The sequence below is a fragment of the uncultured Psychrosphaera sp. genome, from assembly GCF_947500655.1.
Classification (GTDB): Bacteria; Pseudomonadota; Gammaproteobacteria; order Enterobacterales; family Alteromonadaceae; genus Psychrosphaera.
On sequence record NZ_CANMSK010000025.1, the window covers coordinates 1 to 42,752 of the forward strand.

General features: G+C 37.6%; 41 protein-coding genes. All 41 read right to left on the minus strand.

The window, feature by feature from the left end:
* Positions 1-137: 137 nt before the first annotated feature.
* Positions 138-1,676 carry a flagellin gene (locus tag Q0940_RS16060; RefSeq protein WP_299270803.1) on the minus strand — a complete coding sequence of 513 codons (1,539 nt, stop codon included), beginning with the start codon at positions 1,674-1,676 and terminating at the stop codon, positions 138-140.
* Positions 1,677-1,995: 319 nt separating this feature from the next.
* Positions 1,996-3,507 (minus strand): flagellar hook-associated protein FlgL, encoded by a 1,512-nt coding sequence (gene flgL / locus Q0940_RS16065; protein ID WP_299270805.1) that lies wholly within the window; start codon positions 3,505-3,507, stop codon positions 1,996-1,998.
* Positions 3,508-3,517: 10 nt separating this feature from the next.
* Positions 3,518-5,530 (minus strand): flagellar hook-associated protein FlgK, encoded by a 2,013-nt coding sequence (gene flgK, locus Q0940_RS16070; RefSeq protein ID WP_299270807.1) that lies wholly within the window; start codon positions 5,528-5,530, stop codon positions 3,518-3,520.
* A gap of 1 nt (position 5,531) precedes the next feature.
* Positions 5,532-6,611: a flagellar assembly peptidoglycan hydrolase FlgJ gene (flgJ, locus tag Q0940_RS16075; RefSeq protein ID WP_299270809.1), complete on the minus strand. Its 1,080-nt coding sequence runs from the start codon at positions 6,609-6,611 to the stop codon at positions 5,532-5,534.
* Positions 6,612-6,819: 208 nt separating this feature from the next.
* The gene (locus Q0940_RS16080; RefSeq protein WP_299270812.1) at positions 6,820-7,230 is read right to left on the minus strand and encodes a hypothetical protein; all 411 of its coding nucleotides are present in this window, start codon (positions 7,228-7,230) and stop codon (positions 6,820-6,822) included.
* 48 nt (positions 7,231-7,278) lie between these two features.
* Positions 7,279-8,373 carry a flagellar basal body P-ring protein FlgI gene (locus tag Q0940_RS16085; protein ID WP_299270813.1) on the minus strand — a complete coding sequence of 365 codons (1,095 nt, stop codon included), beginning with the start codon at positions 8,371-8,373 and terminating at the stop codon, positions 7,279-7,281.
* Between the two features lie 9 nt (positions 8,374-8,382).
* Complete coding sequence (gene flgH, locus Q0940_RS16090) at positions 8,383-9,105, minus strand: flagellar basal body L-ring protein FlgH (RefSeq protein ID WP_299270815.1); 723 nt, start codon at positions 9,103-9,105, stop codon at positions 8,383-8,385.
* Positions 9,106-9,123: 18 nt separating this feature from the next.
* Complete coding sequence (gene flgG, locus Q0940_RS16095; protein ID WP_299270816.1) at positions 9,124-9,912, minus strand: flagellar basal-body rod protein FlgG; 789 nt, start codon at positions 9,910-9,912, stop codon at positions 9,124-9,126.
* A gap of 26 nt (positions 9,913-9,938) precedes the next feature.
* On the minus strand, positions 9,939-10,706 hold the full coding sequence (gene flgF, locus Q0940_RS16100) for a flagellar basal-body rod protein FlgF (protein ID WP_299270818.1): 768 nt from the start codon (positions 10,704-10,706) through the stop codon (positions 9,939-9,941).
* A gap of 186 nt (positions 10,707-10,892) precedes the next feature.
* Positions 10,893-11,330, minus strand: coding sequence for a DUF2802 domain-containing protein (locus tag Q0940_RS16105; protein WP_299270821.1), 438 nt, complete (start codon positions 11,328-11,330; stop codon positions 10,893-10,895).
* Between the two features lie 95 nt (positions 11,331-11,425).
* Positions 11,426-11,920, minus strand: a complete 495-nt coding sequence (locus Q0940_RS16110) for a chemotaxis protein CheW (protein WP_299270823.1) — start codon at positions 11,918-11,920, stop codon at positions 11,426-11,428.
* A 26-nt stretch (positions 11,921-11,946) separates the two neighbouring features.
* Positions 11,947-12,801: a chemotaxis protein CheW gene (locus tag Q0940_RS16115; protein ID WP_299270824.1), complete on the minus strand. Its 855-nt coding sequence runs from the start codon at positions 12,799-12,801 to the stop codon at positions 11,947-11,949.
* Positions 12,802-12,828: 27 nt separating this feature from the next.
* On the minus strand, positions 12,829-13,596 hold the full coding sequence (locus Q0940_RS16120) for a ParA family protein (protein ID WP_299270826.1): 768 nt from the start codon (positions 13,594-13,596) through the stop codon (positions 12,829-12,831).
* 9 nt (positions 13,597-13,605) lie between these two features.
* Positions 13,606-14,571, minus strand: a complete 966-nt coding sequence (locus tag Q0940_RS16125) for an OmpA family protein (protein WP_299270828.1) — start codon at positions 14,569-14,571, stop codon at positions 13,606-13,608.
* A gap of 13 nt (positions 14,572-14,584) precedes the next feature.
* A complete protein-coding gene (locus Q0940_RS16130) occupies positions 14,585-15,334 on the minus strand; it encodes a flagellar motor protein (protein ID WP_299270830.1) in 750 nt (249 codons plus the stop codon).
* Positions 15,327-16,475, minus strand: coding sequence for a chemotaxis response regulator protein-glutamate methylesterase (locus Q0940_RS16135; protein ID WP_299270832.1), 1,149 nt, complete (start codon positions 16,473-16,475; stop codon positions 15,327-15,329). Before Q0940_RS16135 ends, Q0940_RS16130 begins: the two co-directional genes overlap by 8 nt.
* 9 nt (positions 16,476-16,484) lie before the next feature.
* Positions 16,485-18,599 (minus strand): chemotaxis protein CheA, encoded by a 2,115-nt coding sequence (locus Q0940_RS16140; protein ID WP_299270835.1) that lies wholly within the window; start codon positions 18,597-18,599, stop codon positions 16,485-16,487.
* Between the two features lie 17 nt (positions 18,600-18,616).
* Positions 18,617-19,378, minus strand: a complete 762-nt coding sequence (locus Q0940_RS16145; RefSeq protein ID WP_299270837.1) for a protein phosphatase CheZ — start codon at positions 19,376-19,378, stop codon at positions 18,617-18,619.
* A gap of 19 nt (positions 19,379-19,397) precedes the next feature.
* On the minus strand, positions 19,398-19,781 hold the full coding sequence (gene cheY, locus Q0940_RS16150) for a chemotaxis response regulator CheY (RefSeq protein ID WP_105052285.1): 384 nt from the start codon (positions 19,779-19,781) through the stop codon (positions 19,398-19,400).
* Positions 19,782-19,845: 64 nt separating this feature from the next.
* Positions 19,846-20,571 carry an RNA polymerase sigma factor FliA gene (locus Q0940_RS16155; protein ID WP_299270840.1) on the minus strand — a complete coding sequence of 242 codons (726 nt, stop codon included), beginning with the start codon at positions 20,569-20,571 and terminating at the stop codon, positions 19,846-19,848.
* 10 nt (positions 20,572-20,581) lie between these two features.
* On the minus strand, positions 20,582-21,436 hold the full coding sequence (locus Q0940_RS16160) for a MinD/ParA family protein (RefSeq protein WP_299270841.1): 855 nt from the start codon (positions 21,434-21,436) through the stop codon (positions 20,582-20,584).
* Complete coding sequence (gene flhF / locus Q0940_RS16165; protein WP_299270842.1) at positions 21,429-22,919, minus strand: flagellar biosynthesis protein FlhF; 1,491 nt, start codon at positions 22,917-22,919, stop codon at positions 21,429-21,431. The genes Q0940_RS16160 and flhF overlap by 8 nt, the downstream gene beginning before the upstream one ends.
* 26 nt (positions 22,920-22,945) lie before the next feature.
* Positions 22,946-25,048 (minus strand): flagellar biosynthesis protein FlhA, encoded by a 2,103-nt coding sequence (flhA, locus tag Q0940_RS16170; RefSeq protein WP_299270871.1) that lies wholly within the window; start codon positions 25,046-25,048, stop codon positions 22,946-22,948.
* A gap of 83 nt (positions 25,049-25,131) precedes the next feature.
* Positions 25,132-26,262, minus strand: a complete 1,131-nt coding sequence (gene flhB, locus Q0940_RS16175) for a flagellar biosynthesis protein FlhB (RefSeq protein ID WP_299270844.1) — start codon at positions 26,260-26,262, stop codon at positions 25,132-25,134.
* An 11-nt stretch (positions 26,263-26,273) separates the two neighbouring features.
* A complete protein-coding gene (fliR, locus tag Q0940_RS16180; protein ID WP_299270846.1) occupies positions 26,274-27,047 on the minus strand; it encodes a flagellar biosynthetic protein FliR in 774 nt (257 codons plus the stop codon).
* 15 nt (positions 27,048-27,062) lie between these two features.
* On the minus strand, positions 27,063-27,332 hold the full coding sequence (gene fliQ, locus Q0940_RS16185) for a flagellar biosynthesis protein FliQ (protein WP_299270848.1): 270 nt from the start codon (positions 27,330-27,332) through the stop codon (positions 27,063-27,065).
* Positions 27,333-27,334: 2 nt separating this feature from the next.
* On the minus strand, positions 27,335-28,063 hold the full coding sequence (gene fliP / locus Q0940_RS16190; RefSeq protein WP_299270873.1) for a flagellar type III secretion system pore protein FliP: 729 nt from the start codon (positions 28,061-28,063) through the stop codon (positions 27,335-27,337).
* A 23-nt stretch (positions 28,064-28,086) separates the two neighbouring features.
* Positions 28,087-28,596, minus strand: a complete 510-nt coding sequence (gene fliO, locus Q0940_RS16195; RefSeq protein ID WP_299270850.1) for a flagellar biosynthetic protein FliO — start codon at positions 28,594-28,596, stop codon at positions 28,087-28,089.
* The gene (fliN, locus tag Q0940_RS16200; protein ID WP_299270852.1) at positions 28,571-28,975 is read right to left on the minus strand and encodes a flagellar motor switch protein FliN; all 405 of its coding nucleotides are present in this window, start codon (positions 28,973-28,975) and stop codon (positions 28,571-28,573) included. The genes fliO and fliN overlap by 26 nt, the downstream gene beginning before the upstream one ends.
* 12 nt (positions 28,976-28,987) lie before the next feature.
* On the minus strand, positions 28,988-30,055 hold the full coding sequence (gene fliM / locus Q0940_RS16205; RefSeq protein ID WP_299270853.1) for a flagellar motor switch protein FliM: 1,068 nt from the start codon (positions 30,053-30,055) through the stop codon (positions 28,988-28,990).
* Between the two features lie 21 nt (positions 30,056-30,076).
* Positions 30,077-30,607, minus strand: coding sequence for a flagellar basal body-associated protein FliL (gene fliL / locus Q0940_RS16210; RefSeq protein ID WP_299270855.1), 531 nt, complete (start codon positions 30,605-30,607; stop codon positions 30,077-30,079).
* 153 nt (positions 30,608-30,760) lie between these two features.
* Positions 30,761-32,710, minus strand: a complete 1,950-nt coding sequence (locus tag Q0940_RS16215; protein ID WP_299270856.1) for a flagellar hook-length control protein FliK — start codon at positions 32,708-32,710, stop codon at positions 30,761-30,763.
* A gap of 112 nt (positions 32,711-32,822) precedes the next feature.
* Positions 32,823-33,287: a flagellar export protein FliJ gene (gene fliJ / locus Q0940_RS16220; protein WP_299270858.1), complete on the minus strand. Its 465-nt coding sequence runs from the start codon at positions 33,285-33,287 to the stop codon at positions 32,823-32,825.
* Positions 33,288-33,302: 15 nt separating this feature from the next.
* Positions 33,303-34,646, minus strand: coding sequence for a flagellar protein export ATPase FliI (gene fliI, locus Q0940_RS16225; protein ID WP_299270860.1), 1,344 nt, complete (start codon positions 34,644-34,646; stop codon positions 33,303-33,305).
* 1 nt (position 34,647) lies between these two features.
* The gene (locus Q0940_RS16230; protein ID WP_299270861.1) at positions 34,648-35,715 is read right to left on the minus strand and encodes a flagellar assembly protein FliH; all 1,068 of its coding nucleotides are present in this window, start codon (positions 35,713-35,715) and stop codon (positions 34,648-34,650) included.
* 51 nt (positions 35,716-35,766) lie between these two features.
* Complete coding sequence (fliG, locus tag Q0940_RS16235; RefSeq protein ID WP_299270863.1) at positions 35,767-36,810, minus strand: flagellar motor switch protein FliG; 1,044 nt, start codon at positions 36,808-36,810, stop codon at positions 35,767-35,769.
* A complete protein-coding gene (gene fliF / locus Q0940_RS16240) occupies positions 36,803-38,443 on the minus strand; it encodes a flagellar basal-body MS-ring/collar protein FliF (protein ID WP_299270874.1) in 1,641 nt (546 codons plus the stop codon). Before fliF ends, fliG begins: the two co-directional genes overlap by 8 nt.
* A gap of 127 nt (positions 38,444-38,570) precedes the next feature.
* The gene (gene fliE, locus Q0940_RS16245; protein ID WP_299270865.1) at positions 38,571-38,918 is read right to left on the minus strand and encodes a flagellar hook-basal body complex protein FliE; all 348 of its coding nucleotides are present in this window, start codon (positions 38,916-38,918) and stop codon (positions 38,571-38,573) included.
* A gap of 231 nt (positions 38,919-39,149) precedes the next feature.
* On the minus strand, positions 39,150-40,535 hold the full coding sequence (locus tag Q0940_RS16250; protein WP_299270867.1) for a sigma-54 dependent transcriptional regulator: 1,386 nt from the start codon (positions 40,533-40,535) through the stop codon (positions 39,150-39,152).
* Positions 40,532-41,767 (minus strand): ATP-binding protein, encoded by a 1,236-nt coding sequence (locus Q0940_RS16255; RefSeq protein WP_299270869.1) that lies wholly within the window; start codon positions 41,765-41,767, stop codon positions 40,532-40,534. The genes Q0940_RS16250 and Q0940_RS16255 overlap by 4 nt, the downstream gene beginning before the upstream one ends.
* Before the next feature lie 419 nt (positions 41,768-42,186).
* Positions 42,187-42,567: a hypothetical protein gene (locus Q0940_RS16260; protein ID WP_299270870.1), complete on the minus strand. Its 381-nt coding sequence runs from the start codon at positions 42,565-42,567 to the stop codon at positions 42,187-42,189.
* Positions 42,568-42,752: the final 185 nt, after the last annotated feature.

Here is a 42,752-nt window from a genome sequence, read left to right on the forward strand (position 1 = left end):
TGGGTAAAGCCAAAACCGTCTAAGTATCCCAAAAACGGAAATAAAAATGCCAGTCGGCTTAACTGACTGGCATTACTGTATTAACAGGGCTTTTATTTGAGAAAACAATTTTAATTTTTGGCGTTTCCGCCTGTGCGTTATTGTTGGAGAAGCGACAACGCAGATTGTGGTAATTGGTTTGCTTGTGCCAAAATTGAGGTACCAGCCTGTTGAAGGATCTGATTACGAGTCAATTCTGCTGTTTCTGCAGCAAAGTCAGTATCACGAATACGAGCTCTTGCACCGGATGAGTTTTCAACAATGTTAGCTAAGTTATTAACCGTTGATTCTAAACGGTTTTGAACCGCACCCAATGACGCTCTGTTTTTATCAATTTTACTTAATGCACCATCGATTATAGCAATGGCATCTTGTGCACCAAGAGCCGTAGTAATATCAATTGTCTCTATAGATATTTCAACCGCCTGCGCTAATTCATTAGCGGCAACTAAACCAGTTAAATCACTGTTGGCTGTATTGGAATTCACATTAAACAGTACGGTACTATCCATTTGCACCTGACCCGTTACTGTAACTTCCAAGTCGCCAGCCGCTACATCTAAAATGACTGGAGCGCCAACATCTTGGTCATCTGCATACGAACGACCTTGGATGGTCATTACCGCATCAGCACCACCAGAATCAGCCCACTCAGTAATGCCAATATTGTCACCCGCTTCTGATGTCAAAATAACAGCATTAGTTGCGGCATCATAAACTGCACCTATCCCTAAGGAGGCCGCATTTTCATTTACTTTATTGACCATAATTTGCATATCATCTTCTACTACACCAGTAGCCGTAAACGATATAGTTTCGGTTCTATCACCATTTGATAAACTAAAACTAATACCATCACCTGCAGCACCACCAGCAAAATCAGATAAGCGTAATGCAGTTTTTGCATCCGCATTAACACCTGTAGTGTTAAATATGGAATTAATTTTTGACGATATATCTGCCGCAGAGTCATCTTGAGCAATGGTAACTTGACCTGTATTAATACCGTCTATCGTTAACATTTCTGACGCATTAGCCAAAGGGTGACTATTGGCGGCAACAGCTGACCCCAAAGAAGTGGCAGCAGATGCGGCAAGGTTTGTCCCACCCATGCTATAACGAGCACTACCTAAATCATCGGTTTGAGCTGAATTTATAGATATTGCTATAGTTTCGTTTGCTTGTGAGCCAACTTGGAATTGTTGAACACCAAACGAACCATCTAGTAATTTTTGTCCACCGAATGTCGTTGTATTGGCAATTCGGTCTAACTCATTATTAAGTTGAGTCATTTCTTCTTGCAGTGACTTTCTATCTACCGTTGAATTTGTCGCATTCGCCGATTGGATTGATAAATCACGCATACGCTGTAAGATATTCGTCGATTCTTGCATCGCGCCTTCAGCAGTCTGAGCCATAGAAATACCATCATTAGCATTTCGCATAGCTACACTAAGACCATTGATCTGAGATGTAAGTCGATTAGATATTTGCAGACCCGCTGCATCATCTTTTGCGCTATTTATTCTAAGACCAGACGCTAGTCGAGTCATAGACGTTTCAAGTGAGCTTGTTGAGCCCATTAAGTTACGTTGCCCGTTAATTGATGCAACGTTAGTATTTACAAATAATGCCATTGTTTTCTCCTTAGAACGTTATTAGCAAATAAAGCTAAAGTTCTTTCTCCAGTTAACGAATTGCATCTTGCGTGCCAACTTAGTGGTCAATTTATTCACTCATCTGTTTTTTTTAAGATATAGAGTTAAACCCACTGTATTCAGTGTGTTAGAGTTGTTGTAAAGAGTTAAAAAACAAATAACTAAACGCTAGAATGAGGTTAAAGTAGGTTTTTATGGTGTATATTTTATCGGCAACAAAGGGAGGTGTGGCGGCAAATTGACGCCAGTGTAGTAAGTAGAGTTCTGTATTCAACACAAAACTCTACTGGGTAAAAATTTATATATAATTAAATAAAGATAAGCCCTGCACTTTAGCAAAGCTTTGCTGTGAGGCTGTTAACCCTGTAGTTGACATTTCTAAATTAGAAACGGCTTCATATACATCAATTTCTTCAATATTTGCTAATGCACCTGCAGTTATTTCTTGAAAACGGTATTGCGCATCCATTTCAAGTTCCACCGCATTTAAACGAGAGCCCATTAATGAACGTGTACTCTCTACGGTAGTTAGTGCTGATTTTAATTCTGTTAGCAATGAACCAATTAATTCAGCTCTGAGTTGTGAATCAGGTCTATCTACATGAAAAGTATCACCCGCTACAGGCGTTCCGCCGATTTCAAATTCAATACCTCTAAACTTAATTTCATTATTTGCGGTATAATCACTCGGCCCTTCAACTAATGATCCGGCACTGTCATAAACTTCATATAAACCACCAGCTAAAATATTTACCGTGTAATCATCAAACTCATGTTCCTCTGAAGGGTCAACAATATTACCACCGGTAATGGTTGCTGTTGAAACATTTGCCGCATCTGATGCCGCATTATAATTTGTACTGTTGTATGCCATAACATCAACAGCTTGTTGCATTACCCACATTGCGGTTGTTTCAGAGGATGTTTCAAATTCAAATGAATCACCAACAACAGGAGGTGGATTATCAAGCGTTGAAAATTCAATGCCATAAAACTCAACATCATCACCTGGGGTAATATCTAAAAAGTCACCTTTATTTGGCTCTAAAGGTACAGGTAAGCCGCCGCTATCTAAAACTTCAACTCTAATTTGTCCTGCACCTGCACCTGCAATAAAATTAACAGTATAAGGTTCTGAGTGAGGTGCATTTTCATATTCAGCAGGACGTGTTACGACACCGATAGAAATAGCTGAATCTGAAATATTCGCAGCATTTGCCGTTGGTATAAACGAAGCAGTTTCAGAAGGGACACTCTCTAAAAATATACTAGCTGGGTCATTTACTTTAACTTGAAAACCAGCCGCTATAAGAACTTCACGCTGACCATCATCACCTTGATATTGACGATAACCAAATTCATCAACTTCATAAGTTTGCGTACTGGTTTGGAAACCTGAAAATACATAATCACCATTAGCATTTTTGGTATTGGCAAGCGCATCAAACTGTTGCAATCGTTGTTCTAACTCGTCTCCAATTGCATCTAAACTACTTGCATCCATGGTACCGTTGATAGACTCGAGCATTAACTCTTCAATACGAAATATAACATCTGTCATACTAGCAACGGCTGTTTCACTGGTTAAATTGAAACGTTCTGCCGCCTCTTGTGAGTCTATATAACGATTTGATACTTCTAGCTCGTTACTTAAACGTATAACCGTGTTGGCACCTGTTGGATCATCTGACGGTAAAATTATTTGTTTACCCGTTGCTAATTCTGTTTGCGCACGGTCTAAATTACTTTGTCTTAGTTGTAATTGAGCCAAGCTTCTAGCGAAAGAGTTTGCAGTTGCTATTCTAGTCATCTACTTATCCTTACCCTGCTGCTGCAAGTAATGTGTCAAATATTTCTCTAGCTACTGTAATGATACGAGCTGAGGCGGCATAGGATTGCTGATATTCAATTAAGTTTGCCGCTTCTTCATCAAGATTTACACCACTGACACTGGCTAATCGTTGTTCGGAACTAGATAACAAAGTACTAAATGAGTCGGTTGATATTTGTAGGCTGCTCGTTTCAACACCAATAATCGTAATTAATTCTGCATAAGACTCTGAGAAGCTATTTGTTCCGTTATCCATAACACGTTCAGATTGAAGTGACAGCATAGCTAAAATATTTGTATTATCGCCAGGACCAAATGCTTTGGTTTCATCAACACCTGGGTTATCAGCATGAGTAATAGTAAATACTTCTCCACCAGCTAATGTGCCTTCAAGTTCAAATCGAAAGCCAGCGACAGGATCATCTATAATTTGATCATCAGGGATATCTAATGGACCGCTAATTACGGTACCCACAGAATCTAAAACTTGATATGAAGTACCTGTTGCATCTATTTCAATACTAATGAAGTCATCAGGTAAAGGTCCTGGGACCGTAGTTGAATCCCCTGTCATTTCGTATAAATTGAAACTAACATTATTGGTATTATTAGCTTCAGTAATTGCTAGTGGGTTATCTGCTACAGCGACTTTATCTGGGTCGGTAATAACCCCTTCAATATTATTTGCGCCAAAATACGTTGGTCTAACTTTAAATGAATCCCCTGCCGTCAAATTATTTGTATCAATAGCGATAGCGATACCAGTATCACCGACAATTAATTGCTCACCGGCAGACATAGCGGCAATATCAGTCGCGTCAAACTGCTGAACTAAATTACCATCTTCATCAAAGACATCTAAATTAGTACCATCGTATTCCATATTGAACTCTGCCGATGTTAACTGCTCGGTATTTCGGATATAGACTTCAAAAGTAGAAACATCTGTATTATTAGACGAATTTAATGTTCTTTCCAAAATATCTTGAGGATCGTTAATATCTACAAAAATATCTTCGCCAGCATCGCCATTTAAATCTCTACCTAAACTCTGCTGTCTATTAAAAATATCAGACATTGCTATTGCTAGCTTCCCCAACTCATTAATAGTTGGTATCACCACATTATCGCGAGTATCTATTAGCCCAGTTAATGAGCCACCAACTAAATTGTTAGTGATGATTGATTTGTTTGCGACGCCTGTGTTAACGGATATCCCAATTTCTAATAATTGAGGGTCATATTCATTTGGTACTGTTGATAAAGGGATTGAAGTATCGTTAGTAACAAGAGTAACACCGGTACCGATACTTACATTGACAGTTCCATCACCTACATCAACAACATTAACCTGAACGATTTCACTCAAATCTTTTAACAATAAGTCACGCTTATCCAACAAGTCATTTGGTAAAAAGCCATCTGCAGAAGTCGCAGTTTCAACTTGTATCTTTGCATTTAAAACAGCAAGTTCTTCTGTGATCATATTAATTGTTGCGACTGATGTTTCAATCTGGTCGTTAATCCCACCTAATTGCTGAATAGCAACTTCTTCATATAAACTGTTAAATCTATTACCAAGACTTTCAGCTTGAGAAATTAAAACATTACGAGCTGAGATTAATGTTGGTTCTTCCACGATCCCATTAATACCATCAAGTAGAGAATCAAATGTAACTGTTATACCAGTGTCGGCATCAGCTAATAAACTATCAATTCTTGAGGCATTAGTTAAACTGGTATTACTATATTCATATTGTGATGAATTAAATAAAACTTCTTCAAAGTTATATTCATTAAAAATTCTTTCAATTGCAGAGATTGCAGTACCATTCCCTAAAAGAGTGGTTTTAAACGCAGTACCTACTGTAGAGACAGTCTCTACTCGTTGACGGCTATACCCCTCTGTATCGACATTGGAGATATTATTACTCGCTATCGACAAACGATATTGTGCAGCAGCTAATCCGGTTATACCTGAATTTAACATTCCACTGGACATCTTATTCCCCTACCATATTATTTTTAGATTGAGTAACTTTGCCAACAACATCTTTAAATGTGCTGCTATTTAATATGCCAATTATCTTATCTGCATAATTTGGATCTGTGGCATATCCCGCTTTTTGTAATTCTTGCAAAAACTGTTCCGGCTCAGCAGTACTCTCTAAAGCTTCATCATATCTAGAGTTACTTTTTAGGAAACTTACAAAGTCATCAAATGCCTCAGTGAAGTTGCTATAAACCCTAAATGGCTCTGTTTTCCTAACCGCGATGCCTTTTTCAAATTCTAGTGTTGACTGTGCCGCTTTTTCGCCATCCCAGTCTCGGTGAGCTTTAACGTTAAATAAATTAAAGCTAGATTCACCATCTTTATCTTTAATAATGTGCTGCCCCCAACCAGTTTCAAGTGCTGATTGGGCAATAATAACCGCAGGATTAACGCCAATTTTAGCCGCTGCTTTTTTGGCAAACTGCCATAAGGAACCAACAAAATCATCTGGTGAATCAAAATTAACCACAGCTTTAGATTGTTTCTGCTGGGTATTTGCAACCGTTGATTCAGTAGGTTTTTCAGCTCCAATTGCTGAGAAACTTTTATCTATAACGTTATTAAAGTCATCAAGAATTGAATTAGGTTTGGTTGCTGAATTGGCTGGAGCTATTGAGTTGCTTGCAACAACCTCTTTAGGCTTGTCATCATTATAAAAAGCGTGTCGGGTAAAATCACCATCGTTTCTTAATGTACTTGCGGCTTTATAATTTTCAGTATCATTGCTTAGCTGTTTTACAATTAAGTCGGCGAGGCCCATGCTGCCTTTTACTGCCATATCGGTAGAAAGTTGTTGGTCGTACATATCACGATAGAATTTCGTAGTACTTGTGTTCATTGGGTTATCATCTTCAAATGCTTCATTAGCTTTACGCATTGACTTTAACATCATGCCAATAAAGATAGACTCAAAGTGAGCTGCAGCTTTTTTAAGCGCTTCTTTACTTTCAGGATCTTTTGTTGCTTGAGCTTTCAACTCTTGCAATCCAGTTAGATCAAGATGGTTATTTATATCGCCTATTTTACTCATTTGACAAACTTTTGACTTCCCAATAATCGTTAATGGGTATATATCAAAAACTGAGCCAATATTTTAACGAATTGAATTTTATCGATTTTATATAAAAGTAGAAAAGTGTATTGGAGGGAATGTATATTTTAGTCGTTGTTAATAAAATGAACTCCACTGATGAAAGTTGTTTGCACTAAACAACTTCATCAGAGGGGAGCACATTAGATTAGTGAAGCAATTTAAAGTACTTACTTAACTCATCTTTTAACTCGCCAGTAATGTCACCAATTAGACATACACGAGCATTGTTTGGAACACGTGTGAATATTTCTTCAATTTGGTCAGAAATATTACCGTTTGATTTGTTGATCTCATCAGCAAAATATTCAAACTCAACTTCTGTTTTAATATTTGTCATTGCTTCAAAAGCACCTAAACCAATTGGTGTAAATTGAATTTCATTATCTTCAATTACGCCACCAGATAAACAACAAAAAATCATTTTATCGCCAAAGGCAACTTCATAAACATGATATTGTACTGCTTGGTTAACATCCATTTCTAACATTGCCAAAACGGCCATATTAGTATCTTGGTTCGCTGTTACGTTTGTAACGAGTGTATTTGCAAAATTCATAACTATTCCCCTATTTTGTTACTAGTTATTGATTACGTTTGACAAGCACTAAATAACAATCAATTGACCGTCAATAGCACCTACTTGTTTTAAAGCTTCTAAAATTGCCATTAAATCCCCTGGAGCTGCGCCAACCTGATTAATAGCCCGGACAAGATCATCCAAACTAGCACCTGGGTCGAACACGAAAGCTCTAGTATCATCACGAGCAACATCTATAATTGATTGATTTGTGATAACCGTTTCACCATTAGTTAATGGGTCTGGTTGATCAACTTGTTGATTTTCGGCAATGGTTACCGTCAAGTTGCCATGGGTTATTGCCGCAGGTCTTAATCGTACATTTTTGCCAATGACTATGGTGCCAGTACGAGAGTTAACAATGATCTTTGCAGAGGTGTCTGCAGGCTGAAATTCTAAATTTTCTAATTCTGATAAATAAGACACCCGCTGCGATATATTACGCGGCGCTAATACACGTATAGATGCCGCATCTACAGCATTGGCCGTATTTGCCCCGAGTAAATTATTTATGGTATCGGATAGTCTTTTGGCTGAAGTAAAGTCAGGCTCATTTAAGTTAAATGTAATATAATCGCCGTTAGCAAACGGAGTTGGAACACTACGTTCTACTGATGCACCGTTGGGTATTCTGCCAACGGTAGGCGTATTAATAACAACCTGAGAGCCATCCAATCCTTCCACACCTAAGCCACCAACAACAAGTGAGCCTTGTGCAACAGCATATATGTTGCCATCAGCACCTTTTAAAAAGGTTTGTAATAAAGTGCCACCACGTAAGCTTCCAGCACTACCGATTGATGAAACAGTAATATCTATTGTTTGGCCTGGTTTAGAAAATGCTGGTAATTCAGCACTAACTACAACAGCAGCTACGTTCTTTATTTTTGGCTTTAAACCACTGGCTAATTGAATACCAAAGTTTGCCAACATAGCTTTAAAACTTTGTTCTGTATAACGAGTTGCTTCCCCTGTTCCGGGTAAGCCAACAACTAAACCATAACCAACTAAATGGTTAGAGCGAATACCTTGCACCATAGCAACATCTTTTATACGGACTGACTGCGCTATTGGTGAAAATATCAGTGTTATTGAACATAAAATTAATATTACTTTTTTCATATCGTATCCCTAAAATGGCCACATTGAACTCATAAAGAAACCAGATAACCATCCAGCCTCCTGAGTTTCAGCTAATGAACCTTTACCACTGTAAGAAATACGAGCGTTAGCAACCCGTGTAGATTCGACAGTATTATCGGATGCAATATCTTCAGATCGTACTATGCCGGTAAGTCTAATAAACTCTTGGCCTGTATTTAATGTTAACCACTTCTCACCACGGATTATCAAATTTCCGTTAGGTAATACTCTTAGAACATGTACGGTAACTTCACCGTTTAAACTATTACTTTGATTTGACTTTGCATCGCCTTTAAAACTTCCGTCAGATTCAAGACCTAACTCTAAAGTATTACCACCTATAGTTGGCGCTAAGCCATTTAAACCGATTATAGGTGATAAGCTTGCATCCGTTTCTTTACTCGTCTCAGTTTTTGCTGTTTTTGATGCTTGAGTATTTTCCATTAGTAATACAGTAATGATATCTCCAACACGTCTTGCTTTAGTGTCAGAGTACAAACCATTTGACCAACCTGTGTGATATAAACTGCCAGTTGAAACGACATCTTCTGTCGGTATCTCAGGCATGATAGGCGCAAAAAATGGATCTTCTTTTTCAACATCATGATTCACCGCACAAGCGGATAGGATGGCTGAAATAGTGACAGCTGTTATAAAACGGCCACATTTGTTAGCCGAACTATGATTTAGTTGTTGAAATATTTTCCCCATGATTATTCCCCTACTCAATTAAAGCTGCTGAGTAATAAAGCTAAGCATTTCGTCAACCGTTGAAATAACTTTTGAGTTCATTTCATAAACTCGTTGGCTTTCAATCATGTTAACTAGTTCTTCTGTCACATTTACGTTAGATGTTTCTAGCGCACCCTGAACAATAATACCGAGACCATTTATCCCAGGGTTACCCTGATTAGGTGCACCACTTACTCCCGTTTCGGTATATAAGTTTTGACCAATAGGCTCTAAACCAGATGGATTGATAAAATCTGAAATGACTAGCTGTCCAATAACAACACCTTCGCCTTCACCAGCGATTTGAACAGAAACTTCACCTTCTTGAGAGATAGTTATAGATTGTGCATCTTCAGGTACATTCATTTCTGGCTGCAAAGGAAAACCAGCACCAGATGTAACTATGCGTCCATTTTCATCCATAGAAAATTGACCATTACGAGTGTAAGCAATGGTGCCGTCTGGACGTTGTATTTCAAAGAAACCATCACCTTGGATCATAAAATCCAAACTGTTATCAGTGGTCGTCATATTCCCTTGAGAAAAGTTTTTTTGAGTCGCGACAACTTTGGTACCAGCACCAAGCATTAAACCATTTGGCATCTCAGTATCTTGAGATGAACGTCCACCTGGTTGGTTGATATTTTGATATAACAAGTCCTCAAATATCGCTCTGCTTTTCTTAAAACCTACAGTCCCCGCATTTGCTAAGTTATTAGAAATAACAGCAATATCAGTTTGTTGGGCATCTAAACCCGTTTTACTTATCCACAATGCCGGATGCATAGTCGCCTCCTAGTTAATTAATTCTTTTATACGATTCGTAATAATTGTTCTTGGCTTTTATCTATCTCTTCAGCCTTGGTCATCATTTTCACTTGTAATTCATATTGACGTTGATGCGAGATCATTTGCACCATTTCATCAACTGGATTTACATTACTCATTTCTAAAGCACCATTAACAATTCTTACGTTTGGTGATGCTTCACAAAATCCACATAGCTCATTAGATAAAACTGATTCTTTAGAGCGGAAAAGACCATCATTCCCTTTAGTTAAGGCATCATCCGATGGTGGCTCTATTAATTTTATGCGGTCAACCACTTCAAGAAAATTAGCTGGAGCCCCTTGAGGTCTCACCGTTATTGTCCCGTCTGAAGCTATTTCAATTTTTTCTATTGGCAAAGGTATAATTATTGGACCTCCTTCGCCTAAAATTGGAGTTCCTTTAGCGGTTGTTAATATTCCATCTTGATTAATTTGGAGATTACCTTCACGGGTATATGCTTCTTCCCCCTGACTATCTTGTACTGCTAACCAACCGTGGCCAGTGACAGCTATGTCTAAGTCACGACCTGTTGTCGAAATTGAACCATTTGCCATTTTTGATCCAGGGCGCTCTTCCATTGCAAAAACTCGAGTAGGATGCCCTTCTCCAAATGCTTGCATTGAACGTTGTTGCTCAAAGTCGGACCTAAATCCAACTGTACGAGCATTAGCCAAGTTATTGCCGTTCATTGATACGCCAATAAGGTTTTGCTTAGCACCTGACATAGATACATATAACAACTTGTCCATGGATCTCCCCTGTCAATATTACGACATGATTATTTCTATTGTTTTGAGATTGCACTAAACGTGCCAAAGGAAGTAGTTTTAGTTAAATGTATGATTATAGAAAAGAGGAAAGTAAAGCTAGATGCTTACTATTTATTGTGTAGAGATATAGGGTGGATATAAATATTTTTTATGTAATTAAATTTACTAAGATTTATATAGCGAGATTAAAAGTTCAGCTTCAGCTCTAGGAATTTCACATTCAGCAACTAACTCATTTATATCTGCGCCCATTTCAATCATTTTTTTGGCTCGACCATATAATTTTTGTTCAGTCGATTCAGAGCTCATATCCGATTGTACTAATTGGATTATACTGGCAACTTCTTCAATTCTATTTTCTAAATTTTCTAAAGGTGAAAAACAAGTTGTTAAATTATTACTCAACTCTGAGATTTGCTGTTGCTGTCTATTCGTAATATTTTCATAAACAGTCACTTGTTCAGCAAGTTCATCTACTTTTAATTTCAAACTATCTAACTCAGTTTGTTTATTAGCTAATTTACGAGTGAGTTGGTTAAACGCCAAAATAAAAATAACGGTAAGACATAGAATAATGATGCTGTTAATTGCAGGCCAATACATGTTTAAACCATAAAATAAGTTATACCAATTGGTATTAGATTACATTAAATTAAAAAAGGCAGCTAGCGCTGCCTTCATTTCGATAAATCTGATCATTATAAATCGGAAATTTCATCCCACTCATCGTCAGACATTAATTTATTTAAGTCTACTAAAATTAATAATTCACCATCACGATGACTTACACCTTGGATAAATTTAGCACTTTCTTCAGTACCAACATTCGGTGCACTATCAATTTCAGATGATTTTAAATAAACCACTTCAGCTACGCTATCAACCATGATACCAATAACTTGTTTTTCTGATTCAATAATAACGATACGTGAATTATCACTTACATCACCAGGCATTAATCCAAATCGTGAACGAGTATCGATAACCGTTACAACATTCCCACGCAGGTTAATAATACCTAATACGTAATCTGGTGCACCTGGCACAGGTGCAATCTCACTATAACGTAATACTTCTTGAACTTGCATAACGTTTATACCATAGGTTTCTTCCTCTAGTTTAAACGTTACCCATTGCAATACTTCATCGTTGCCATCGGCTACATGATTTACTGGGGCTCTTTCTTCACTCATCTGAGCAACTCCTAATTGAAAACCTACTATTCTTGTCTAGCATTGATACCTTGTTCAAGCATGGCAATTAAATCGCTTACATGCAACAAAGCGCACATTTTTTCTTTAATAGTGCCTAATAACCAAGGTCTTTTCCCTTGTCCATTACGCCATTTTACCGAATCAGGGTGAACCATTTCAGTTTCAACTAACCTTTCAGCTGTTAATCCCCAATTACTATCCCCTAAGGTTATTAGATATTTATAATCTATTGATGATGCTTTTTCTGTATCAAACTTTTCAGGCATAACCCACAATGCAGAATCAACTACATTTAGTTTTTGTTCACGATTTAACATAACACCTTTAAACCATTTGGGCTTACCAAATAAACTATTAATTTCTGTTAAATTATGAATACCGCCCAACTCCTTTAATGGTACAGCAAGTACTAATCCTGCAACTTCAAAGAATAACGCTTGAAACGGTTTATCTGGAAACTCATCTTGAGCGGCAACGTCTTGTTGCTTTTCAATAACAGGCTCAATTTTGCTTTCAACTTTTACTTCAGTACCTACTAAATCGACAGTTTTTGACTCTTCTTTAACATTTTTTTGCAATTCTTGTTTAGCATCAACTTGTTGTAATAGTTTTTCAACTGAATTTGGCTCTGCTAATTTTGTCTCTGGTTCTTCTTTATACTCTTTAAACTTAGCAACTCTTGAGGTAATTGGTCTCAATTGAGAATGTGTTTTTATAGGAGCCAATTCTTCTGTTGTCTGACGGTAATTTGACTCTACTTTATCCAACTCTTGCTTTTGTTGGATCGAGTTTACACTTGAACCAATTGCATCGTCCGCTTCATCTTCTTCACTTAATAGTTGGCCTAAATAGTCCAACATTATTTTTTCACTTGCGAACATCAATTATCACTCTGATTTTAATTTTTTTAATAATTCTGAGTATGCAAAAGTTCCACGGGCTGATTTTGCATAGACAGGCAATGGTAATTTTTCCATACTTGCCGTTCTAAATTTGGTATCAATAGGAATAACACCTTCCCATACTTTATCACCGTAAGTTTCTCTCAACTCTCGATAAGCAGCAATAGATGCCGTTGTTCTTTTATCGTACATAGTAGGTATAACACAAATATCATACGACTTGGTTTGTGATGTATTCATCAGCTCCATAGTGCGATACATACGTTCTAAGCCTTTAAGCGCCATACATTCAGTTTGAACCGGTATTAAAACTTTATCACTCGCAGCAAGCGCATTTACCATTAATACGCCTAATACAGGCGGACAATCAATCAGAACATAATCATATTCAGCGGCAAACTTTGCCAATGCTTTTTTAACGATTAATCCCATACCTGATTTTTTACTTAATACGCCATCTAATGTGGCCATTGCCATAGTGGCAGGTAAAATACTCAGATTTTCTACTGGTGTTTCCCAAACACATTTATTCCAATCATCTTTAGTCATGCTATCCGATTGGGTAAATACATCGTAGACGCCATGTTGAAGCTCTTCAGAGTCAATGCCAAAGTAATAAGTTAACGATGCATGAGGGTCTGTATCAAGCATTAATACCTTATTCCCCTGTAAAGCTAAAATAGCACCTAAGGTAACTACGGTTGTCGTTTTACCTACACCGCCTTTTTGGTTTGCTATTGTCCAGATCTTCAACTTATTCACCTACTGGTTTTGGTTGTTTTCCAAGCGCTTCTGATCTTTTCGTGTTGTGATCCTTAAACCACCATGGGGTAATTTAATAACTTGGATCTCATCTTCGTCAGATGCCATTTCTGTTACTTTATTTGTTAATTCTTGTTGTAACTTAGCTTTGTGATCAGACAGTTCGTTAGACTCAAAGGCATATCGAGATAAAGCAATAACCACTCGTCTATTTTTGGCTCGCCCTTCTTGCGTTTCATTGCTAGCAATTGGGTTATTTGAACCATTAGCTTTAATACCTAATCTTTGCTGAGCAATACCGAATTTTTCTAATAAGTTAGTCACTGAGGCTGCGCGAGCAGCGGATAATTGCCAGTTTGATGAGAATATCTCATTATTTATTGCCAGGCTATCAGTGTAACCTCTTATTTCAATTAGATTATCTCCGGTAGAAAGTACTTTGGCAATCTGACTTAAAATAATGGAAGCTGCCGGACTCGCACTTGCACTCCCCGAAGGAAAAAGCATTCCTGAATTTAATTCAATCGTAAGCCAATCATCATCCAATTCAAATTTTGCCAAGCCATTTTCAGTGAGTTGTAACAATGCAGTTTGCATTTCATGTTTTAACCCTTCTAACGGCTTACCTATTTTTTTATCTAATGATTCAGTAATTGATAAATGTTCAGTGGTTAATTCAGGGCCTTTTTCTGGTAACAAATGATTACCATCGAGTAAATCGACTTGAGAGGTTTGATTCGTTAATAAACCTTCTCCTTTTGTGCCTTTTCCTTTATCACCACTAATATGAAACACTTTACCAAATGATTCAGATAGAATATTAAATGAGTCTTCTTTAACGATTGCTTTGGCATATAGCACAACAAACAAAGCAAACATTAACGTCATATAATCGGCATAAGAAACCATCCAGCGCGTTTGACTTGGATGTCTATTCAATTCACTAACTCGTCTTAATCGACTCATAAATTAACAGCTCTTATACAAACTCACGTTGATATGCGTCTAATTTTCTAGAGATATTCTGTGGATTTTCACCGTTAGCGGTACTCAAAATCCCTAAAATTATCATTTCACGGTACAATAATTCTTCATCTATATGTGCTTTTATTTTTTCACCAAATGGTATAAATATTAAATTTGCACTACCTACGCCATAAATAGTCGCAACAAATGCAGTCGCGATCCCTTGCCCTAAGGCTGTAGGATCATCAATGTTTGCCATCGCTTGAATTAAGCCTAAAACAGCGCCAATGATCCCTATAGTTGGACTATAACCACCAAGTGATTCATATACATTGGCAGCTCTATTTTTATGTTCACTTTCTAACTGAGCCTCTAATTCTAATGAATCCCTGAGGACATCATTATCAACGCCATCAATTAACATCATTAACGCTTTTTTTACAAAAGGGTCGTTTTCAATATGTACTTGATGCTCTAAAGCCAAAAAGCCTTTTTGACGAGCTATATCAGCCCATTTACAAAGCTTTAGTTTATACAGGTTAAAGTCATTTACGGGAGTTTTCCAAATCAAAGGAAATAAAATGATACTATGATAAAAATCAGCTTTTGGGGTTTGCAACATGACAGCACCTAAAGTACCACCAAATACAATGATAAATGCAGGCAGTTGAAATAACGCAGAAACACCGCCTCCTTCAACTGCATAACCACCGAATACCGCAGCTAAAGCGATAATTATTCCGGAGAATGCAAGTTTATCCATAATTTAACTCTTTTAAGATAGCCTGAGTCATTTCCTCTAGTGCAATATTTTCTTCTGAAATCCCTGCAATCGTTACCGCTTGTGGCATTCCATAAACAACACAACTTTGTTCATCCTGCGCCCAAATTTTAGCGCCACGTTGTTTTAACATTCTTGAGCCTTCACGTCCGTCGGCCCCCATACCTGTTAAAATAACACCCAACACATCGCCACCATATACTTTCGCAGCACTACCAAAAGACAAATCAACACTAGGCTTATATGTCATTCTTGCAGAGTCATCTTCAAGTATTTTTATTGTCGCGTTAGCTCCACGTCCTTCAATTAACATTTGTTTCCCACCAGGTGCCAAATAAGCAACCCCGGGCTTTAACACATCACGATGTTCAGCTTCTTTAACCGTAATTTTACATAATGAATTAAGTCTTAATGCAAATGCCGGAGTAAATGCTGCGGGCATATGCTGCACTAATATAATAGGTAATTTAAAGTTACTAGGAAAATCAGCCAATACTTTTTGTAATGCAACAGGTCCACCCGTTGACGTACCAATAGCCAATAATTTATAACTTTTCCCAGAGGACTTTCTTGCAACACTTGAGCGACTTACCGCTGAGCGATTTGTGTCACGACTTTCTGTAGGTTGAACACTTCTTGCTGATGACGTTCTAGATGTCGTAGGTACTGACTTAGTTGTAGTATCTATCGAGGGCTTTGGTACTGATGAGCGTCTCATCAAACCAGAACGTCGTCCTAACGCACAAACTCTATCCTGTAGAACTTTAGTGCCTTCTTTTTTATCTTTTGCTATGTCTTCAAACTTTTTAGGTAAAAAGTCTAATGCACCTGCTTCCAATGCATCTAATGTCGCTTTAGCTCCATCATGAGTTAACGATGAAAACATAATAATTGGCGTTGGACACTCATTCATTATATGGCGAACGGAAGTAATTCCATCCATAACAGGCATCTCTATGTCCATTGTAATGACATCAGGCCTTAATAATTTAGTTTTCTCTATTGCATCCTTTCCGTTAACTGCATCACCAACAACCTGTAAATCAGAGTGTGCGTTTAATATTTCTGCGACTCTGCGTCTAAAAAATGCAGAATCGTCTACTATCAATACTTTCATAACCATTGGATATTATTACTTAAGCCTTAAGTTAGAACGACTAGCGTAATGATTGAGTAAGTTTGGAACATCAAAAATCAACGCAATTCCACCATCAGATGTAATTGTTGCACCGGCCATACCTGGAGTACCCTGTAGCATGGCATCTAATGGTTTAATAACGACTTCTTCTTGTCCAATTAATGAATCAACGACAAAACCAACTTGTTGCGCACCGACTTGGATAACAACAACATGTCCTTCTGTACGATTTGACTCTGCTTTTGGATTTTTGATTAACCAATCCTCTAAGTAAAATAGAGGAATTGCTTTCTCTCTTACGGTGACAGTTTGTTGACCATCAATAATATTAGTTTTTGTTAAGTCTAAATGAATAATTTCATTAACCGTTGATAATGGTAAAGCAAAAACAAGCTCACCAACAACAACCATCAAGGTAGGTAAAATAGCTAACGTCAATGGCACTTTAATTTGTAATGTTGTACCTTTACCTAATTCAGACTGGATCTCGACAGAACCATTTAATTGAATAATTTTGGTTTTAACAACATCCATTCCCACACCTCGGCCAGATATTTCTGAAATCTCAGCCTTAGTCGAAAATCCTGGAGCAAAAATTAAGTTAAAGGCTTCTGAATCCGACAGTCTTGCCGCTGAATCAACGTCTAACACACCTTTATCAATTGCTATTTGTTTTAATTTTTCAGGGTCCATTCCTTTACCATCATCTTCAATGGTTAAAAGTATATGATCACCTTGTTGCGAAGCTGAAAGACGAACCATCCCCATTCTTGGCTTGCCAGCACTTTCACGTTCATCTGGCATTTCAATACCATGATCAACTGAGTTCCTAACTAAATGCACTAATGGATCAGCTAACGCTTCTACTAAATTTTTATCTAAGTCAGTTTCTTCACCAACTAACTCTAATGTTATTTCTTTATTTAGCGTTCGAGACAAGTCGCGCACAACTCGAGGAAAACGACCAAACACTTTTTTGATTGGTTGCATGCGGGTTTTCATTACCGCACCTTGTAAATCACCAGTAACAACATCTAAATTAGAAATTGCTTTGGTCATTTCTTCATCCGAACCTAAATTAACACCCAAACTTACTAAACGGTTACGAACAAGTACTAACTCGCCCACCATATTCATGATTTCATCTAAACGTTTAGTATCAACACGAACTGTAGTCTCAGCTTGAGGCACCGCCTTTTCTTTTGGTGGAGCCTTAGCTGGTGTTGGAGCCACAGGCTCCGCCTTTTTAGCTACAGGTGTAGCAACAGGAGCTGGTGTTTCAGGCTCTTTTTTAGCTGGTGTAGATTTTGGTTTTTCTGCTTTAGTAGGTGAAGAACCTTTGCCATGAAGCTCGTCTAATAAAGACTCAAATTCATCATCGCTAATTTCATCACCACCGAAATTTGGAGGTGGTCGTGAGGCAGGTTCCGATGGCTTATCTTCATCATCTCCTTTCCCTTCAACCTTAAAGGAGCCTTTACCATGAAGTTCATCTAATAATGCTTCAAAATCATCATCTGAAATATCATCACCTGAACCAAAGTCAGGTGTACCTGATGGTTTGGCTGGTGCCGCGCTTTCAGTTTTAGTTGGAGAGCCACCATGAAGTTCATCTAATAAAGCTTCAAATTCATCTTCTGAGATACCATCGATATCACCAGATGTTGGTACTGGAGTCGTTGCTGCGTCAGCTGTAGGAGCTGAAGCTTCATCTTCAGACTCTGGAGAACAATAACGATGAAGAGCATGGAGTAATTCAGGGTCGGCTGGGTCAGGATCTTCGCCAGCTTGAACTTGAGCAAACATCTCATTAACAGTATCGAGAGATTGTAAAATAACATCCATTAATTCAGCTGTTACTTTACGTTTACCAGTCCTTAAAATATCAAAGACGTTCTCGGCACCATGACAGGCATCGACCAAATTTGTTAACGCAAGAAATCCCGCTCCACCTTTTACGGTGTGGAAACCACGGAAAATTGAATTTAATAAATCAGCATTTTCTGGATCATTCTCCAGTTCAACTAACTCTTCAGATAATAATTCTAATATTTCTGCTGCTTCAATTAAGAAATCTTGTAATATCTCTTGATCAACATCCAAAGCCATGCGGCCGCTCCCTTAATCTAAAAGCCTAAACTTGACAACAAGTCGTCCACTTCATCTTGATTTGAAACCGCATCTTCACGATTCTCTGCATCTATGATTGGACCCTCAACACCATTGTTATCGACCGATTGGTCTTTCTCATGAGTATTATTTACATCATTCGAAACATTGGCATTAGGCTCACCAAAGACAGTAAGTAAATGTATTAAACTATCTTCTACATCTTTAACTAATTCTATAACTCTTTTTATAACTTGCCCGGTTAAATCTTGGAAATCTTGGGCCATCATTATTTCTGTCATATGAGTATGAATTTGTGCAGCGTCTTTACCAGCAACTTCCATAAAATCATTTATGCTATAACAAAGTGATTTAAACTCACCTAACTGAATTTCACGCTGCATGAGTTTATCCCACTCAGGTTTTAATTCGGCTAAGTTAGTATTAATTTTATCGGCTAAAGGTAAACTTGAATCCACAGCATCCATTGTTTTATTAGCTGCTTTTTCCGTCAAATCCATGACATAACTCAACCTTTCTTTTGCATCTGGTATATCATCAGTTGCAAGATTGGCTATTTTAGGATCTAGTTGAAAATTAGATAATGAATCATGTAATTGACGCGTTAACTTTCCGACTTCAGCAAATAATTCTTTCTTCTCAGGACTTGCTGCAGACATAAGAATTTCATTGGCAGATTGGTCATCACCAGATTCAAGCGCAATAACAAGCGCTTTAGCCTCTTCTAGACTGATCTGCGGAGTTGTCTCTTTCGACATATTTAACTCCTAAATAAGATTACTCTAGACGTTCGAAGATTTTTTCTAACTTGCCCTTAAGGGTAGCAGCTGTAAAAGGTTTTACAATGTAGCCATTAACACCAGCTTGAGCGGCCGCGACTATTTGTTCCTTTTTAGCTTCTGCAGTTACCATCATAACTGGCATATGCTTTAAGTTATCGTCTTTTCGAATTTCACGAAGTAGATCAATTCCCTGCATACCTGGCATATTCCAGTCAGTTACTACAAAATCAAAATGTCCATTTTGTAACATCGGCAATGCGGTACTGCCGTCGTCAGCTTCCTGTACATTGGTAAAACCAAGGTCACGAAGTAAGTTCTTAATGATTCTTCTCATTGTAGAAAAGTCATCAACAACTAGAATTTTCATGTTCTTATCCAAAGCATCCTCCAGTGAGGTAAATTAGTTATCTTAATTATTAATTAAAATTAGGAAGTTACAAGTTTTATAACCATTCTTTTAATCTTGAGCGTAACCTTACCATTGCTTGGCTGTGAATTTGACTAACTCTAGATTCACTTACACTCAAAACATTCCCAATTTCGCGTAAATTTAATTCATCATCATAGTACAATGATAGTATCAATGCTTCTCTTTCTGGCAAATTTTTAATTGCCGCTGAGATTGATTGTTTAAAAGAACTACTTTCAACACCTACATATGTATCGTCGGCTTCATAGTCTTCTTTAATTGAAATCACATCTTCGCTCACGCCCATATCATCTATACCGATAATTTTACCAGCGTTAGCTTCTTTTAACATTACATGATATTGAGCGAGAGAGATATCCAAAGATTCTGCAACTTCGGTATCTTTTACATCACGGCCTAAGTCAGCTTCCAATGTAGATATGCGATCTGCAATCATACGAGCATTACGATGAACTGAACGTGGAGTCCAGTCACCTTTACGTATATCGTCTAGCATTGATCCACGAATACGAATACCAGCATAAGTTTCAAAACTTGCACCTTTTGAACCATCAAAGTTTTTAGCGGCTTCTAATAAACCTATCATTCCGGCCTGAATTAGGTCATCGACCAATACACTATCAGGTAAACGTGCCGCCAAATGGTGAGCTATTCGCTTAACCAGTACGGAATGCTTTCCTAATAAATCAGAAATGTCGGTTTCTTTGGCCTCGTAGGCAGCTGCAACTTTACTGTTCAAATTGTACCTCTTAATTGACCAATTGCTCTAAAAAGAACTCTAAATTTCCCGATGCATGTGTAGGTACGGGCCAATGATCTATTTTAGTTGCTAACGTTTTAAATGCTATTGCTGACGGTGAACGAGGAAAAGCATCTACAATCGCTTTTTGGCGTCGTACAGCTTTTCGTAAGTTTTCATCAAATGGAATAATAGCAGTTAATTCTAAGTTCACATCTAAAAATCGATCTGTTACTAAAGTTAACTTTTTAAATAAATTCTGACCTTCTTTTAAAGTTCGTACCATATTGGCCACAACCTTAAATTTTGCAACCCCATGGTCACGATTCAGAATTTTAATAAGTGCATAAGCATCTGTAATAGATGTAGGTTCATCAGTCACTACGACTAATATTTCTTGTGAAGCGCGGGAAAAGGAAAGTACCATGTCAGAAATACCAGCTGCAGTATCCACTATGAATACATCAACAGGTGTTTTCATTTCACTAAATGCGCGTATTAAACCGGCATGCTGAGCTGGTGATAATTCCACCATATCAATAGAACCTGACGTAGCAGGTACTATTTTAACGCCTCCTGGTCCTTCAACCAAAATATCATCAAGTTCAGCTTCGCCTGAAAGGACATGAGACAAATTTTTGTCAACTCGTAATCCCAACATAACATCACAATTAGCTAAACCTAAGTCGGCATCTAATACTAATACACTTTTTCCAGTCTGAGCGATGGCAATGGCTGTATTAAGTGAAACACTTGTTTTACCAACACCACCTTTACCGCCGGTTACTGCTATTACTTTTGTTTTTTTCATTGAAGACATATATCTCAAGCCACTAGCCTGATCGGAACAGGTTTTATCAATCATACATGCCAACAGCTCTTGGCACTACCTTATTATGTTTCTTTCTAACTTTTTGTTTTAATTCAAAGAGTTGATTAGCTTTTTGCACGATTTTTTCACTATTTGCAACTCTTATATCTTCAGGAACACGCTGACCGTTTGTTAAATAACCGATTGGTAATCGGTTATGAATCGCAACACTCATCAACTCACCTAAGCTAAGAGACTCATCAATTTTAGTAAAAATACAACCTGACAAAGGGATCGTTTTAAAGTGCTGAACACTCTCTTGTAAAACACTCATTTGAGAAGTTGCTGAAAGTACTAAGTAATTTTTAATATTAACTCGCGACTTAGTCAACAAATGATTTAACTTTTCTGTTAATTTTAAATCACGTTGGCTCATGCCTGCGGTATCAATTAAGATCAATTTCTTGTTACGTAATTGATAAATAGCATCTGATAATTCGTCTGTATTCTTAGCTTGTTTTAAAGGACAACCTAAGATTTTCGCATAGGTAGCCAATTGCTCCAAAGCACCGATTCTAAAGCTATCCGTCGAAATAAGACCCACTTTATCAGCACCATGAATTTGTGCATATCGTGCAGCTAACTTTGCAATCGTTGTGGTTTTACCAACACCTGTAGGTCCTACAAGTGAATAAACGCCACCGCGGGTAATTATTTCATTTGTCGTTGTATCTAACTGCTCAGTTAATAAGCTCAACATATGTTGCCAAGCATCACGTTGTACTAAATCATCAGATAAAAAGTGTGTTAAATGCTCTGACACCTTTTTTGATAAACCCATATCTTTTAATTTAGAGATCAACATCGCTTTTAATGGTGACTTTCTTTCAACATCTTGCCACATTAACTCTGAAACTTGATGTTCTAATAACTCTTTAATTGAGTTCATTTCAGACTTAAGTGAGGTTAATTCGGTGTTAAAATCTGCTTTTACTACGTTAGTACGTAAGTCTTGATGTAATCCACTAGCTTGATGTTCATCACTTAAGTCGGACTCATCTAATGGCGCGCTCAATGACGGTTGTTGATGCGGCTCATTTGTTTCTTCTACTGTCGTTCTTGCTTTTGATAACCATTGTTCAAATTCTGATTCAGCCTGTTGAGATAACACTTGTGTTGCTCGTTCAGATTTTTGACGATTACTTAGATCTAACTTAGTTGACGGTACAGTTTTTGTCTCAGTCGGTGACGCTTGTCTATTTAACAATTCAGAAAGTGACGACGCAATTCGTTTTTCGCCATCAGTCTCGTCAATTACTCCACTATATGCAGAGATAGCTTGAGTTGGTTGATGAGCTATTTTTTTTGCGGTTTGTTTTGCTGAATCATTAATTGAATCATTATCAACAGCAGCCACAATCTCAATACCTGAAGCCGTTTTTTTGTTAGACATGATCACAGCATCGGGCCCTAACTCTTCTTTAACTTGGTTAAGAGCGGTTCTCATATCTTTTGCATAATAACGTTTAATTTTCACTTTCTATCTCCGTCAAGAATCTGGCATTAGCCAACTGAACTGACTATTTTAATTTGTTTCTCTTCTGGTATTTCTTGATAAGACAAGATAACCATGCCTGGAATGCTGTGTTTAATGAATCGAGATAACACGCTTCTTAGCATTCCGGACGTAAGTAAAATTGATGGTTCACCCGATAACTCTTGTGTTTTGTGAGCATCAGTTAAAGATTTCTGTAAGCGTTCTGCTAAACCAGGTTCGATACCAGCACCATCATTTCCCGCTGACTGCATTGACTGTTGCAACATCTGTTCCAATTCAGGAACCAAAGTAATGACGGGTATTTCAGTCGAAGACCCCGTAGCATCTTGTACAATAAAACGACGAAGAGCTATTCGGCAAGCAGCGGTTAATACATCGGAATCTTGGCTCTTAGGTGCATATTCAACTAATGTTTGTAAGATTGAACGCATGTCTCTAACTGGCACACCTTCGTTTAATAAATTTTGTAATACTTTGGTCACTACAGAGAGTGACAACATCTCAGGAACTAGGCCATCAACCAATTTAGGGTAATTTTTACCTATCATATCTAATAGATTTTGAGTTTCTTCATGCCCCATTAATTGCGCAGCATTGTTAGTTAATAGCTGGCTAATATGTGTCGCTACAACAGTCGCAGCATCTACAACGGTATAGCCTAATGATTGTGCTTTATCTCTGGCAGTTGACTCAATCCATACAGATTCTAAACCGAATGCAGGGTCAATTGTTTCAACGCCATCAACTTTACCGAACACTTGGCCTGGGTTAATCGCTAAGTCGCGGTCATGTCTAATTTCAGCTTCACCTATGGTGACGCCCATTAACGTTATGCGGTAGTAGTTTGGATCTAAATCTAAATTATCGCGTATATGTACCGCAGGTATTAAGAAGCCAAACTCTTGACTGAGCTTACGTCTAACCCCCTTCACACGAGAAAGTAATTCGCCACCTTGGCTTTTATCAACCAGAGGAATTAAACGATAACCAACTTCTAAGCCTATAGTGTCTACATGAGAAACATCATCCCAACTCACATCTTTATTTTCTGATGCGTCACTTGGATCAACCTCAGCTTCTTCTTTAGCGTCTTTTTCTTTTTTAATGGCCAGATCTTTTGTTGCCTTAGCCGTTAAGTAACCACCGCCTAGTAATAAACATGCAAATATTAAGAAGGTTAAATGTGGCATACCAGGTACAATGCCCATGGTGAATAACACGCCACCTGCAACGTATAACACTTTTTCAACACCAAGTTGCGTATGAAACTGCGTGCCCATCTCTTCATCAGTATTTTGTCGTGTAACAACAATCGCAGTACCGATTGAAAGCAATAAGCCTGGTATTTGAGCAACAAGGCCGTCACCAATTGTTAATATAGTGTAAATCTCAACGGCTTCGCCAAATTGCAAATCATGTTGGATCATACCGATGAATAAGCCACCGATAATATTAATAAATAGAATGATAATACCGGCAACGGCATCACCTTTTACAAATTTGGAAGCACCATCCATTGAGCCATAAAAGTCAGCTTCTTTACCTATCTCTTCACGACGAGCTTTAGCTTGCTCTGGAGTTAAGAAACCTGCATTCAAATCCGCATCAATCGCCATTTGTTTACCCGGCATAGCGTCCAAGGTAAAACGCGCGGTTACTTCTGATATACGACCTGCACCTTTGGTAACAACCATAAAGTTAATAATAACTAGAATTGCAAATACCACTAAACCAACCGCGTAGTTACCACCGATAACAACAGAGCCAAAGGCTTCAATTACTTGACCGGCTGCAGCACCACCATTATGACCTTCTAATAACACAACACGAGTACTGGCAACGTTAAGCGCAAGTCTTAAAACTGTGGCTATTAATAGAACGGATGGAAAAGCACCAAAATCGAGGGGTTTTAAGGTGTATACAGTTACTAAAAGTATAACCAGAGCAAGTGCGATATTAAATGAGAATAGTATGTCGAGCATTATCGCTGGCAAAGGTAAAATAACCATTGCCAAGGCTGCCAAAATAAACAAAGGCGCACCTAAACCATTGAGATGTCTAAGGTTATCTTTTTTAAATACTTGATTGAATTTTCCGGTTAATTCCATTCCAACTACCATTTAACTTACTTATTAGTAGGTAGTTCAGCAAAGATCAGGCCAAATTATTGGTCAAGGAATTGACTCGTTTTTTAATGTCTTAATTCAGGAGGAATTGGTAGGTTTCGTGATAAGTCTTTTGGTTTACTTCCTTTGCCTTTGTTATACAGGTCAAGCTGATAAACATAGGCTAAGACTTGTGCTACAGCGACAAATAACTGTTCAGGGATCTCTTGATTTAAATCAGTGGTGTAATAAATAGAGCGTGTTAATAGCGGGGTAATTATAATTGGGACATCTTTCTCTTTCGCTATTTTTCTAATTTGCATTGCCATTAAATCAGAGCCTTTAGCTACAACATAAGGAGACATAGATTTAGTGACATCATATTTAATAGCAACCGAGTAATGAGTCGGATTGGTAACGACTACATCCGCATCAGGTACATTCTTCATCATTCGCCGTTGAGATATTTCGTGTTGAACTTGTCTAATTCGTCCTTTTATTTCTGGATTACCTTCCGTTGTTTTGTATTCATCTTTAACTTCTTGTTTACTCATCTTTAATTGTTTGCTGTGATTCCAGATTTGAAATGGCACATCAATTATCGCAATAACAATAGTAGAACAGCATAGTCCCATAAAAACCCAGGCGAGTAATAATGTTGCTTCTTGAGTGTTACCTGGTAAATCTTGAACACTTAAATACAAAATATCTCTAATATAAATTTTAATCAGCATAATAGCGACAAACGCTACTACAATTACTTTTAAAATAGATTTAACTAACTCGACTATTGCTTGGCTGCCAAACATCCTTTTAAAACCTTTCGCTGGCGACATTTTATTTAGCTTAGGCGCCATAGCCTGCGCACTAAAATTAATACCGCCTAATAAACTATTTGCTACAAACGCAGCTAATAAAATAAATGCAAAAATTGCAAACATTGGCATTGAGACCGCAGATAAAGATTCCCCCATGGCTTTAAACATTTTAGTTGGGTCAAATATATCATCACGGTCCAGTGAAAATTTAGACCTCATTTCGTCCATCAAGGCGACAGCAAGTCCACCTCCAAACATAAGTAATGAGGCAGCAGAAGCAACTAGAACACCAGTAGTGCCTAGTTCTTTAGAACGAGCTATTTGACCTTTTTTGCGGGCGTCTTCTTGACGCTTGGCCGTGGGGTCTTCTGTTTTTTCTGCGTCGCTACCTTCAGCCATCTAATGCTCCGTTAACAACCAATTATTTTACACATCATTTCGAGTGAGGTTTGCCAGTTATTTTCAAAATGAAATACAAAACTTTCCATTGTGATCCACATTACAATTAAACCTGACATCATAGTAAATGGAAAACCAATTGAGAATATATTCAATTGCGGCGCAGCACGCGTCATTATTCCAAAACTTAAATTAATAACTAACATAGCAACAAGAGGAGATATAGATAAAATTAGCGCTGCTGCAAACATCCAGCCACCAAAGGCAGCTAAATCATAAAAGCTACCTGTAGCAATCCACTCATCGGTTATTGGTAATATAGTAAAGCTATGTATTATCAACTGTATCATCGCGATATGGCCATCTATCGACCAAAATAATAACGTTGATAAGACTAAAAAGAATTGGCCTACGGCTGGAACACTCATGCCATTGGCAGGGTCAACCATAGAAGCAAAACCTAAACCTGACTGCATAGCAATAGCCTGACCTGCGATAACAAAAACTTGTAAAAAAATAACAGAAACAAAGCCGACGGCACTGCCTATCATTATTTGTTGAGTAACGCGGATCACCATTTCAAATGAGAATAAATTGGTAAATGGGGATGGAGGTAACATAGGCATTACCATAATAGTGATGGCAACGGCATAAGCCGTTTTTATAGGAACTGGTATCGTTCTAGCACCAAGCCCAACCATAACCATCAGCATGGCAGAGATTCGGGTGAAAGGCAGTAATAGGTCAGCCTGATATTGCATAAGCTGTTGCAGCAATACATCCATTATCCGTGGCCTTTGTTAACCAATTACCGAAGGAATTCGTTGGATCAATTCGATAGTGAAATCCATGATCATTCCCGTGATCCAGTGTCCTGCAAACATAACCGCTAACAAGGTTACGATAAGACGAGGTAGAAAGCTTAATGTTTGTTCATTTATTGATGTTGCCGCTTGGAATACAGCGACAATTAATCCCACAATTAAGCTTGGAACTACAATAGCAGCCACCAGAATAATAATGAGCCATAATGCATCACGTAATATATCAACGAACATCTCAGGACTCATAACTAAGTCCCTAAACCAAAGCTTTTAGCTAAGGTACTCATAACCAAAGACCAACCATCGACTAACACAAACATCATAAGTTTAAACGGTAATGAAACTATCATGGGCGACAACATCATCATCCCCATAGCCATGAGTACCGATGCCACCACTAAATCTATAATTAGAAATGGAATGAAGAACATAAAGCCAATTTGAAATGCAGTTTTTAATTCTGATGTTACAAATGATGGAATGATCACTGACATTGGTAATTGTTCTGGTGAATTTAATTCGGTATAACCGGCAATTTCAGCAAAGGTTTGTAAGTCACTAATACGGGTTTGCGCCAACATAAACTCACGCATTGGTATTTTACCAATTTCATAAGCTTGAATTGAGGTTATATCTTCATTTAAATAAGGTTCTACTGCGGTTTGATGAATTTCATCAAAAACCGGTGCCATAATAAAAAAGGTTAAAAACAACGAAATACCGATCAATATCTGGCTATTTGGTGTTTGTTGTAAACCCATAGCTTGTCTAAGGATGGCTAAAACAACAATAATACGGGTAAATGATGTCATCAACATAACAATGGCTGGAATAAAGCTCAGCGCAGTCATCATAGCTAACACTTGTAGTGTTATGCTGTAATCTTTTGAGCCGTCAGGATTATCCGTTATAGTTAACGCTGAAAAAGCTCCTCCTTCAGCCAATACATCAGGGGTAAATGTTGATAAAAACAACATTATTCCAATAAGGATAAATTTCACTATTTAACATCCTTTACTTTAGAGTTAGGTTTGTTCTTCACTATATTTTGCGGAGGCGTATAACCAAATATTTTATTTATTTTGTTAACCAAATTGTTATTACTTAACTCTTGTGTTGGTTTTTCAATTTTATTATCTAACTTAAATAAATGATTAACACTTTGATTGGTTACGCCTATAGCATGTTGCTCACCTTGAACATCAATGATAACAATCCGTTCACGTCCACCAAGCGACATGCTACTGACCAATTTAAAATGGTCAGAGGAAGCTGGCGTTAAATTAAACTTTTTAGCAAGCCAAGCAATAACAAAGATGACAAAAAGAACAAAAAACAATGCCATCAGCAATGACACTAAACTGCCTGTTTGGGTGTCTAATCCACTGCCTGTATCTATAACTTTGGTTTGGTTTTCTGAAAAGCAAAAAGCATCATTAGCTGTAAAGCTTAATGATGCTAGTAGTAGATAACGCTTAAAATTCTTAGCGTAATTTTTTAATACGTTCAATTTGACTTATTACATCCGTTAGTCGAATACCAAATTTGTCATTAACCACAACCACTTCACCATGTGCGATTAATGTACCATTAACTAATACATCAAGAGGTTCACCAGCAACCCGATCTAACTCTACTACAGAACCTTGATTGAGTTGAAGTAAATTACGAATACTTATTTTACTACGCCCTACTTCCATAGAAATATTAACAGGAATATCTAAAATAGTTTCTAATTTTCTAGACTCAGCTTCGTTTAGAGTTGTACTCGTATCTTGTAATTCTTCAAGTTCAGCTGGAACTACATCATCTTCACCACCAGCGCCATCATCACCAGACTCAACTAATGCTGCAGCCCATTCATCCATAGTATCTTGTTCATCACTCATGGCCATATCCCCTTATAATTCTAAATCGTCTTCTAACGCGAGAAGCTCTGAGTCATCATCTAGACGACGACCACCTTTGGTCAGTACGTTCATTTCAGACTTAGCTGATTCTGGACGTTTAATTCTTTCTGCAATCTGTATTGCTATATTATCACGACAACGGCCTAATTTAGCTCTATATGTCGGTAACTCTTCAATGAAAACAGTAATATGTTCAGGCATTTCAATTGGAATAATATCACCGTCTCTTAATTCCATAATTTGACTCAAAGGTAATTCCATTTCTAGCATTTGCGTACTCAAACCAACATAAACATCCATAATTTCATCACGTAGCGCTTTACTCCAACGATAATCAGTATCTTCATTATCACTTTGAACACCCGCATCGAGTAATTCACGGATAGGCTCCAACATTGAATATGGTAAAGCTACGTGGAAATCACCACCGCCGCCATCTAATTCAATATGAAATGAACTTATGACTATAACTTCAGTTGGCGAAACTATGTTTGCCATCGCAGGGTTTACTTCCGAATCTAAGTATTCAAAAGAAACATCCATTACCGGCGACCAAGCTTCTTTATAATCTTCAAATACTAATTTTAATAACATTTGAATAATACGTCTTTCTGTTGGCGTAAATTCACGACCTTCTATCTTAGCGTGATATCGACCATCGCCACCAAAAAAGTTATCCACTAAAATGAATACTAGCCTAGCTTCCATGGTGATCAAGCCCGTTCCTTTTAACGGACGGAATCGAACCATATTTAAACTCGTTGGAACAAATAAGGTGTGTATATATTCACCAAATTTGATCATTTGTACGCCATTAATTGATACTTCAGCGGTACGACGCATCATATTAAATAAACTGATCCTCATATGACGAGCAAAACGCTCGTTAACAAGTTCAAGTGTAGGCATACGTCCACGAACAATACGGTCTTGCGAAGAGAAATCATAATCTAGTGTGTTCGACTTACCATCACCAGAATCATCATTCTCCTCTTCTTCTACATCATCAACCCCATGAAGTAGCGCATCAATTTCGTCTTGAGACAGAAGATCAGTCATATTACTCTCTTAGTTATATTGTTACTGCATGACAAAGCCAGTAAACAATACATCCTCTATAATTTTAGAACCAGCTACGGCATATACTGCTTTTTGCACATCGTTTATAGCTTTTGTTTTAACTGCATCTTTACCAGCTACTGTGGCTAAATCATCCGCATTAGCTGTACTAAAAGCTTTTAATAAAGTACCTTCAATTAACGGTATATGACGTTTAGCAAGCTCATGATCATTGTCGCCACGCACCATAAGTTGTACTTTTATTTGAACTAAACGGTCACGTGTCGTACCTGGTACATTAAAAGTAAATGGTCTTGGCATAGTTACATACATAGCCGTACCTGTATTAGCAGGTTCAAGTTCACCCATTTGCTCTTGTGTATTACTAACTTCAGTCTCTGCCGTTACAGGCTCTTCACTGTCATCACTGCTTGAAAACATAAAGAATCCACCAACGGCTAACAATATTAGAATAACCGCCGCAATAATAATTATCATTTTTTTACTGCCACTAGGGCCATCTTCCATTGTTAAATCATTATCTTCAGCCATCTCTTTCTCCGTAATACCTAATTAATATTTAACTCAATGGTATTTGCCATTAGAGTAATAAGCAATAATTAAGCCCAATTAACTGAACTTTCATACTGAAAATAGATTAATTGTATAACTATTTTACTATTGCCCTCTTTATTCAAAAGAAAGCTATGCGTAATAATCAACATTCCAAGGCGAATTTATCGCCCTATTTAACTTATCTTGTGCCACTAAATTAGCGTCATCTTCATTATTTTCGCCAGATGTACCATTTGCATTGGCTGAGCCATCTTCAGAGTCGCTCGTTTCAGACTCACCTTTAGCGTTACCATGTTGAACGTCACTATCGGCTAACTCCATACCTTGTTGTTCAAGCATATCTTTTAATCGAGGTAAGCTGGCATCTAAAGCATCTTTTGCTTGCTGATTGGACACAACAAAACTCACAGAAGCTTGCTCGTTATTCATGGTCAACTTAATTTGTATTGTACCTAAATCCGGTGGATCTAAACGAATATCAATAGACTTCATATTTTTTGACAGCATCATGCCTATTTGCTGTTGCATATGATTCGCCATTTCTTGTTTATTAAACAATATACTTTCACGTAACAAGGTTTCACTTTTTGCTTGAGCTATGTTCTCTAACTTTGGTAATTCCAAGGTTTTATCTAACTGAACGCCATTAATTTCGACAACATCTGTTTTTTGGGCCGACTCATTTAGTCTCCCAACAGTATCGACTGCACTCGACATTAACGCTGCAGTTCTCATATTTAATAAAGACTCAGTTTCCGAATCTAACTTACTTTCTGTTTCTGTACTTATATCACTATCGATATCAGTTGAACCGTCAATATCAGCATTTAGCTCAAGGCTAAATTTATTAAGTTCAGTATCACCAGTATTATTACTTTTTATTAATCCCTGTAATGCTGGATTAATGAAACTAAGTACATTACTGCTTTTTGTAGCTTGTTCTAATAAACTATCCTGTTTAATACTGTCGCTGTTTTGTGTTTGTTGTTGAGCAGCTAAGTTGGCAAATATTTGTGAATTATCCGATGTTAAATCTAATTCACTTTCAAGTCCGAAATTTTTCTTGCCGCTAGAGTCTAATAAATCAGAACTCATTTTTTGAGGGGAAACGTCTTGCGTTTCACTCGACATTTGCGCAATTAGAGTTTCAATATCACTGTTGTCAGTAATGAATTCATCCACTATTTTACTATCCAGTGTATGTAAATCCTCATCACCTGTAGTGTCTAGAGTATCACTATTTAAAACATCAATCTCGCTATCAGGTTCAATCAAATTGCTTGTTAATAAGCTAGATAATTCTGATAAATCAACTTGATCATCACCTTGCTCTGACTGTTCAGCTTTTAAACTTGCCAGCTCAGCAAGTAACTTTTGAATATCTTCTGGTTCAGAACTTTGTAAAATTTTATCTAGCTCTTCATTAGTAATCAGTTCATTTACAACCGATTCATTATCGACTGATTTACCAGCGGATAATGAATGATCATCTGACGGCTCTTCCACCAATACACTGTCATTTTTTTGCTTATGATCAACAACAATTTTTATCACAGTGTCTAACCATGACATATCATCGTCAACACTTTCATTCTCTGTTTGAATTTGTTCTTCATCAACGCTAGCGGTAACTAATAAAGGACTTATATCATCCATTTGTTCAGATTGCTCAGAATCCAAATTTTCAGTATCGACGGTGCTAACCAATTGAGCTTCATCTACATCTTCATTTTTTATGCTTGTATTTTTTGAGCTTATATCGCTCGGCTCATTATTCTTGTTTTTCAACTGTACTTTATCGTCACTTGAAACCGGTGTTTTATTTTCGCTTTCAGATCTAGATTGAACTTTAGATTGTGACTGTGAATTAGATTGTTCTTGCTCACGGCGCTGTTGCTGACGAACCTGATCATTTCTTGCCGCATCTTGTCGCTGCTCTGTATTTAACTGCTGCTGACGACTCTGAGACATAGCATCTTCAAACTTACTGTCGCTATTATTTTGACTCGCCTTATTTACGGCAGTTTCACGCTTAGGCTCACTAACACTCTGATTTAATAGTACATTATTTTGCAGCATTTTATCTCCGTCGCTGAGAGCGAACCTAATATTGAAACGTTGTTTATTGAAACAGAGTTATTACATAACTCATTATTACTTAGTGTTATTCAAATATTGTTCCAATATTGCTTTAGTTGCATTGATTAGCATTAGCTATCTTATTTCGGATGAATTTTTGGGAGGCAAATTCATCAGACATAGACTGTTCTTCTTTGTCCATAACCTGCTGAATCATAATGCGTTTTTTTTCTATTAAGGTCTCAACCGCCTTTACTTTTTTATTCTGCTCTAACCAAGTATCTTTACGTTGTTTTAATATTTGCTTGGATGTTTCAGTCACGTCTACTTGTTTCTTTATACCTTCTTCCAATTGCACAATAAATCGTTGAAAGTGCTGATAGTTGCCACCTAATACACCATCGCTTCCCATAGATTGCATTTTTTGTAAGTAGCCTAATTTATAACTCAGAACTTGATCTAGCTTAGTTTTACCTGCTTGTAAAAATGACTGAGCAGATTGTAAATCGGTGGCATATCGTTGCTCTTTTTCCGACTCAATTCTAAGTAATAATTCTAATTGCTTATTAACTTTCAAGGTACAATTCCCCCACTATTTCTGTAATTGCAACTGTTTAGTCAACAATTGTAATTGTGAAAGCGACATATCATAAGGTGTTATATCTGTCATCGTTTGCTGTAAATAAGCATCCATAACCGGTTTCATTTGAATCGCTTTATCAACAACTGGATTGCTACCAGGGGCATACGCACCAATAGAAATTAAATCTTTATTTTGCTCGTATGCAGATAATAACTTTTTGAATATTAATGCCATTTGCATATGCTCATGACTTACAACTTGTGGCATAACACGGCTAATTGATTTCGCAACATCAATCGCAGGATAATGGCCGGAATCAGCTAAGTCTCGTGATAGTACAATATGTCCATCTAGGATCGCCCGAGAGGCATCTGCAATAGGGTCTTGCATATCATCGCCTTCCGACAATACGGTATAAAATGCGGTAATTGAACCTTGGTTCCCACCGCCATTTCCTGCTCGTTCCACCAACGCTGGTAACTTAGCAAAAACCGATGCTGGATACCCCTTTGTTGCAGGAGGCTCACCAATTGCTAATGCAATTTCACGCTGAGCTTGAGCGTAACGGGTAATTGAATCGATAAGTAATAAAACATTTAGTCCTTTATCTCTAAAGTACTCGGCGATTTGAGTTGCGGTTTCACAACCTTTTAAACGACGTATTGGTGACATGTCGGCTGGTGCGGCAACAACAACGGCTTTTTCTCGACCTTCTTCACCTAATATTTCATCAATAAATTCTTTAACTTCTCGGCCACGTTCACCTATTAGACCCACCACGATAACATCAGCACTCGTGCCTCTGGTCATCATGCCAAGTAATACAGATTTACCAACACCAGAACCGGCAAACAAACCCATTCTTTGCCCTTGCCCAATACTAATAATGCCGTTAATGGCTTTTACACCAACATCAATTGCCGTTTTCACTGGGCGTCTAGCTAATGGATTAAGTGGTGTGCTTTTTTGTTGAGCATTTATGTCAGCTTCAATAGGACCTAAACCATCCAAGGGTTCACCCATTGGATCAATAACTCTTCCTAATAATTTCAGAGACAGAGGTAAGTCGTTAGTATTATGTGAAACGGTAACTCGGCCACCTGGCATAATGCCGCCAATTTGATCAATGGGCATAAGGAATAGCTTATCATTTTCAAAGCCAACAACCTCAGCATCAACTTCACCAGTTAAGGTTTGAATACGACAATGCCCACCTAACGGCGCACTACAACCAACAGCCTCAAGTGTTAAGCCTGTTACTTTAGTTAAACGCCCAGAAACTTCAGGCTTCGCATTATTAATCCAGCCTTCATATTTTTCTAGTTTTTGCTCTAATGTCATTTGATTGATCATATTAACTTTCCCTACTTCGAGAACGTCGTTCTTTTAAACGTGGGTCTTCAACATTTTTATCCGAGCTCGCTTCCACACTTTGATTTTCATTCTGATTAACAATTTCACTACTAATGTCTTCGGAAGAATTTGGCGCACTCTCTTCTGAAGTCGGCTCAGAAGAGGTATCTGGTTGGTTATTATTTTCTGTAATTAAAGCGGCCTTGTCTATATCCTCTTGTGGAATATGACGGGTAACTTGTGGTGAATGGTCATTCACTTCTTTATCTAAAAGCGCTTTTTCAACGAAAGGTTCGATAGTTTGTTTTATTCGTTGTTTAACCGAACGGTCTATTAACGAATCAGGTGTCATTACAATAATATCGCCAGGTTGGTAGCTAGGCTCTTCTTTGATGATCCATTTTTGCTCAATCATGGCTTCTTCAGTATAAATCTCTGAGAGCAGCTCAAGATCATCTGGGTGGATATGGATTTCAGATAATTTAGTATTAAATGGCAAAGAAGCGGTCGCTTCATGTATCACACTTAACAGTGCATCTTTATTGCATTTAGTTTCGTGACGAATTACTGACTCGGCTAACATAACAGCTAAATTTAATAGTTGTTGTTCAGCTGCGGCATCTACTTTTTCAATTGGGAAATAAAGTTGGTGAGTTAAATCGGTAAGACGCGCTACTTTTATATCAATTGCAGACTGGCCTTGTTCTAAACCAGCTAAGTAGCCTTCTTCGTGTCCACTTTTAATACCTTTCTCATGGCCTTCTTCAAGCCCCTGAGTCTCGCCAGCTTGATAACCTTCAGTTTTCCCTAGCTCAAAACCTTCGTTATAAGCATCTTGACGTATTTGCTCAATTTCTTCCGCCGTAAGCGGTTGAATTTCTTCTTCTTCAACCTCTTCAGCTGCAACGACTTTACTATACAATTCATCTAGTGGTATCCCCATAAAATTGGTTTTACCAATATATCGAGAACGTTGACTTTCTGTGACATCAGGCGCAACCCACTCTTTAAGCAACTCGAGCAGCTCTCTATCTGGTGTTACTGGTTTTTTGCCTAATTTATCGTTCACTATATTATCTCTTGTCGTTAGCCACTAAGTTTTTTTTACGCTGCGACTTCATTATAAGAAGTCGTCACCGCCACCGCCGCCTAACATAATTTCTCCAGCATCTGCCAATCTACGAGCAATTGCTAAAATTTCTTTTTGTGCCGTTTCAACTTCAGATATACGAATTGGAGGCATAGCTTCTAAATCATCGGCAAGCATATCTGCCGCACGTTTAGACATATTACTAAGTATTTTATCTTTAAGACCGTCGTCTGCACCTTTAATTGCTCTCATTAATGAGTCTTGTTGTACTTCACGTAATATTGCTTGAATACCACGATCTTCAACATCAATTAAGTTATCAAATACAAACATTAAGTCTTGAATTTGTTGAGCCATCTCTTCATCATGCTCACGCATGGCATCCATCAATTGCCCTTCTATATTGGTATCTAAGAAGTTCATGATTTCTGCGGCTGCTTTCATGCCACCCATTTTGGCTGCTTGAGCACCAGCTTGACCAGCAAACTGTTTCTCCATAATTTCGTTTAATTCTTGTAATGCCGCTGGTTGTACTTCTTCCAAGTTAGCAATACGCATAGTTAAATCGATTCTTACTTTATCGGCAAATTGGCCTAAAATTTCGGCTGATTGATCAGGTTCTAAGTAAGCTAATACAATCGTTTGAATTTGCGGATGCTCATTACGGATGATATTTGCAACTTGTTTAGAGTCCATCCATTTCAATGATTCTAGACCTTTAGCACCACCACCTAAAATAATTTGATCAAGTAATGTAGCAGCCTTTTCTTCACCAAGTGCAGCCGTTAAGGCTTTTTTGATAAAGCTTTCAGACTGGAAGCCAATCGTACTGTAGTCTTGTATTTGTTCGATAAAGGTACGATGAACCGCTGCAATTTTATCTTGGCTCAAGTCATCTACTTGTGCCATAGCAACACCTACTTTTTGAACTTGTTTAGGTTCAAGGTGTTTTAATATTTGAGCAGCATCTTCTTCCGATAAACTTAAAAGTAATATCGCGGCTTTCTCAACCCCTTCGAGTTTATCTACATCAAATACAGGTTTTTTATTTTCTACTGCTGGTACATCACTCATCTTCTAATAACCACCCTTTAACTACTTGAGACGATAATTCAGGCTCGTTGGCAACTAGTGCTCTAACGGCTTTCAATAAGTCTTCATCACCATGTAAGTCTGGTAATTTTAACGAACCGTCGGCACCAATACCTATATCGGCCTCATCAAACTCTGTTGTTAACATATCTAATGTTGCATCACCTAAGTCTACACCACCTAACGCATCTTCTTCATACTGATTTTCATCTTCAGGGTTAATTAGTTTTCTCAACATTGGACGTACAAGTCCTAATATTAATGTCATGATGACAATCATACCGACTAATAATTTAAATAGTGGTTGGAACCAAGCTTGCTCATAAAAAGGAATATCGGCACCATCAAGATCCAATGGCTTATTAAAAGGTATGGTAACCACTTCTAAAACATCACCACGGGTCATATCAAAACCGATACCACCTTGTAATAACCGTCTCATATTCACTAACGCTTGTTGTGTACGAGGTACTTTTTGAACTGTACCATCTGCAGCTGTCGCCGTTGTATAGTCAACCGCTACTGAAACACTAATACGACGAACCACACCAGTCTGACTTTGTTTATGACTGATAGTTTGATCTAACTCGTAGTTCCTAGTTTGTTCTTTGTGGCTGCGGCCATTACTCGTTCTAGAACGACCATTAGTCGCATCCTCAGGAATGTCTGACTCCAACGGTGGCTGATTTGATAATGCACCAGGAATACCAATTGCGCCATTTCCCGTGGTGTTATCTTCTATTAAGAATTCACTACGTACAGCGGGTAAGTCTGGGTTGTAAGTTTTTTGCGTTTCTTGAACTTGAGTGAAGTCCATAGTGACATCAACTTGTGCAGTGTAGTTTTCTAAACCAACAACCGGCGATAAAATAGAGTCAATTTTGTTTTTGTATTCTTCTTCACGCTGACGTTCTATATCAAATTGTTTTCTTGATAACGCGGATAATGAGTTTTGTGAACCTGAGTTTAGTAAACGGCCATTTTGGTCGGTTACCGTTACTTTAGCTGGGTCAAGCCCTTGTACTGCTGATGCAATGATATCAACAATAGAGTCAATCTCTTCTTCTGCTAACATACGGCCAGTTTTTTGGGTAATTACAACCGTTGCTGATGGTTTTTTTGAATGTCTGGCAAATATATTTTCTTTAGGAATTGCTAGTAATACTCTAGCGCGGGCTACTGAATTTAATTCTTCAATTGTTCTGGCTAATTGTTGCTCTCGGCCATGTTTTAAACGCTCAGTCTCCATACGTTGGCTTACGCCAAAACCAGAGTCTTGCATTAATATTTCAGAGCCTGTCGTTGGATTATTTGTTAATCCACCACGAGCAAGTGACAATTTAATATTTTGATACTCGTCACCATCAACCATGATCACATTTTGTTCTAATACATACTCAATTTTTTGCGAATCTAAATAATCTAGAGTTTCAATTAATTCTTCAGTTTCAAATTTACCAATAGGACGCATATCAGGTTCACGAGACCAGATAATAATAAAGATGGCTATCGCTAAACAGATAGTTAAAGCAATGACTAATGCACCTTGTCGCATCACTTCCGCATTTGATAATGCACTCATAAAGCCAGATTTTTGCTCTTCTACTGTATCCATGCCGTCTACAGAAAGAGAAACAACATCCGACGATAAGTCGTTGCTATTTGGATCTGCTGCTACTTGAGTTGATAATTCGTCAGCCACGTTAAATACCTTTATTTTAAACTGTTAATTCGATGACCAATTAAACTGGCATACTCATGATTTGTTTGTACGCTTCAACTAGTTTGTTTCTAACTTGAACCGTAGCTTCAAATGCAATACCAGCTTTATTTCCTGCGATAACGGCTTCCGCTAATGTCACTGAACGGTCGCCCATTTCCACAGCAGTTTTTAATTCACCAGCTGTAGATTGAAGATCATTTACATTGTTAATCGCTTGGCTTAGTAACTCACCAAAGTGAGCTGAAGATGGGTTAGTAACTTGCTGAACATTAACATCCATATTAGGACGTATGTTAGTTGCAGTGCTTGAGACTTGATTAGCCATACCTTGCAGTTCTGAATATAAATTGTTTGCTTGAATGTTCATAATAAATCCTCTTTAAAGACAAACTTGATCTTAAACTAGGTAGGATTTTGCAGATATAGTGCCAGTTTTTAACTATTTGTTTTTAAAGGGTTTTATTTGCAATTTTGCAAGGTTTTATCATTGCCAAGAATTTGACAGTCTGTTTTCAACAGGTACGAAAAAGCTCAGAGATATCAAATTTTTGATCACTGAGCTTTGTATTTTTCAAATTGAATATACTAAATGATATAACTAAGCTGGGACTTCAATTCCCTGATCACGCATCTTAGCTAATTTGTAACGTAAGGTTCTTGGGCTTATACCTAATTTTTCCGCTACATCTTTTCGTTTTCCTCTACATGCTTGTAGTGCATCTAAAATAATACGGTTTTCCTGCTCTCTAATTTCCATTTTAAAGTCAGGTGATTCGTTTGATTCTGTTAGCGTCGCGATAGCAGGTGCATTGTCCGATATCAAGTCAGCTTTAATATCTGCTGAGATTTTATCTACCGCAAACTCTTCCAATAAAATATGTTCGATTTCAATCTTGTTATCTGGACATAAGATTAATGCACGTTGAATGACATTATCTAATTCACGAACATTACCAGGCCAAGAGTGATTGTGTAATTTCATTTTAGCATCATAAGAAAAGTCAGGAATTTCACGGCCCATCTCTACGCAATGACGACTTAATAAATAAAAGGCAATTGGTGTTATATCGTCTTTTCGCTGCGCTAAAGGCAACCAACGAATTGGGAACACGTTAAGACGATAGTATAAATCTTCACGGAATTTACCGTCACGTACCGCTGTCATTAAATCACGATTAGATGTCGCTAAAACTCGTACATCTAACTTAATTGTTTTACGGCTACCTAATCGCTCAACTTCACGCTCTTGTAATACACGTAATAATTTAGCCTGTAGGTTCATGTCCATTTCTGTTATCTCATCTAACAAAATAGTGCCATGTTGCGCTTGTTCAAATTTCCCAGGACACGCTTGAATAGCGCCTGTAAATGCACCTTTTTCATAACCAAACAAGGTTGCTTCTAACATGTTCTCAGGAATAGCCGCACAGTTAATAGCCACAAAATCATGCTCAGATCTATTCGATTGATCATGAATATAACGCGCCATTACTTCTTTACCTGCACCACTTGGGCCTGTGATCATGACGCTTGCGTCCGACACAGCCACTTTTGCAGCTACTTTTAATAATTCTTTACTCTTTTTATCAGCAACAATCGGTTTATGTCTTTCTACCTGTTTTACTGGAGCGTAACGACCAACCATATTTAACAATACTTCTGGGGCAAATGGTTTTGCCATATAATCAATCGCACCATACTTCATGGCTTCAACAGCATGATCGATAGCAGCATATGCGGTCATTAACAAAAATGGTGTATTTGGGTATAATTTTTTAACTGACTTTAATAAATCAAGTCCGCTTAATCCCCCCATTTGAACATCAGAAATAATAATATCAATGACATGCTGTTTTAATAATACTAACGCAGTTTCAGCTGAGTCGGCTTCAACAACGGCATAACCTGCGATAGACAGAGTATCAACAAGCGCTTCTCTAAGTCCTGAGTCGTCTTCAACGACTAATATTTGTGATTGGCTCATGCTGCATTCTCCTGTGCTTTGGTTTCCGACACATTGTTATTTTCTTCGACTTCACTGGTTAATTTTATAGGAAGGTACAAGTTGAATATTGCCCCACCTTCTTTTTTATTTATCACTTCAACTCTACCTTGATGCGCTTGAGCTACGGTTTTTACCACAGATAATCCAAGTCCAGTTCCTTGTGAACGAGTCGTAAAGAATGGTTCAAATATTTTGTCCATTTGCTCAGGCTTAATACCTGGGCCATTATCTTCAACTGATATACAAACTTCATTAGGTAAATGGCTAATACGTCTTGCGGCTAAATGAACATCAACGCCCTTACCTATCACTTGCACTGCATTATGAACAAGATTAGTAATGGCACTGGCTAAACTGGTTTTATTTGCCAAAATACAAATATCAGGCTCAGGTAACTCAACACTAAATTTACCGCTTTGGATAACAAATGTTTCTGAACTCTGATAAACCGCGGTTAATAATTGCTGTAATGAAACTTGTTCAAGCACTTGATTCTCACCACTTTTAGCAAACATTAACATATCATTAACTTGTTTTTCTAAATCTACTAAACGTGACGACAATTTACCTGCAAAGTTTTTTCGCTTATCGGGTGTTAATTTTGAATTCGCTAAATTAGCAGCATATAACATAGCCGCAGAAAGTGGCGTTCTAATTTGATGTGCCAAACTTGCAACCATACGACCCAATGCCGATACGCGTTGCAGATGACTAATTCTATCTTGTAGTTTTCGAGTTTCCGTTAAATCCGTCATAACAATCAGCTGACCAGACTGAAGTGGCATAATTTCTAATTTAACTCTGCGTCCATCGTATAAAGATACTTCGTGTCCGTCATCACTTCTAGGTTTAAATGAGCGCGTAATAATCGAACGCCATTTTTCACCTTCAAGTGGAACACCTAATAATGCGATAGCAACTTTATTTGCTTGTGAGACTTGCCCTTTATTATCCAGTACAACAACACCATTAGGTAAAACGTCAACCAAATGGCTTAACTCCTGATTACGATTACGTAATAGAGTTAACTCATTGGATTTTCCATAACCATCGCTGACATTATTTTTACGATATGCATGATTAATTGCTCCAAACGAACTTTTGTTTTTATTGTTAAAACCTAGTTCCATCATAGGAGCAAACGATGCCAATTTCAGTTGAGAATTGACTAACGATTTATCTGAGATAACTGCGCTAATACTTGCTGACATAATACGGTCTCTTTTTGGTCTAATACGAACAAATTAAAACAATCTTTATGCCAACTTTTTAATTGTTATTTTTCATATAGTTACATAGTAAAAACAACCAAAAACGGGAGTAACAAAATTTTGACTTCTTGATTTTCACATGAGCAAAAAACAACGAACTACAATGTAATTAGCAGTAAATTCAACAGCGGTTTTTTATGGCTTTTGTATGAGCTTTAGATGAGCAAAAGTATAAAGAAACAAACACTCTCTAAACGACATAATTTTATTCATAATGTCAGTGCCCGATGGGAAAATGGGAAAATGAAAGAAATAGCTTTGCTGATTGAAGATTGACGATACAAGTTAGCTGCTTAAGGGCAGCTAATTTATATGTTATTGCTTATTTGACGGGGGAAAGTTCATATGTGTTATATGCATTATTCTACTTTGATAGACAGTGACTGGAAGTTAAATTTTTTCAAATCACTGTTAGTAGCTGTAGCACGATATATTTGTTCATTAGTGCTTGAATCATACACGGTAATTATTTCGGTATAACCATAATTATTATTCTTTATCATATCAGCTGAAAGCCGGCAGGATGGAGTGGTTATTGAAGCAAAGTAATTATTATTTAATTTCACTCTAAAAAGTAATTCATCCTTCTCTTCCCAAGTTCTTCCCCAACCAACGCCTGTACAATTACGCTCCTTTACTATGCAAGTGTAAGTCACAGTATCACTAACAACACCAGATGATGTTTTAACATCTGCTTTAGCAGTGAACACAACAGGATCAGAAGATGCCATACTTGCCACTGAAGCTCCACAACCAATCAATCCTACAGATGAGATGCAGGAACTTAGTGGAAGTATACTCAAAATGATTAGAAATAATCTCATAGCTCGAGTCATCGAATGCATATAATAGACATAATGACTCCCCACGAAAGTGCTGATCTCCAATTAATCGTGGGTTAGCTGAAAGCAAAAGCCATAATAGT

Excerpts from the sequence above, each read along its gene's own strand:
- Q0940_RS16060 (WP_299270803.1), bottom strand. The coding sequence starts at position 1,676 with ATGGCATTATTTGTAAATACTAACGTTGCATCAATTAACGGGCAACGT.
- flgL (WP_299270805.1), bottom strand. The coding sequence starts at position 3,507 with ATGACTAGAATAGCAACTGCAAACTCTTTCGCTAGAAGCTTGGCTCAA.
- flgK (WP_299270807.1), bottom strand. The coding sequence starts at position 5,530 with ATGTCCAGTGGAATGTTAAATTCAGGTATAACCGGATTAGCTGCTGCA.
- flgJ (WP_299270809.1), bottom strand. The coding sequence starts at position 6,611 with ATGAGTAAAATAGGCGATATAAATAACCATCTTGATCTAACTGGATTG.
- Q0940_RS16080 (WP_299270812.1), bottom strand. The coding sequence starts at position 7,230 with ATGAATTTTGCAAATACACTCGTTACAAACGTAACAGCGAACCAAGAT.
- Q0940_RS16085 (WP_299270813.1), bottom strand. The coding sequence starts at position 8,373 with ATGAAAAAAGTAATATTAATTTTATGTTCAATAACACTGATATTTTCA.
- flgH (WP_299270815.1), bottom strand. The coding sequence starts at position 9,105 with ATGGGGAAAATATTTCAACAACTAAATCATAGTTCGGCTAACAAATGT.
- flgG (WP_299270816.1), bottom strand. The coding sequence starts at position 9,912 with ATGCATCCGGCATTGTGGATAAGTAAAACGGGTTTAGATGCCCAACAA.
- flgF (WP_299270818.1), bottom strand. The coding sequence starts at position 10,706 with ATGGACAAGTTGTTATATGTATCTATGTCAGGTGCTAAGCAAAACCTT.
- Q0940_RS16105 (WP_299270821.1), bottom strand. The coding sequence starts at position 11,330 with ATGTATTGGCCTGCAATTAACAGCATCATTATTCTATGTCTTACCGTT.
- Q0940_RS16110 (WP_299270823.1), bottom strand. The coding sequence starts at position 11,920 with ATGAGTGAAGAAAGAGCCCCAGTAAATCATGTAGCCGATGGCAACGAT.
- Q0940_RS16115 (WP_299270824.1), bottom strand. The coding sequence starts at position 12,801 with ATGTTGGACTATTTAGGCCAACTATTAAGTGAAGAAGATGAAGCGGAC.
- Q0940_RS16125 (WP_299270828.1), bottom strand. The coding sequence starts at position 14,571 with ATGAGTCGATTAAGACGAGTTAGTGAATTGAATAGACATCCAAGTCAA.
- Q0940_RS16130 (WP_299270830.1), bottom strand. The coding sequence starts at position 15,334 with ATGGATAAACTTGCATTCTCCGGAATAATTATCGCTTTAGCTGCGGTA.
- Q0940_RS16135 (WP_299270832.1), bottom strand. The coding sequence starts at position 16,475 with ATGGTTATGAAAGTATTGATAGTAGACGATTCTGCATTTTTTAGACGC.
- Q0940_RS16140 (WP_299270835.1), bottom strand. The coding sequence starts at position 18,599 with ATGGCTTTGGATGTTGATCAAGAGATATTACAAGATTTCTTAATTGAA.
- Q0940_RS16145 (WP_299270837.1), bottom strand. The coding sequence starts at position 19,378 with ATGTCGAAAGAGACAACTCCGCAGATCAGTCTAGAAGAGGCTAAAGCG.
- Q0940_RS16160 (WP_299270841.1), bottom strand. The coding sequence starts at position 21,436 with ATGATTGATAAAACCTGTTCCGATCAGGCTAGTGGCTTGAGATATATG.
- flhA (WP_299270871.1), bottom strand. The coding sequence starts at position 25,048 with ATGGAATTAACCGGAAAATTCAATCAAGTATTTAAAAAAGATAACCTT.
- flhB (WP_299270844.1), bottom strand. The coding sequence starts at position 26,262 with ATGGCTGAAGGTAGCGACGCAGAAAAAACAGAAGACCCCACGGCCAAG.
- fliR (WP_299270846.1), bottom strand. The coding sequence starts at position 27,047 with ATGGATGTATTGCTGCAACAGCTTATGCAATATCAGGCTGACCTATTA.
- fliQ (WP_299270848.1), bottom strand. The coding sequence starts at position 27,332 with ATGAGTCCTGAGATGTTCGTTGATATATTACGTGATGCATTATGGCTC.
- fliP (WP_299270873.1), bottom strand. The coding sequence starts at position 28,063 with ATGTTGTTTTTATCAACATTTACCCCTGATGTATTGGCTGAAGGAGGA.
- fliN (WP_299270852.1), bottom strand. The coding sequence starts at position 28,975 with ATGAGTGATGAACAAGATACTATGGATGAATGGGCTGCAGCATTAGTT.
- fliM (WP_299270853.1), bottom strand. The coding sequence starts at position 30,055 with ATGACTGATCTTCTGTCTCAAGACGAAATTGATGCGCTACTTCATGGG.
- fliL (WP_299270855.1), bottom strand. The coding sequence starts at position 30,607 with ATGGCTGAAGATAATGATTTAACAATGGAAGATGGCCCTAGTGGCAGT.
- Q0940_RS16215 (WP_299270856.1), bottom strand. The coding sequence starts at position 32,710 with ATGCTGCAAAATAATGTACTATTAAATCAGAGTGTTAGTGAGCCTAAG.
- fliI (WP_299270860.1), bottom strand. The coding sequence starts at position 34,646 with ATGATCAATCAAATGACATTAGAGCAAAAACTAGAAAAATATGAAGGC.
- fliG (WP_299270863.1), bottom strand. The coding sequence starts at position 36,810 with ATGAGTGATGTACCAGCAGTAGAAAATAAAAAACCTGTATTTGATGTA.
- fliF (WP_299270874.1), bottom strand. The coding sequence starts at position 38,443 with ATGGATACAGTAGAAGAGCAAAAATCTGGCTTTATGAGTGCATTATCA.
- fliE (WP_299270865.1), bottom strand. The coding sequence starts at position 38,918 with ATGAACATTCAAGCAAACAATTTATATTCAGAACTGCAAGGTATGGCT.
- Q0940_RS16250 (WP_299270867.1), bottom strand. The coding sequence starts at position 40,535 with ATGAGCCAATCACAAATATTAGTCGTTGAAGACGACTCAGGACTTAGA.
- Q0940_RS16255 (WP_299270869.1), bottom strand. The coding sequence starts at position 41,767 with ATGTCAGCAAGTATTAGCGCAGTTATCTCAGATAAATCGTTAGTCAAT.